Source organism: Streptomyces sp. NPDC018019 (assembly GCF_044327805.1).
Lineage (GTDB): Bacteria > Actinomycetota > Actinomycetes > Streptomycetales > Streptomycetaceae > Streptomyces.
Genome location: NZ_JBIRGD010000044.1, coordinates 1 through 51800, shown reverse-complemented (window position 1 = coordinate 51800; position 51800 = coordinate 1). Strand labels below are relative to the sequence as shown.

Sequence of the window (51800 nt, the reverse complement as noted above, 5' to 3'; positions counted from 1 at the left end):
CGACCAGCCACGGTCGAGCACTTCTCTTACTCACACCTCAGCAACCGGCACACTCCTCCAGAGGACACGGCTACTTCCGTTGCGTTAGGAGCTCTTACCGAGCAGCCGGTGGTCTTTCTCGGCTCCGAAGGTGAGACCGGCGTCGTCGCACGCAACCTCGGCGCCTTCCTGTGGCTGCTGGCCGACGGATTCGGCCCCATGGAGGCCACCACCTCGTACAAGCCTGACCTGGTCCCCCAGCCCGATCGCGACCTGGAAGCCATAGCGGAACAGTTCGCACCGGACCACCGCGCATCAGCAGCTGCCGTGATCGAGCAGGCCACGCAGGAGTTTCCCGGGTTCGACGACGCCATCATGGCGCTCTGCCGCTGAGCCCGACCCAGGCAACGGCAGCCGAAGGCGATCCGCTCCCGGAACCCGCCTGGGAAGCGAGCGAGCCGGCGAATCCTCGGCGAAGCGATCGCCGTCAGGCGGCCCCGCCGAGCGGGACAGCTCCGTCGTCGATCTGCGTGATCAGGGCGTGGCCGGCTCGTAGACGGCCTCCAGCCGCCCTGGGGATCGACTGTGCGGTCCAGCAGCGGGTGCGGGCTGGCCAACCGGCCATCCGCCCGGGGCCGCCACACGCGATCGGCACGAAGGATGCCCGCGGCACCGCCAGGTACGCCGTTCGCAGCCACGGCCGGCCGTTGAAGTACCCACCGTTGTACCCGTCGATCTGCTGGGCACACCGCTCGCGCAGCTCGGCTGCTTCCATCTCTCCCCCTGTGCCTTACATGCCGGGCGCGCCGCCGCCCACCTTGTCCTCGTCCGAGCCTTGTCCCTCCCCATTGCCGGCGCCCTGGACGGGGGTGGCTGTGCGGCAGCAGCCTTTGGTGGATCAGGTGCACCTGATGCACAGGAAACACCCGTCCCAGTACGGGAGCGCGCTGAGGATCCGGTGCTGTGCGCATGAGGCCACCGCGCGCTCCTTCGGGCCGGGGAAACCTCCCGCGCAACGAGGGCCATCGGCCGGTTGGAAGGCTTCGACCATGATCTTGAACCGGCGCAGGTATTCCTGCACGAAGGGAGGGTCGTAGCCCAGCTCGTCCCAGCGGTGGCGCGTCAGCGCGAGGGCTGTGGCCCGCAGGACGAACGTCTTCGCCCGGGCGCGTGCCTGCCGGTTCGTGCCCCATGCGATGTCCTGGAGGTGGAATCCGACGGCCCCGCGCCCCCTCACATTCTGGTCCTGCAGGCTCAGCAGTGCCGCGAAGCGGTAGTCCCACACCTCGGCAGCAAGATCGGATACGGCCAGCATCAGCACGTCGATGAATGCCTCCGTGCCGCCGTTGGACAGGTACAGACTCTGATCCGGGCCACCGAATACGTTCCCCACCGGGTCACCGTACGACGCTCAGCGCCCCAAGACGGGTAGTCAGGGCTGGCCACCGGAGTCGACACGAGCCCCTGAAGAGCTGGAGTCGCGCAGTGCACAACGGAACGCGCCCCCATCCGCAGAACGCGCAACTGCTGCGCGAACGGGAGACCCGGGCCGGGAGGAGGCCACATCCCCGTGCCAGAACGAACCGATCACCATCGAGGCACCCGGCAGCAGCCGGACCACGAGCGTCTGCGAGCGCTGCGACGGGAACGACACCTTGCCCGAACCGGCCGACGGCCCGCGCAACGGCGCAGCCGGCGGCTGCACACCCGACTTCGGCTGACCACCGGCCGTGCACGGGCTCCCGCCGATCGGCAGGAAGCGGTTCACGGGGTAACCATTCGCGTCCCCGTCGCGGACGCCCGAACGCCCACGTCGCCAGGTGACCCGGACTCCGGCAGGCCGGAAGCCTTCGAATGCGGCGATCCGCCACCAACGGCCGATGGAAGCGGGACGCATTCAGGCGGCCCAGCCGACGGAGGAGACATTGCTGTAGGCGTCATAGCCGGAACCGAGATCGGGAATCAGGTCGTCCCAGATGCGGTCCAGGGCGTCGGCGTCATCCGCGAGCCACGCGTCGACCGCCGCATCCCAGACGCGGGGGCGGACAGTCAGGCGGCGGGTGGCCAGGTCCCTCTGGTGGCGGCCTTCGACACGGGACTGGTCGACCGGGTTGATCTCGATACGGGGCCCCCCGCGCGACATCAGACGGCGCTTGAGGTCCGCGGCGACGTTACGGCGGCGCAGCTCCCAGTACGCGTCGTCCAGCTTCTTGCGGTAGGCGGTGTTTGGGGAACGTTCCTCGGCCAGCCAGGCGTTCAGCGTACGGGCCGTCACATTGATGCCCGCACGCTCCATAGCCGCGTAACCGGCCTCGGAGGCCGTCAGATAGCGCAAGCGGGCGGCGACGCCCCGCTCGGAGTGGGGCGAGGACTGCAGGCCCGTCACCATGCGCTCGATGCCGTAGCCGAGGGCGTCGCCACCGCCCATGCCCTGGGCGTTGTAGCGGCCGAAGTCCATCCACGGCAGAGAAGACGGCGACGACGAGCCGGCGTTACAGGTAGTAACATTGCGGGACTACTTTCGATTTGAAACCACACTGAAGTCACCGAAGAGGAGAAGCCGTGCCCGATCACGGGAGCCGCGTCACCTTTCAGCACGGGCAGGAGTTCCTGGCCGCGATCTCCGAGCGCTGGAACTATCAGATCCTGCGGGAGGTGTTCTTCGGTGTCGGTCGTTTCGGTGAACTCAAGCGAGCTCTGGGAATCTCGGCGAACATCCTCACCGCGCGGCTCAACAGCCTGACCGAGCTGGGCCTGCTCACCAAGCGCGCCTACCGCTCCGACAAGCCGTGGTACGAGTACACGCTCACCGACAGCGCCCGCGAACTCGTCGTCCCCGCCATCGCAGCCGTCACGCGCTGGGCCGAAACCCATGCGACCGGTACCGACATCACACGCCACCCGCTGATGCACACGACGTGCGGCAACCCGACCAATCCGTACCTCGCGTGCAGCAGCTGTCATCAGCCGGTCGAGGCCTCGACCCTGCGCCCGACGGCGACCGAGGAGGGTGGTGCCGGCCGGCGGGGAGGGGCGGCTCCCGCGGCGCCGGGCGACTGAGCGCCTCAACTCCTGATCAGGTAGTAGCGTTTCACAACTAGTAGCGTTACGGTACTAGTGGCTGAACGTCTCCCTGGTCACGGAGAGGACCGATCATGACCACGAACTGGCTTGAAGGGGTTACCGAGAAGCTGATCCCCACCTCACTGGGACTGATCAACGTGCGCGTCGGCGGCCGTTGTGACGGCCCCGCCATGGTGTGCTGGCCGAGCCTGATGATGGACGGCACCATGTGGCGGTACCAGTACGAGTACTTCGCCCCGACCCACCGCGTCGTGCTCATCGACAGCCCCGGACACGGCAAGTCCGACGCGCTGCGCAAAATCATCGACCTCAAGGACTGCTCCGACGCGCTCGTCGAGATCCTCGACGCGCTCGGCATCGACAAGTGCGTCCTGGTGGGCAACAGTTGGGGCGGCATGCTCGCCGGCGTCTTCCCGGCCCACTACCCGCAGCGGACCGCGGCGGCGGTCGGTATCAACTGCACCGCCTCCCTGCCCACGACATTCGAGAGCATCTGGGCCACCGCGCTGTCCACCTTCCTCTCGCTGCACGCGAAGATGCCGCCACTGGCCGCCAAGGCCGCCCGCGCCGCCTTCGCCGGCCCCACCGCCGAGGCCACCAACCCGGAGTTCGTGGAGTTCACCAGGTTCGTTCTGCGGGACGACCCGAAATCGGTGGCGTGGGCGCTGCGCAGCATCCTCATAGGGCGCAAGGACGAGTACCGCCGCCTGAACACCATCAGGAACGTTCCCGTCCTGATCATCGCCGGCGAGGAGGACAGCCAGTTCCCGGTGCACGTGGTGCGGAAAATGGCGGACGCCATCGAGGGCAGCATCTTCCGTGTGCTCCAGCACACCGCCCACCTCGCCGCCCGCGAGAACCCCGACGGCGTCAACGCCGAGATCGACGCCTTCCTCGCCTCCCTGCCCGCAGCAGCCTGATCAGGAGACTCACAACATGGCAGACACCGCACACGCGGCGGCCGTACCCGACTGGGTCCTGAAGTTCATGGACGCCATCGACAACCTGGAGTTCGGTGAGGGCTTCGCGCCGCTGACCGAGGACACCGACATGTTCTTCGGCACCGAGCACGTCCACGGCGTCGAGGCGATCAAAGCGTTCTTCGTCAAGATCGACGAGCCACTGCACATCACCCACGAGGTCCTGGAGTACTGGACCGCGGATGACGGTGTCCGCCTGCTGCGCGGCGAGGCCACCATGGCCAAGAAGAGCGCGCCGGACCAGGTGGTGCGCGCCCCGTTCATGCACATCTTCTCTCTCGACCAGGAAGAGCCGCCCCGCATCCGGACACTCCGCATCACTGCGGGCCCGCTTCAGACCGACGCCGTGATGTGACCAGGTTTCCAGGGCCCGGCGTGAGTGCCCGGGTCCCGCAGCAGTGAGGACAGGTAGGGCGAGCACTGTCCGTCATTGCTGACGCGGGGGGCCAGTCAACGTCCCCCGCAGGAACAACGACGCGAGGCGCCGTTAGGGACCCGCTGGTCGAGGGCGGCTTCGGTATGGCCACCCTGCGGACTTCAAGTTCTTGCCGGACACGGAACGCACCCCTCGATGCGCCCGGCCGACCTGCTGGTGGCTCCACAGTGGGCCTGCTGCCGGTGTGTCGCACCTGACCCGGTTGCGACCTCCTGGCCGGGGAGGCTGTCCGCGCCGAAGACCACCCGTTCCCTGGCGCGTGCCGCGCACGGAGTGCGAGTGGTTGCCGATCGCGGCGGCAACAGCGTCCCAGGCGTAGGCCACATGCCCAGCGTCGGCGAGCGGCTCCATGGTGGCCGGGGACAGTGCGTCGCTGATGCCGTCTGCGTCGTGGAACCCGTCTGTCTCCTCGCCGGGTGTAACTGGGGCGACGAAACGGATATGCCGGCTTCCGCGCAGTGCGTCCGCGATGCGGAAGGCGTCGTGATCGGCGTCGAGCAGTGGGCTCTTGTCGCGGATGGCCGGGTGTGACTGAGCAGAACGGTTGGCCAGTGTGAGCGCTTCAGTGGCCGACGAGGCGGTAGCGACTGTCGGGCTCGCCTACCGCCCTCGCACTCAGTCGGCGTGCCGGGCCGGCTCTGCTCCGATCCGGACCAGGAAGTCGGTGAGCACTTCGGCGAGTCGTTCCGGCTGGTCCTCAGGGATGAGGGTGGACGAGTCGGTGATCTCGACCAGCCGGCCCTGCGGGTACAGCTCGGCCAGTCGGGGGCCGTGCTCGCGCGGCATCAATCTGTCCTCGGTCGCCCAGACGACCAGTACCGGCCGGTCGAAGTCGCGCAGCCGCTCGCTCCAGGCCAGCAAGGTCTCGCGGTTGGGCGCTCCGGTGGCGAACTTGGCGAAATCCCTGCGAATGGCCCTGCTGTGGGTGGCGGGAGCGAACCAGTCGTCCATGATCTCGTCGGGGATACCACGCAGGCTCATCCCGCCGTATCCGCCCCGGCTGTGACGGATCGCGGGGATGCGCATGAGCCGTGTCAGGAGCCAGACGCCGCCGGGAACCCTGCACACATGGGCCGCCGCCTTGGCCGGCCCCGGGGGATAGTTGTCGAAGGCCTCGCAGGCCACCAGTACCAGACTCGCGATCCGCTGGGCCTTCCCTTCCGACACCAGGAACTGGCCTCCGCCCCAGTCGTTGAGGAGGAGGGTCACCTGGTCCAGGCCGAGTCGTTCGATGAACTCCCCCAGGAGCCGGGCGACACCGCGCTGGGAGAGGTCGGCATCCGGGTTCATCGGCCACCGGTGGCCGCCGAGGGGCAGCGTGGGCAGGACGCAGCGGTATCCGTCCAGCAGCGGGACCACCTTGCGCCACTGGGTCTCGTTCATCGGCAGACCGTGGCCGAACACCAGCACAGGCCCTGCACCGCCGGTGTCCTGATAGTCGATCGGTCCGGACGACAGCTCGATCCTCGGCACCGCAGCCCCCAATTGATAGATCGTTCTACTGTAACCTTGAAGGCAAGAAGGGCGGAGGTCAATGGGACAGTCGGACACGCGAGCCAGGATCCAGAGTGCCGCCACGGCACTGTTCCGCCGTCACGGCTACTCGGCCACAGGCCTGAAACGGATCGCGACGGAGGCGCATGCGCCGTTCGGCTCGATCTATCACTTCTTCCCCGGCGGCAAGCAGCAACTGGCCGAGGACATGATCCGCACGTCCGGAACCGAGTACGGCCGAACGGTGCTGGCCCTGCTGGACAGCGTGCCGGACCCGATGGAGTCCCTCGTGCACGCCTTCGAAGCGGCCGCGGACGACCTGGCTGCGACCGACTACGCCGACGCGTGCCCGATCGGGACGGTGGCGCTGGAAGTCGCCAGCAGCAATGAGGTGCTGCGCGGCGCGACGGCTGACGTGTTCGAGGAGTGGGTCGGCGCCGCGGCGCAGTGGTTCGGCCGCTGGGTGGCCGACCCGGAGACGGCGCGGTCACTCGCGTACTCGATGATCATGATGCTGGAGGGAGCATTCATGCTCAGCCGGGCTGCCCGTGATCCGGAGCCGCTGCGAGTAGCGGGCCGATCGATGGCCGAGTTGCTGCGCACAGCCGTCGCGCAGGCGGGTGAGGGCTGATTTCGGTGCGCGAGACGAGCAGGCCCGCTGGCGAGTGGCGCATGGGTTCGCGACCGGCTCCGCGCGCTTCGATGGCAACGGCTACGTGTCGCGCGTCAGGTTGGCGCCAGTCCGCGTGCCCATCGCACCTGGTCAGTCGAATATTGAGCGCTCCCGGTAGAGGGGAGTCACACATTGCGCCGGGACACGATAGACGGCATCGTCCAGATCCTCCGACCTCCCGTTTTCCACCCGGCGATTGCCAACGTTGCTTGGGCGGACTTCTGGCGCAAATTGGAGCCGTGAACATGGCCCGCCTCACCGTACTTGCGGAGCCTCCAGGGCGCTGACCTGGAGCAACGTCCCGTCTGCACGCCAATCGTCGCCGGTGGTGCCAACATCCGCGACCAGCTCCCACCAACTTGCCCTGACTCACAGGTTCTCATACATACTTAGCACAGGACCGACCAAGCGAAGCGTTTAGTCAAACAACACAGCGTTACGAGACCAAGATCCGTCAACTGAAATTCTCGGCCACACCGGGAAATCAGTGGTCACGCTCTTTCCTGCTTTCAGTAGTCCAGGTCCGGATAGTCGATGTCATTGTTTTCCACGTCCGACAATCCCATGGCGCGACCACCGCCGCCCTGGAAATAGGCTCCTCTAAACCCTTCGGCGATGATCCCACGCACCTGCTGGTCGCCGACACCTGCGTTGGGCGTCGAACACACGCTGCGCGTACGCCGGAGAAAGGTGCACGGTCAGTCGCCGGAACCGTCCGTCGTCGGTCGTGCCGACGGATGCGGTGTACCCGAAGCGGGCCCGCGTCTCCACCGTGCTCCCGCTGCCGGCCGCCGCCTGCTTCTGCCGGCGCTTGCGGACCTGGGGCTGCCAGCGGGACCGTACGGCGTCGTCGATCTTCGCGGCGATGTCTTTGGGCGGGTTCTTCCTCGCCCCGCGACGGTAGCGGTTGACCGGGTCGACGGTGACGCCGAGCTCCGCTGCGACGGCCTTCGCGGTCCCCAACTTCCTGATCAGGTAGTTGATACGACCCTGGAGGGTCTGGGGCGGCTCCCGCGTGAAGCTCTCCCGGTCAGCGTCCTCGATCTCCCCCACGGCCTCCTCCCCTTCGTCCAGGACGGCGTCGCCGCCCTTCGTGTGGCGGGCCGGATGCAGGCCCTGCTCCATCAGATCCACCGCCCGCAGCAACGGCTGGACGCCCTCCAGCTTGGCCAGGCCCGGGGTGGAGCCGAGGCGGAATCCGCCGAGTTGCGGCTTGCCGCTGGCGGCGTACGGCAGGAAGTCCAGCGGGCTGTCACCGGGGCTGGGGTAGACGACGCAGTCGGCGAGCACGGCGAGCGGCGTAGCCCGGCGCGGGTCCTCGTTCAGGCTGTGGCGCCACGGGCGCAGGGCAGCATGTTGCAGGTGGGCCTGTATAGGCGTCAGCGATGGCGGCCCTGACACTTCATCCACTGCTCCGGCAGGCCAGTGGCTTGCTCATGCGATCATACGATCGATTCTCGATCAACCGGTTCACAGGCAACCGATCAGATGGTCGAGCGATCGAGTCATCGGGTATCGAGCGCATACGGGAGTGCGGTGTGAGCGGGGCTGGGGGGCAGGACGGGTCGTCCCTGTCCGACGAGGAGTGGGAACGGTTCCTGCGCGAGTCGGTGGCGGGTGCGGCCGGGGCTCCTGTGGAGCCGTCGGCGCGCGCCCGTGAGGTAGAGCGGCGGCTGCGGGAGCGTCCCGGGCAGCCGGAGGGCTGGCGTACGTACGCACCGGCCCGGCCCCGGCGCAGAACAGGCTGGTACGTGACCGGGTTGGTGGCGGCCGTTGCGCTCCTGGCCGTGGGGCTCTTCCCGCAGCAGGTCGTCGGCTGGTTCGGCGGCGACGACGGGCAGGACGGAGCGCCGTTGGCCGCTGAGTCCCAACGTCCGCAGGAGGCACCCGGCGCCGAGCCTGGTCTGCGCCCCACCCTCGCCGAACCCTTCCGGGGTTCGCCCGCCGCCCGCTGGGACGACGGAGCGGCAGGGATCACGGTGCCACCGGCCCAGGCGACCGGCTGGATGGACGCTGCCCAGGTCGAGCGGGCACTGCGGCAAAGCCGGGACTTCCTGGTAGCCACGGGGCTCGACCCCCGCGTGCTGCGAGGCGAGCGCCCCACGAAGGCGATCGCGCTGCTGAACCCGCACCAGAAGGACGTCCAGGACTACCTCCGTACCGCCCTGACGTCGACGGCGCCCGCACCCGGGGCCGACCCGCTGCTGTTGTTCAGCCGCTTCAGGCCGGAGCAGGCCCGGCTGGTCGGCGATGTGGTCAAGACGCGCGGCCGGCTCACATACCGGGAAGGGAAACGGGGAGCGGTCGAGGTGACCGCGGATGTCACCTTCGTCTACCCGGTCACCCCAGCGGGCGACGGCGGGCCGGACGCCGAGGTCGTCCGTACGATCGCGCGGCGCAAGGTGGTGATGAGCTGGGACGACCCGGCAAAGGTGGTCACCGAACCGGGCACGATGTCCCTCGTCTCGTACGCGCTCGACATGACCAACGGCGGCTGCTCCGCCCCGACCGGCTACTTCGTGCCGCCCTTCGGCACGGCCAAGAAGCAGTCCGCCGACCAGGCCCACCAGGTCGATCCGTACGACCGCAGCAAGCCGATCGATACGAGCAACGGCACGATGACCACGGGCAGCGACTGCGCGACCGCCACCCGCTCCTAGAATCCGGCAAAGGGGCCAGCTGCCCGGCTGTCGCGCCGGGGCCGCCCGCGGCCTGCCCGGCTTGTTGGTAACGGTGGGGGATGTCCCGCCGGAGACAGGAGACAGGTACGGATCGTGCGTCAGCAGTACCGGTAGAGCTGATGCAATCTGAGCACCTCTTTTTGCCATTGGCCGGTGGCTCCCAAGGGCTTAATACTGCAACCGCATCTGGAGGTTGCAGTATTAGTCTCTGTTCGCCGGACACCCGTGCCGCCCACCGTGCTCGCCAGCCCGTGCTGCGCACGCCGGTGTTCCGCACGACGAGGTGTACCGCCATGTGCTGACGTGGCACCAGCCCCAATCGCGAGGTGCTGGCAATCGGCAGCGCACCGGACAGGACCAGCCGCTGCCGTCCTTCGATGGCGCCGAGTGCTCTCCGACGGCAGCGCAGTCCCCGGCCCGATCGACATGCTTACCGGACACGAGCAGGGCCGATGATCAGCCCAAACAGCACTGTCCGTACCTCGCCCCCTCACTCCCCCTCACACCCCGCCGGTCACCACCGGCCCGCCGCACGCCTCGGCGAAGTCGGAGGCCGGGCGGCTGTCGCCCAGCGACAGCACCGCCCGCTGCACGCGATCAGCCGACTCGCGGTCGGCGACGCGTCCGATCGTGCCGTGGAACTTCCGGACGATCTCCTCGTCGGTCAGCGGTCGCTGTTGGTGGCCGCGGTTGTACTGCTCACGGTGGCGTACCACTCGCCCGTCGGTGAGTTCGATCTCCACGAAGCCGGAATAGGCCGATGGGAAAGCGCTGTCGGGATCGTCGTCGACCCGTACCTTGCGGGCCAGTTCTTGGATCCGGGCGTCGGCGCGGGCGTCGGCTTCGAGTTCGTCGAGGGTCAACCGGCCGCGGACCAAGGAAGCGGCGACGGTGAATGGGAGGCTGAATTTGGCGTCGTATTCGTCGCGCGGCGCCCGTTTCGCCTCGGCAGGCTCGCACACCACCTTGCGCGGAACCGGGTGGATCGCGCAGCGGATTCCAACTATGTCCTCCACCCGCAGGGCGTGCTCATTGCGGAGGATGAGCGCGGCGTCGGCGAAAGCGTGGAGGAAATGGCAGACGGGGAAGGGTTTCACGGCGGTGCGCAGCAGTTCCCAGCTCACGCCCAGGTCCTCGGATACGGCGGTCGGGCGTGCGTGCCGGTTCGGCACGTGCGTGGTGTAGAGGCCGAAGCGGCCTTCGTAAACGCCGGGAGGACCGCTCCAGCCGGCCCTGGCGAAGCTCGCGGCGGTCAGTCCGCTCGCGGCGGCCCAGCCGGGATGGAAGCGCTTGGTCCACGCCCCGTCCTCCAGGAACTCCATCAGGCCCGCCGCCTGTGACCCGACGATGCCCTGCGCGGTGGCCAGGCCGCCGGCGGGCAACCCCATGATCTTTCCGGCGGCGACGGCGGCTCCGAACGCTCCGGCCACGGCCGTCGGATGAAAGCCCACGTCGTGCAGGCCACCGGCGGCTCCCATGCCGACCCGGGCCATGACCTCGACGCCGAGGACGTAGCCGAGCAGCAGGTCGCGCGTCGAGGCGTTCGAGGCGACCGCGGCGGACAACGCGGCGGGCAGGACCACGGAGGTGACATGAGCGACGGCGGGCAGATGGGTGTCGTCGAAATCCAGGCCGTGGATCAGAATGCCGTTGAGCACGGCGGCGTCGCGCGCGGTCAGCCGGTCCGCCATGCCGAACACGACGTGGTCCCCGGTCCCGAATGCCGTCAAGGCGTCGCGGGCCACGCCGGCGAAGGGGAACGCGGTGGAGGCGAAGGCGATACCGACGGCGTCGAGCACGAGGTGGCGGGCGCGCCGGAGCACCTCGTCGGGAACGTCATCGATATCGGTCCGTGCGACGAACTCACCCACCAGCTCGGCCAGATACCGCTGGTCCCGGCTTTCAACAGTCATCCCGAAGGCTCCTCTGCTCACTGTGCCGACATCTCATTCGAGGATCGTGCCCAAGGCCGCCGCGGTGAAATGACCGTAGCGAAGCCGGCTCATGCGCGCGGCGTATGGTCGCTGGATGGAGTTACGCGAGCTGAGCTGGTTCATCACCCTCGCCGAAAGCGAGCACGTCACCGCGGCGGCGCAGAAGCTGAACATCTCGCAGCCGACCCTGTCCCGCGCACTGGCGCGGCTGGAACGACGGCTCGGCGTGCGGCTCTTCGACCGGCAGCAGAACCGCTTGCGCCTCAATCGCTACGGTGAGGTGTTCCGCGCGCACGCCGTACGGGCGGTCGGCGAGGTCGCGTCGGCCGAACAGCGCATCCAAGCCCTCCTCGACCCGGACGCGGGCACCATCGCCCTGGGGTTTCTCCACTCGCTGGGCGGCTGGCTCGTCCCCGACCTGCTGCGGAAGTACCGGACGATCGCGCCGTCGGCCGCCTTCCAGCTACGGGGGAACGCCGCCGACATCGTCGTGGACGAGGTCCGTCACCGGCGCCTCGACGTCGGGTTCACCAGCCCCCGGCCGGCCGGGGAGGACATCCGCTGGGTTCCGCTGCTGGAGGAACGGCTCACCCTCCTCGTCCCCGAGAAACACCCGCTGGCCGCCCGGACAGCGGTCACGGCCGGCGAACTCGCGGCCGAGCGCTTCGTCACGTTCCCCCGGGCGTTCGGGGTGCGGCAGATCCTCGACCAGGTCTGCACCGAGGCGGCGTTCACGCCCCAACTCGCCGTGGAGGGCACGGAGCTCAGCACCCTGCGGGCCCTGGTCGCGGCCGAGGCCGGTATCGCGATCGTGCCGGAGTCCCGGTCAGAGACCGCGCTCCACCCTGGCACCGTGGAAGTCCCGTTGAACGAGACCGGCGCGAAGCGGGAGATCGGGATCGTCACCGCCGCCGACGGACCGGCCACCCCCGCCGCCCGCCGCTTCTGCGCGTTCGTGGCGAGAACCCTCGGCACCCTTCATACGCCTGACGCATAGACCGGACCAACGTCCGTCATTTCCTTTGCCGGCCACCGCGCCTGCAGGCTGGTGGTGCCCGTCGAACGCGCTCCCCGAGCCGTACGGCAGGACGTGTTTCCCACGCCGTACGACAGGACGTGCTTCCCGCACCGTACGGCAGCCGGCTGCGCCTCGTCGGGGTCTCAAGGGGACGTTCGTAACGAAAGGAGTGAGGAGTTGACCACCCATCCTGCACGCCTGCTGCGTGAGCTGATCAACGGCGACGAGTTGGTCATCGCTCCAGGGATCTATGACGGCTTGACCGCCACGCTGGTGGAGCGCGCCGGGTTTCCCGCCGCGTACGTGAGCGGAGCGGCAGCTTCCGTAAGCATGCTCGGCCGGCCCGACCTGGGGCTGATGTCCGCCGGCGAGGTCGCCGCACACGTCGTCCGCCTGCGAGGCGCCACCTCGCTGCCACTGATCGTCGATATCGACACCGGCTACGGCAACGAGCTCAACGTCCGCCACGCAGTGGAGACCCACGTCCGGCTCGGTGCCGCCGCCGTCCACATCGAGGATCAGGTCTTCCCCAAGCGCTGCGGGCACCTCAGCGGCAAGACCGTCGTCGACGCCGAGGAGGCCGTGCGGAAGGTCCGCGCCGCCGTCGCCGCCCGGGGAAGCCACGATCTCGTGATCATCGCCCGTACCGACGCGCTGACGCCGCTCGGCCTGGACGAGGCGATCGACCGCGGTCGCCGGTTCGCCGACGCCGGTGCGGACATGGTCTTCGTCGAGGCTCCCGAGAACCGCCACCAGCTCGACCGGATCGCCCGCAGCATCGACGTCCCGCTGGTGATCAACGTGATCGCCGGCTCCCGGACCCCGCTGCTCACGGCATCCGACTACGCCGACCTGGGCTATCGGCTGGGCATCTACCCCTTCGTGAACATCGCCGCCGCGAGCGCGGCCGCCGACTCGGCGCTGACCCGGCTGCGCGACACCGGTCTGCCGCCCCAGGACGCGGCCGGCCCGGCCGAGCTGTTCGGCACCGTCGGTCTGGACGACTGGCTCCAGTGGCCCGACCGGCTCCTCACCGCGGCGCCGCCCTCTCCTGCCCGGCCGACGACGGGAAAGGAGAACTCCTGATGGGCGGGCAGGCATCGATTCCCCTCGTCCTCATGCGGGGCGGCACCAGCAAAGGCATCTACCTCCACGAACGCGACCTCCCCCCAGCCGGTCAAGCACGTGACGCACTGCTGCGCCGGCTCATGGGCTCCCCCGACGTCCTCCAGATCGACGGGCTGGGCGGCTCCCGCCCGATCACGTCCAAAGTGGCCATCGTCGCGCCGTCCACCCGCGACGACGCCGATGTCGACTACACCTTCGCCCAGGTCGACATCGAAAGCGGCCGGGTCAGCTACAACGGCAACTGCGGCAACATCTCCTCCGGCGTGGGCCCGTTCGCGATCGACGAGCGCCTCGTCCCCGCACACGAGGGCGTGACCGAGGTCCGCATCCACAACACGAACACCGGCAAGATCCTCATCGCGCGGGTGCCGGTCTCCGGCGGCCTCGCCGAGGTGACGGGCGACCTGGCCATCCCGGGCGTACCGGGAACCGGAGCCGAGATCGTCATGGACTGGTCGGCCACGATCGGTGCCATGACAGGGCGCCTGCTCCCCACCGGCGCTCCCGTCGACAAGCTCACGCTGGAGGACGGCCGTGTCATCGACGCTTCGATCGTCGACGCGGGCAACCCGGTCGTCTGGCTGCGCGCCGAGGACTTCGGACTGACCGGAGACGAACGCACCGAAATCAACGACGACCACGATCTCCTCGCGCTCGTACGCGAGGCGCGCGGCAAGGCCTGCGTCCTGATGGGCCTGTGCGCCGATTGGCGCCGCGGCGACACGGACGTCCCCGCGGTGCCCTTCGTCGGCCTCGTCGCGCCGCCGCTCTCGTACAGCACCTTGAACGGACAGCGGGCCGAGGCCGGGCACATGGACCTGCGGCTCCACCTGATGTTCATGAACCGCCTGCACGAAAGCATCGCCGTCACCGCCTCGATCAGCCTCGCCGCCGCGTCCCGCATCCGCGGCACCACCGTCCACGACGTAACGAAGTCCCGCCGGCCCGGTGCGGTGCTGGTCGGCCACCCCTCCGGGATCACCGACGTCTCGGTCACCGTCGATGCCGACACCAGCGGCCCGGAGGTGACCTTCCGATCACTCGGCATCAGCCGGACCGCGCGCCGGTTGATGGCGGGGCGCGCCTTCTACTCGTGAGTAGGTATTCTTCGAGTTGAGTACGTGGTGGGTGGTGGCTGATGACGACGAGGCGGTCGAACCCGTGGGTTCAGGAAATGACTGTAAGGACAAACGTGCGCCCACTACGTGGGCCTGGCATATGGAGATGGTCAGGTCCAGGCCTAGGTCGTGTCCGCAAAGTCATGGCAGCCATAGTCGTAGGCAGGCGAGGGTGACCATGGCCTGGTAGTGGCGGGCGCGTTTGTCGTAGCGGGTGGCCAGGGCTTTGCTGCACCACCAGGGCAGGGCGGGTGCGAGGGCGGCCTGGTCCGCACCGCCCGATACGGATGCGGGCCATCACCGCCTCGAACTGGGTGCAGTCGTTGACGTTGCCGCCGGTCAGGGTGAAGGCCAGCGGGCGGCCCCGGCCGTCGCAGGCGAGATGGAGCCAGCAGCGGCTCTATCACCGCCCATGCCTGGTCGGTCAGCTCATGACGACGCACCACGAACAGCCCAACGACCAACCGACTTTGCGGACACGGCAACCGAACAACGCCGTGAGGGCCCGACCGGCCAGCGCCGGTCGGGCCCTCACGGTGTTCCGCGCCGCTCCCGGCGCGGCGGCGGGTCAGTGGTCGGAGTAGCTGAAGTCCCCCACAGTCCAGGCACTGATGTCGTCGATCGCAACGCGGTACATCCCGCCCGTCTCCGGGATCCCCACCGTGCCCTGCAGGATCCGGGCGACATGGAAGTGCAGGTGTGTGGGCGGCCCGTCCTTCTTGGCGGGGGCGTCGAAGACGGCGGAGAACTCGCCCAAGTGGGCGGAGTCCGTCAGCACCTCTGACGCCCGCTGCCTCCACACGGCTTCGGGGGCCAGGCGACCGGTGATGACGGCACCACCGGTGACCACGGTCAAGGACATCTGGTTGCTCTGCCCGGATTCCACAAGGGCAGCGATATCAACGATCAGCTCGTCAGGCTTCGACATGAGATCCAATTCTATGCGCCGCCCCGTCCAGAAAGCACCGGTGGTGGCGCTACCGGGCGAGACGGGCGCGTACGGGCCTTGCCGACCGGAAGCCCGGCGGGAAGGAATCGCAACGGCGCGGGCCAAGTGGCTGGGGTCGTAGTCCCGGGGCGTTGCGATGAGCTGCGCTCATCCGGACGGTCCGTCTCTCCCTGGCTGGCTGACTATCGGCTGGCCATTGGAGCGGACGGCGGGCCTGGGCGGTGCCCCGGGACCGCCCAGGAGGAGTGGAGGCTGTGGGCCGAAAGACCTGGCTCGGGAACAAGACCTGAGCGCTTTGCCCGCCTCGTCCCCTGGACAGGGCCGGGCGGTGCCCCTGGCCCCTGATTCATTGCGTGCCGCTGCTCAGGCGCTCCCCTCCGCGTCCGTTGCACAGTCCTGGTGGGCGCCACAAACGCGCCTGCCGTTGTCATTGTTTTTCTGCCAGACCAGGTCTGTGCGGCTGATATCGATGAGATCGATCTTGCGGACGCGGCCGACAGCTGGGTGGCACGGGACCGGGTGCCGCGGCTGGGCTGTGAGGGTTTCGCCACGAACGAACCGGGGGCCTGGCACTCCCCGACGCTCACCGTTGGGCGACAGTAACCGATGTCCGGGGCACCGGCCGTGCTCGTAGCAGCTCACACAGAGTGACGCGCTCTCCTGGGAGCGGTCCGGCAGACCCGTGCGGCCACCGGTCACGATGCGTGTCTCGGCCCCGAGGCGCGCGGCGGACTCGGCACCCGGGCGTGCCAGCGCGGTGTCGCCGGCGCCGAGGAGGTAGGCAGCGTCCAGATCGATCGCTGTGACGGGCGGTACGTTCAGAGCGTCGAGTGTGTAGCCGCCCGGCTGCAGCCGCGTCAAAGCGTTCACGAGTTCTCTCGATTCTGCCGAAACGCCGTGCTCAGGCCGTACCGCACCGCTTCGAGCGCAAGGGTACGGTTCTGTCCGAAGCGGCGACGGCCTCGCGTATGACCGCGCTGTGCGCCTCGTTCCCCTCGGCCATCGAGACGCCGCGCTCGGGCACGACTGCGTTGTAGTGCAAGACGAGGCGCACCCGGTCGGCCAGCGCGTGGGTGGCACCGGTGGCGGGATAGCCACCCCAGCTGTGGTCGGCTAGTCTGATCGCCGCCGTGCTGGCGGTGACCGCACACATCGTGCTCTTTCGCGGTGCACGGCGGCGCGGGTTCGGACCGAATGTGCAGGGGCGCGGCGGCCTTTCAGCCGTGTGTGTCGTCATCGCCGGCCTGATGGTCGTCTTGTCGGCGGCCGTGACGGTCATGACGCATGCGGATGCCGCCGAAACGGCAGCCAACCTCGGCAAACCCATGTGCGAAGGCTGACTGGCCAACGTACGGGGCTCCCTGCGTGGCGGCAGGCACCGCTGTTGGTGTGACCTGTCTGGCCATCGCTCCAGCGCCGCCGCCCGGCTCCGCAGCGGGACCGGTTGGCCGCGTGGCTGACCAGCCGGCCAGGCGCAGAGATCGCCTGTCATGACCGGGGCCTGGCGACAGATGACCTCCACGTCTGAGCCAACAGTAGGGCTGCCGTCTCCTGCCGTTGTTGTCCGGCGTTCGGGTGGGTGGTGGAGCTGTCACATACCGCTGGTGCAGCGCGTCCTGTCCTTCGATCATCGATGCCGTGGCGTACCAGGGGCGGCTGCGTGGCCGGAAGCCGGACCGGTCACCTGGACTCAGGCGGGGTTCTGGTCGTTGGCTGTCCGTCAGGTCTCCGGGGCCGTAGCAGCCGCCTGGGCGGGCAGGCCGTGCGCCGTGATGAGGCGGGCGCTGCCGTCGGCCAGCCGGTAGGACAGGCCCACGACGGCCGTCTGGCCGGCGGCGACCCGGCCGGCGAGGGCCTGGGAGCGGTCCAGGAGGAGGGTGACAGTGCGCCGGGTGTGTTCGGCGACGATCTCCTCGTCCCCGGTGAGCCCGGCGGCGCGGGCTGCCAGGACGCTGGGTGCGACGCGCTCGATCACATCACGTACGTACCCGGTGGCGGCGACACCGTCGGACACAGTGGCGCGGGCGGCGGCGACCGCGCCACACGCATCGTGGCCCAGCACGACCACCAGCGGGCAGCCCAGCACACTCACGCCGTACTCGATACTGCCCAGCACCTCTGGACCCGCCACGTGCCCCGCGGTGCGCACCACGAACAGGTCTCCCAGGCCCCGGTCGAAGATGATCTCGGCGGCCAGGCGGGAGTCGGAACAGCCGAACAGCACGGCGAACGGGCGCTGGCCGGAGACGGTGGCGGCGCGGCGCGCCGCGTCCTGGTTCGGGTGCTGCGGGGCCCCGGCGACGAAGCGCTGATTGCCGTCCATCAGCAGCGCGAAGGCCTGAGAAGGGGACAGCGGTACGGCATCAGTCATAGCCGCAGCATAGGTCCACGTCACGGCGCATCGCGCGCGACACCAGGGCCTGGACCGCAGGCACAGGACCGGTTCCGGATACACATCGGTCGGCCCTCCCCCGCTCCGGGGCGGCCTGAGCGACGTCAGCGCCTCCGGGGCGGTCCCAGGTGGCTGGGTAGTGTGCCGGAGGTGCGGGGCGGCCATCCAGCGCACCTCAAACGGTCTCGATGCGCCCAATGGTTGAGCGCAAAATAACGGAGTGACCGTGCTGCCTACACGTTCGCTGCTCGTGGCCGGGGCCGGTCCTGTATGTCCGTGCCGAGAGCGTACGTCGGCAGTGCGATGTTCCCGGCCTTGGCGAACTGCGCGGCGAGCAGCCTCCGCATCGGCCAGCGGGTCATCTGCCGCATGGACAGGTCCCGCATGCGGATGCCGAGCCGGCCCGACGGCGCGAATCCCGAGGCGCCGCCCGGCGGGAGCTGCTGGGCCTGGCGCACGTACGGGCGCATGACCTCGTCGTAACGGCGGAAAGCGATGCGGTGGTCGCCCTCGGCGTCGGCGATTTCACCGGCCAGGACGTAAGCGCCGACCAGAGCCAGGCTGGTGCCCAGGCCGGTCAGCGGGGTCGCGCAGTATCCGGCGTCGCCCAGCAGCGCCACGCGACCGTGCGACCAGCGGTCGAGGCGGACCTGGCCCATGGAGTCGAGGAAGAAGTCCGGGGCGGTACGCATGGCCCGCAGCAGACGTGGAGCCTGCCAGCCGACGGCTGCGAAGCGCTTGGCCACGAGATCCTTCTGGGCGGCTACGTCGCGGCGGTCGTAGGCGATCGGTGCCGAGCGGAAGCTGAGGCCGGCCTTGATCTCACCAGGTAGGCGGCCGGGCCGCGCGGAGACGACCAGTCCGCCGGGCGCGTTGTGCATCAACGACCAGCCGCCGAGGTCCAGATCATCGATGGCGGTGAACCAGGCCGTATACAGGCCGAGTGGGCGGACGAACTCCCGCTCCGGGCCGAAGGCCAGCGCGCGCACCACGGAGTGCGGCCCGTCCGCGCCGATGACCAGCCCGAACCGGCGCGGCGCTGCTTTCTCGAAGGTGACGGTGACCGCGTCCGCGTCCTGGTCGATCTCGGTGATGGTGTCGTCGAACAGGTACTCCGTATCCGGCGGCGTGGCCTCGTACAGCAGGCGGGCGAGGTCGCCGCGGAGGATCTCGATCTCGGAAACGATCCCCTCGCCGCCGAAGCTGTCGGCGGGCATCCGCGCGGTGGTCCGGCCGGAGGCGTCGACGAGCGCCAGGCCCAGCTGGTCCACGCTCTGCGCCCTGGCCCGGTCCATCAGGCCCATTCGCTCGATCACGGTGCGGCCGGCGCCCCGCAGGTCCACGGTCTGCCCGCCCGGCCGGGGCTCCGGCGCGCGTTCGACGAGGGTGACCGCGAAGCCCCCCGCGTTTAGCCAGTACGCCAGCGCGGGCCCTGCGATGCCGGCGCCGCAGACGAGGATCTCATTGTTCGGCATAGCGAGGAGCGTACGGCGCACACACGGCGCCCGGCAAGCGTGAAATCCCTTGTTGTTGGACGGTATCGACTCAAGCTGCACTAGTACGGTGGTACGCGGGAAGGTGATCGCATGCGGGTATCGTCCGGCTTCGGCGAGCAGGGTGGCACTCATCCAGGTGCACTAGTGCGGGTGGCACTTCCGTTCCTCCGTACGCCAGACCGCCCACGGCCCCAGACCTCGCACGCCGACGAATTTCGGGCGAGCCGACCACACGTACCGTCCACGCGCCCGATACCGGCCACCCCGCTCGTGGCGTGGTCGCGGATAGCCGCTCCCTCAGCGGCAGCGGCCACGTCCGGGCCGACCACGGAAGATCACTGGCCGCAGGTGCACCCAGTCACCGTCTCCACGGTCTCGGCCTCGATGCCGCCGGCCAGGGCGGGGCTTTTGCCCAGTTGGTCGGCGTCCGCCTTGACGACGTAGACCTCCCAGGGCTCCTTGCCGGGGCCGTGGACCCAGACCTTGTCCTGGAGGGCGTAGCAGCAGGACGTGTCGTTCTCCTCGAAGGTGGCCAGGCCCGCCTCCTTGAGGCGGTCGGTGGCCGCGGTGACCTGCTCGGTGGAGGCGACCTCGACGCCCAGGTGGTCCAGCCGGGTCTCCTGGCCCGCCTCGCCCTCGATGAGGACGAGCTTCAGCGGCGGCTCGGCGATGGCGAAGTTGGCGTACCCAGGGCGGCGCTTGGCCGGTTCGGTTCCGAAGAGTTTGGAGTAGAACTCCACCGACGCCTCCAGGTCGGCGACGTTGAGGGCGAGCTGAATACGGGACATGACGTCCTCCCCGATCTCGTTGTATCGATGGGCTTCAATGCAAGCTTGCGCGCTGTATCGAAAAACGTCAACATAGAAGTATGTCGAAACAAGAGCTTGAGGTGCCCGGCCGGACCGAAGCCTGCTGCCCGGGGCTGCTAACCGCCCCGCTGGACGAGGACCAGGCCACCGAACTGGCGAAGGTCTTCAAGGCCCTCGGGGACCCGGTGCGGCTGCGGCTGCTGTCGATGATCGCCTCCCGCGCCGGTGGCGAAGTGTGCGTCTGCGACCTGACCCCGGCCTTCGACCTGGCCCAGCCGACCATCTCCCACCACCTCAAACTGCTGCGGCAGGCCGGACTCATCGGCTGCGAACGCCGCGGGACATGGGTGTACTACTGGCTGCTGCCCGAGATGACCGACCGGCTCGCCGGCATCCTGACCCGTCCGGCCGGGCAGCCACTGCCCGAGCGGGCCGGGGCGGCCTCCGGGGCCGCCTCATGACCGCCGAGACCGCTCCTGCCGCGGGGCCGGTGGCGGCCCGCCTGTCCTTCCTGGACCGGTTCCTGGCCGTATGGATTCTGCTGGCCATGGCCGCCGGCCTGGGCCTGGGCCGCCTCGTCCCCGGACTGGGCGACGCCCTGGCCAAGGTGACCGTCACCGGCGTCTCGCTGCCGATCGCCCTCGGCCTGCTGGTGATGATGTATCCGGTACTGGCCAAGGTCCGCTACGACCGCCTCGATGCCGTCACCCGCGACCGCCGTCTGCTGATCCCCTCCCTGGTGATCAACTGGATCGTCGGACCGGCGGTGATGTTCGTCCTCGCCTGGATCTTCCTGCCCGACCTGCCGGAATACCGGGCCGGCCTGATCATCGTCGGGCTGGCCCGCTGCATCGCCATGGTCATCATCTGGAACGACCTGGCCTGCGGCGACCGCGAGGCCGCCGCTGTCCTCGTCGCCCTCAACTCCGTCTTCCAGGTGATCGCGTTCTCCGCGCTGGGCTGGTTCTACCTGTCCGTCCTGCCCGGCTGGCTCGGGCTGGAGGCCACGGGCCTGGACGTGTCGGTGTGGGAGATCGCCCGCAGCGTGCTGATCTTCCTCGGCATCCCGCTGGCGGCCGGGTTCCTCACCCGCCGCCTGGGCGAGAAGACCAAGGGCCGCACCTGGTACGAGGCAAAACTGATCCCCCGCATCGGGCCGTTCGCCCTGTGGGGACTGCTGTTCACCATCGTCGTGCTCTTCGCCCTCCAGGGAAAGGCGATCACCTCCCAGCCATGGGACGTGGCACGGATCGCGCTGCCGCTGCTGGTCTACTTCGCCGTCATGTGGGCCGGGTCGATGGCCCTGGGCAAGGCCGCAGGTCTCAACTACCCGCGGGCGACGACGCTGGCGTTCACCGCCGCGGGCAACAACTTCGAGCTGGCCATCGCGGTGGCCATCGCGACCTTCGGCGCCTCCTCCGGGCAGGCCCTGGCCGGCGTCGTCGGCCCGCTCATCGAAGTGCCCGTCCTCATCGGGCTGGTCCACGTCGCCCTGGCGGCCCGCCGCTACTTCCCCCACACTGCCGCCGCGGCCGTCGAGCCGGCCGGAATCCAGGAGTCCTCCCGTGCCTGACCCGCGCAAGCTCTCGGTGCTGTTCGTGTGCGTCCACAACGCCGGACGCTCTCAGATGGCCGCCGCCTTCCTCGCCCACCTCGGTGGCGACCGGGTCGAAGTCCGCTCCGCCGGATCCGCTCCCGCCGGCGCAGTGAACCCGGCCGTGGTCGAGGCGATGGCGGAGAAAGGAATCGACCTCTCGGCCCAGACGCCCAAGGTACTGACCGCTGAAGCAGTGCAGTCCTCGGACATTGTGATCACCATGGGCTGCGGGGATGCCTGCCCCGTCTTTCCTGGCAAGCAGTATCTGGACTGGGAGTTGCACGACCCCGCAGGACAGGGCGTCGACGCTGTCCGGCCGATCCGCGACGAGATCGAAGCCCGCGTCCGCGAACTCCTCAGTCAGAACGGGGTGGATCGAGGAACCGGTGGGATGCGCGGTAGGTGACTTCGACGGCACTTTCGGCAGCCTTCACCAGCCGGGGGCTGGTCGATCACCGGCGTACCCTGCCGTGGAAATACCAATGGTTGGCAGTGAAGACGCGGGTCCGGCTCGCCCAGCCGGTCTACCGGGCACTCCCGCTGCCCGGTAGACCGGCTGGGCACCTGTCCGGGGATGCAGAGGAGTCCATTCCCGGACGCGGTGGCCTCCCATCGGCGAAGGTGGCCGCCGTAACTCCACTGTCCTCTCCGCTGCGCCGGTCGTGTACGCCCGGGCACAGGTTGGCCCGTATCGGCCGGTGGCGCCGATGTCACTACGTTCCCGGGTCGGTCACATGCGCTCGGCGGTTCGCCACAGGCCTGGGCAACGGAGACCAGGCGTACGGGGGCGTAGACGCCGATTCTCGAAGAGCGTGAGGAACGTCCGGAACGCCGAGGCGGGTACGCGACGGTCGGGCACGGTCGGGGCCGGCGGCTGGTTCTCGGAACCGCTGTCCGGTCAGGCTTGTTCTGTTCGGAGCAGGGCAGGACAAGCTTCGGTCAGGGAGCCGGTCGACGACAGTCGAAGGCGGTCGGCGCCGGTCGCGGGCACAGCCAAGCCAGAGCGGGTGCCGTGCTGGTTGAACCGGAGGCCTGGACCGGCGGGCTGGTCGGCCCGCTGCCCCGAGGTCGGCCAACGCGGCCTTCGGATCAGGCCTCGGCCTCCGGCTGGACTTTGTCACCGCCGCGGCGCATCTGTTCGTTGAGGCGGCGGGCTTCTTCGAGCTGGTCTTCGAGGATGATGATGCGGCAGGCGGCCTCGACGGGGGTGCCCTGGTCGACGAGTTCGCGGGCGCGGGCGGCGATGCGCAGCTGGTAGCGGGAGTAGCGGCGGTGGCCGCCCTCGGAGCGCAGCGGGGTGATCAGGCGGGCTTCGCCGATCGCGCGGAGGAAGCCGGGGGTGGTGCCGAGCATCGCGGCGGCCCGGCCCATGGTGTAGGCGGGGTAATCGTCGTCGTCGAGACGGTCGGCGGGACTACGGGGATTCTCTGCTGTCACGTGCACCTCTTTCGTCACATACGTCGGGGGGCCCTGGCGCCGTGTCGGCACCAGGGCCCCGGAGGGATTTCAACACCATCTACCGGCCGACTGCTCGACCGGCTCTTCATATCCGCAGGCCACTGCCCGGGAGGGGGCACGGGGCGTGCGGGGATCGCGGATGTGTGACCGGGGACCACCTGTCCTTTCGGGGTCTGCGGTACCCGGGCGGACTCTTCCTCGCCCGGGCGATCCCGATGGCGTCTGCCTCCTTCTTCCTTGCCGTGTTGCTGATTCTGCGGTACTGCCCGTCATGCGGTGGGGTTCACGGCCCCGGGGGCCGCTTGCCCGGCAGCCAGTGGCGGGCCCATCTGCGGATCCATCGGGCCCGCCACTCCACTGCCGTGCCACACCTTCGGGCACTGCTCGTGCGGCAGTTCGTCCTGCCGCGCCGTGATCGACTCTTGGCTACGAGCACAACCATAGCCCCGGGCAGCGCGGATGTCTATCACGGCGAACGCAGTTTTTTACGTGCTGGCAGACCATGGTTCTGGTGTTCGCCAGTACCGGGAACGTGTGATGGCGGGCGCTTTCGGGACTGACGGAGACGTTTGCGGGCATATGCAGTTCCCAGCACTTCCCGGCAGTTCCGGGCAGTTCCCTGCGGCACGACCGACCACGAATGGGGCGCACCCGCATGAACGACACCGAGACCCTCAGCACACCGGCCCCGGTCACAGCCCCAGCGACGGCCCCTGTGACGGCCGGGATGACGGCCGTGGTGGAAGGCGCCGACGCGTCCGGCGTCCGCGACGCGCGCCGGGCCGCGCAGGCCTTCGCCGAGCAGCTCCACCCCGTACGCGATCCCGCCCTGGCCGACACCCTCGTCCTGGTGGTCTGCGAACTGGTCACCAACGCCCTGCGCCACGGCGGCGGCCGCTACCGCCTCGAACTGTCCGCCGCGCCCGGCAGCGTGACCGTCTCGGTCAGCGACCCGAGCCCGGTCCGCCCACGCGAACGCACCCCTGACCTGAACGGCGAAAGCGGCGGCTTCGGCTGGCCAATGATCCGCCTGCTCACCCGCCACATCACCATCACCTCCGGTCCCGGGGGCGGCAAAACGATCCGCGCCCGGCTCTCCCGCTGAGCTCGCGTGCCGATCGGACCGGTCCGCCACGGACCGTGGCCTGCCGGAATCCCCGATCACCCGAACGGGCCAACATGGCGCCCTCACCAGTGGGCAGCCGCCGAAGATGGGCATCCTGAACAGCCTCGAAGAGCGCATGGACCGCTGGGCCTTCGGCTGGCACCGGCGCCGGCGCGCGGCACGGCGCGACCCGCTGGAGGTGGTGACCATACTGCGGCGGTCCTGCGACGAGCACACCCTGATCATGGGCCGCGGCCGGGTGGTGGCGCCCAACACCTTCGTCCTCCAGGTGCCCGAGACCAGCCACCGCCGCCTGCGGAGCGCCGTGGCGCCGCTGGAGCGGGAGCTGGCGGCCGTCGTCCGCGGCCACGCGGCGGCCCGCGCCTATACCTTCGCCGGCCCCGTCACCGTACGCCTCGCCCCCGCCCCCGTACCGGCGCACGAGCGGTACCGCATCCACAGCCGCATCACCCCCGCCGCGCGCCCCGTACGGCTCTGAGCGACGGCCCGCGCGCCCCGGCTCCCCGCTGTCCGGTCACCACCGGCCTGCCGACAACGGGCGCCGGGACCGGTTGGTGTCCACCTGGCGGGGCATACCGGTAGTGCAGAACCGGCCGCCGCGCCCCGGTGGCCCGGCGCCCCAACCGGCAAGCGCCGTACGGGTTCTGGAGGGGGAGTGAGCACCATGCCACCGCGTCAGCCTGCCCGTAACCGCACCGCCCGCGACGAGTACCTTCTGCCGCACGCGAAGACCGCCGCCTCCTGGGCGCGACGGCTGACCACCGCCTTCCTCGCCCGGGACGGCACCGCGGCGCTCACCCCGGCAGGCGCCGACGACGCCGCACTGGTCGTGTCCGAGCTGGTCACCAATGCCACGCTCCATGCCCGTAGCGGCTGCCGGCTGCGGCTGTCCGTCGCACCGGGCGGGCACCTGACCATCGAAGTCCACGATGACGCGCCCACCCGGCCGCGCCGGCGCTCGGCTGCCGCATCCGAAGAGCACGGGCGCGGCCTGGTGATCGTCGACGCCCTGGCCCGCCACCTGGACGTCCTCAACGATCCGCGAGGCGGCAAGACCGTCCGGGCCCGGCTGAGCCCCGCCTGACCGCACCGGCCGCACCGGGGCGGACGGAAGCCGGGATTCGGCCCGCCGACATCCAGCACCTGCACCGCCGGACCATGGGCACCTGGGAAAAGGCAACAGCGCCCCCGCTGCGACCGCGAGGCCGAGCGGGGGCTTTCTGTTCCTGGCGGCACTACGCAATGGCCCGAGCCACTTCACACGTTGCCGTAGTGCCCTCCGAAACCGTCCTCGTACTGCCCCGCGAGCTCGGACGACGCAGCAGCGCACCGCCTTCTTCGACGCACGGCGCGGAGTCGCTCGCGGGGGCGGGAATGGGTGACATGTACCGGCTAGGGTCGCGGCAAGTGATCGCTCAGCCGCTCCGGCGCGGTATGGCCGGCGGCGCCAGGAGAGAGGCAGGCAACCCGATGCCGGTCATCGATGCGTGGATGCAGCACCCCACGCTCCGTCACTCCAACGACGCGATGTTCGAGTCGTTGCGCCGGTGGACGGGGCGGAGCCTGCTGGAGGAGCCGATGCCGGTCAGGGACACGGTGGCGGCGATGGCCGCGGCCGATGTCGAGATCGGGCTGGCCGCGGCCTGGTACGGGCCCCAGGGGGCACTGATCAGCAACGATGAGGTGGCGGAGTTCGTCGCCCAGTCCGACGGCCGGCTGCGCGGAGTGGCCGGCGCCGACCTCACCCGGCCCGTGCAGGCCGTACGGGAACTGCGCCGTGCCGTGGAGGAACTCGGCTTCGTGGCCCTGCGGGTCGTGCCCTGGCTGTGGCAGCTCCCGCCCACCGACCGGCTGTACTACCCGCTCTACGCCGCCTGCGTCGAACTCGGCATCCCGTTCTGCACCCAGGTCGGGCACACCGGCCCACTGCGCCCGTCCGAGACCGGCCGCCCCATCCCTTACATCGACCAGGTCGCGCTCGACTTTCCCGAGCTGACCATCGTGTGCGGGCACATCGGCTACCCGTGGACCACGGAAATGATCGCGGTGGCCGACAAGCACGAAGGCGTGTACATCGACACCAGCGCCTACACCGCTCGCCGCTACCCGCGCGAGCTGGTCGACTACCTGCGCGGCCGAGGCCGCAGAAAGGTGTTGTTCGGCACCAACTACCCCATGATCAGCCCTGGTCAGGCACTGGAACACCTCGACGAGCTGGGCTTGGACGAGGAGACCGCCGAGCTGTTCCTGTCCGGCAACGCCCGGCGGGTCTTCGATCTCTGACCGTATAGCCACACGGAGGGGAGTGTGAAACGGGGAAGGGGAAGCGTGGGGCGGGGAACGGAGCCCGAACAGCCGCTTGATGAGAGAGGGTTACGGTTCTCTTTCGGCGTCCGCGCTGATCGCCAGTCGGTCGGCAATGCGCCGGCACGCCTGTGCGAGTTCGGGCGGGTGGAGGTCGGTGAGTCCGGTGTCGAACGTGGCGAGGATTCCGGCGACGCCGGCCCAGGACCAGGCGCCGAGGGTGAGCCGGCAGTGCTCGGTGTCGAGGTGTTCGACGACCGAGCCGCCTGGTGCCCAGCGGGCGACGACGTCGGCCGGCAGGCCGAGGAGCGCGGTGCCGGTGCACGGCCAGGCGGCGAGGGTGTCGCCGCGGTCGTGACTGCTCATGACGAAGCGGGCGAGGTCGCCGTGCGGGAGTTCGCGTGCGCCGAAGGGATGTGTCGTGGGGCGGGGGCGGAGCCGGTCGACACGGTGTACTCGCCACTGGTCGTCTTCGAGGTCGTAGGCGACCACGTACCACCGGCCGGCCCAGACGACCAGATGGTGGGGCTCGATGCGGCGGGCGGGCAGGAAGTCGCCGTCGCCGGGTTCGGGACGTGAGCCATCGGCGCGGAGCATTTCGGTGACAAGGACGTGGCGGTGGCGTACCGCGGCTCCCACGGCGGTGAGCACGGTCGGGTCGATGGGCGGCGCCAGGAACTCCCAGTAGTTCTGCAGCCTGGTCAGACGCAGGGACTTCATGGAGGCCCGCAACGCCGCCGGCAGAGCCTGTTCCAGGGTGCTCAGCGTCCGCACCGCGTCGTCTCCCAGGCCGAACACCGTGCTGGGCGCGGTCTGGAGGGCCACCGCGACCGCGAGGGCCTGATCGTGGTCGAACACAAGTGGCGGGAGGGGGTGTCCTGCGCCGAGCCGGTACCCGCCATCGGGGCCGTGAACGGTGGTGATCGGGTAGCCGAGCCGGCGCAGCGTCTCGATGTCCCGGCGTACGGTGCGCTCGCTGACGTCGAGCCTGGTGGCGAGCTCGCGCAGCGGCCACAGTGGGCGCGATCCGAACAGGGACAGAAGCCGCAGTGCCCGTCGTGAAGTGCTCGCCATCGGCCCATCATGACCGGTCGTGGCCACTCGGTGTCCACTACTGGTGTCACTGTGAGCCCCGTACAGGAAGGCAATGGCAGAAGTACGGGCAAGCAGTGGCGGAAGAGGACGGTTCGATATGCGTGTTGTCGTGGTCGGTGGCGGAATCGGTGGGCTTGCGCTGGGGGCGGGATTGCGCCAACGGGGATACGAAGTGGCGGTGTTCGACCGCGACACCGACGTGGCGGCGACGGGTGGTTACCACATCACCCTGGACGAGCGGGCCCAGTCGGCGCTGCGGGAGTTGGTGGCGCCACAGATCATGCGGCGGCTGCTGGCGTCGGCCTCGGCGCTGCGGCTGCGCGACCGCGACGCGTTCTGGGACCGCCGCGGCCGGCTGCTCGGCCGCGGGCCTGATCTCAGCGGCGCTGCCGGCGTCGACATCGACCGGATCACCCTGCGCACGCTGCTGGCCGAGGCGGTCGGCAGCAACCTGCACCTGGGCCGGACCGTGTCCGGCGTCGGCCAGGGCGCCGACGGGCAGCCCCGAGTGCTGTTCACCGACGCCGCAGCCGTCTCGGCGGATCTGGTGGTGGGCGCGGACGGTACCCACTCCCTGGTTGCCCAACACCTGGCGGGACGCCCTACGAACAGGCCCGCCGGCATCATCGGATTCTCCGGCCGCACCCTCCGCTCCGACCTGAGCCCCAGCGAACGGCAACGGCTCGGAGCACGGTCCGGGCTGGCGATCGGCCCACGAGGGGCGGCCCTGTACATCGGCTTCCTCGACCCGGTCGGCAACGCCGCGCTCGACGCCCCCGAATTGCGGATGTCCGTCACCACCGGCCCCACCTACATCTGGGGCGCCATGTTCCCCGAAACCGCCGCGACCGACTCCCTGCGCGACCTGCGCGGCGGGGCGTTGCAGGCCGCGCTGGTGAGACGGTTCCGCGAGCGGGGCTGGGCCGAGCACACACTGGAGGTCATCGCCCGCGCCGCCCCGCACAGCCTGGCCGCGTACCGGTTCAATGCCGCCTCGACCCGGGCCACCGATCTCGCGCCGTGGCCCGCGGGCCGGATCACCGCGCTCGGCGATGCCGTCCACGCCACTCCCCCGACGGCCGGAATGGGGGCCGGCGCGGCAATCCGCGATGCGGCCGCCCTGCTTCGGCACCTGGGCGACGTCACCGCCGGCGGCATCACGTCAACACAAGCCGTGAGCCGGTTCGAGGCGGGCATGCGCCGGCGCGGCAGCGAGGTCCTCACCCTGGCCATGCGCACGGTCCGATTGGTCCTGGCCACCGACACCACACCCGGCGCCGCCGCTGCCGCCGTGCTCATCCCGCTGCTGGCCGCGACCGCCCGGCTGCGTCATTGACGATCAGCGCCGGTACGAGCCGCGCGGCTCGGCGCACCGCGGCCGGCGGGTCACGAGCGGGTCAGCTCGCTTCCCCGCGTACCCGGTAACTCAGGCCCGGATAGGAGAAGTCGCCGGTGTTCAGCGTGCCCACCACGAAGACCAGGTCGCCGTCCGTGCCGGGGGCGCCCGGGCGGCAGCCGGCGTTGTAGTAGACCTCCACACTCCGCTCGGAAATCGAGCGGAAGGACCGGACGGGGGCGGTCAGTTCCTGGCACTCCCCGACCTTGGTGAGGTCGGCCTTGATCGCGGTCCCGGTGGCGTTCGTCCCGGTGTAGAAGGTCACGCCGGGGAGTTCGGCCGCGCCGGCGGGCGATCCTGCGGCTCCGAGAACGAGCAGCCCGCTCGCCAGGGCTCCGCCCACAACCGCCGCGTATCTGCCGAATGTCTTCGTCATGTCTCCGCCTTGAGTGGGTGAGTCGAACGGTGGGGTGGTTATCGGTGGGGTGGTTTGTAGAGGTGGACGGTACGGATCTGCCGTCCCTTGTGGTACCGCCCTCATGCGGTCAAGAAAGCGGGTAAGAGGGCATCACGTCACGGGCAAGGCGCCTTACGAACCGTTCTCGTCAGGAGTCGAGGATGGTCTCGGCCGCCTGGCGCAGGGTGCGGGCGACATCGTGCTGATCGTCGAGGTAGGCGGCCGCCATCGCCCCGTCGCGCAGCACCATGAGCGCCCGCGCCGCCTGTTCGGGGTCGGGGTGCCCGGCGTCGCGCGCGGCATCGCGCAGGACGCCGCGGAACCAGCTGCGGTGCTCGGCCACGCAGACGCGTACGGGATGCTGCGGGTCGGAGAACTCGGCAGCGGCGTTGAGGAATCCGCAGCCGCGGAACTCCGGTCGCAGGACACTGTCGGCGATCATGGCGACGATCTCCAGCAGGGCGTCGCGCCCCCGGTGTGCCTGGAGGATGGCCTCCACCGCCCGCTTCACCCGGGCGTCCCGCTCCTGCAGGTACGCGATGACCAGGCCCTCCTTGCCGGCGAAGTGCCGGTAGAAGGTGGCCCGGGTCACGCCCGCTTCCCGTACAAGCTGTTCGACGCCCACGGTGTGGATCCCGTTCGCGTAGAACAGCTTTCCCGCGATGTTCAGCAGCCGCTCACGCGGATGGATCGTCCCACTGGCGCTCGAAGTCATGACCACCAGCGTACGGATGGCCGGCCGGCGCCTGTCGGCCCGTCACCTCGGATACGCGCTCCGGGCACGTACCTCAGTACGTCGTCACCAGCGGCTTGGTCTCGTCGATGACGTAGGTGGACAGCATCATCGTCGTCACCGTGCCGACGTTGCGGGCGTTGTGGATGACTCCCGACGGGATGAAGAACGGGTCGCCCGTGTGCAGCCGCTGGGCGGGGCCGTCGTCGAACTCCATCAGTACGTCGCCGCGCACGATGTATCCGACCTCGACTCCGGGGTGGCTGTGGCGGCCGGACTCCTTGTTCCGGGGGATCTCCACGACGGTCTGTACGGTCAGCCAGCCCTTGGCCGGTGAGGGGTGCCGCTGGAGTTCGGTCCGGGTGACGCCGTCCGTCGGGCCGTTGGGGGCGGTGACGGTCGCCGTCGGCGCGGTGGCGGGCGGGCTCGGGGCGGGTGCGGCGGGGCCGCTGGAAGGGGGCGGGGCATGGTGATCGAGCACGGGCGTGCCTTTCGGAGAGAAAGAACGTTCGTTCTACTTGCCCGGTACGTTACGCACCTCGCCACCACCTCGTACAGGGCCGTCTTCGGCCAGGTCGGTGAGCCGCGTTCCGGCGTCCGCACGTCGCCCGCCCGCTGTCCGGCCGCCTTGCGCCCGCACTTGCGGCCGCAGGGCCCGCGGAGCATACGTCAACGTCAGAAGCGGTTGACGCGTTGGGCTTTCGGCCGGCGACACAGCCACGGCACCGGAGTACGGGTGCCGTGCACATACATGGCCTGAAAGCGCTGTCAGGCACGTCGCCGCGACGGCCACTGCACCACACACGCCGACCACCCCGCCTTCCCCCAGACCTGGACAGGGCCCGAACACGCCTTTACACGCGAGGGATTGACAGGAGGGCACAAACACCGCCCAGCGGACCCGCTCACGTGGCACCCCACCTACACCTCGCCATACGTCACCGTCTTGACCGGTGACGCGCCGCCTGCAAGAGTCAGCGCACGCTCCGCCCGCGACGCCACGGCAATCGGAGGCCCACATGATCAACAGGCGCACCTTCGGCACGGCCATGGCGCTGGGCGCCGGCGCGGCCGCCGTATCGCTGACCGGCCCGCAGATCTCCCCCGCGCTCGCCGCTCCTCGCCGAGGCGAAAGGGCCCCCACCCTCCCCGAGGTCACCCCCGGCACGCACCCGTCCTTCGACCGGATCCGGCACGTCACGGCGGGACTGCTCGACGTCGGTTACGCGGAGGCGGGCCCCGCGCACGGGCCCGTGGTCATCTGCCTGCACGGCTGGCCCTACGACATCCACAGCTTCGCCGACGTGGCCCCGCTGCTGGCGTCGCGGGGCTACCGCGTGATCGTCCCGTATCTACGGGGCCACGGCACGACCCGCTTCCGCTCCTCCGCCACGTTCCGGAACGCCCAGCAGTCCGCGGTCGCCCTGGACATCGTCGCCCTGATGGACGCCCTCCGCATCCACCGGGCCGTACTGGCCGGCTTCGACTGGGGCACCCGGACGGCGGACATCATCGCCGCCCTGTGGCCGGAGCGCGTCAAGGCGCTGGTCTCCGTGAGCGGCTACCTGATCACCGACGTCGAGGCGCAGCAGGAGCCGCTGTCCCCGCAGGCCGAGCACACCTGGTGGTACCCGTACTACTTCGCCACCGAGCGCGGCCGGCGCGCCATGGAGGACGAGACCAAGCGGCGTGAACTGTGCCGGCTGGTCTGGCGGACCGTCTCGCCGACGTGGGACTTCGACGACGCCACGTTCGCCCGTACCGCCGAAGCCTTCGAGAATCCCGACTACGCCGACATCGTGATCCACAACTACCGCTGGCGGCTGGGCCTCGCCGATGGCGAGCGCCGTTACGACCGCTACGAGGAGCAGCTCGCCGCCCGGCCGGTCATCACGGTGCCGACCATCACCCTGGACGCCGAGCGGGACCCGTTCACCGCACCGGGCAACGGCTCCACGTACCGCGACCGTTTCACCGGCGCGTACGAACACCGCATCCTGGCCGGCATCGGCCACAACCTGCCGCGGGAAGCTCCTGCCGCCTTCGCCCGGGCGGTCGTGGACGTGGATCACTTCTGACCGTGCGGAGACGGGGCGGCACGGAGGCGACGCCGCCCTGCCCCTGCGCCCCTGCCCCCTGCCCCCTGCCCCCTGCCCAGGACGAGGGCCGCGTCTCCGTCGGCGCGCGCCTCACTCCCGCCGGCCGAAGCGGTGGGCGGCCCAGAGCAGTACGCCCATGCCCAGCAGGGCCAGGACCACGATTTCGAGTGCGGCCGGGACACGCCAGTCGCCCCAGTGCACCCCGGCGGCCGTCGGGCCGGGGACGTGCTGCGCGATGCCGCGGCGCAGGAGGTCGACGGCGTACGCCAGAGGGTTGGCGGTTGCCAGTTGGGTGAGCCAGCCGGGCAGGGCGGTCAGCGGGAAGAACGCGCCGGAAAGGAAGAGCAGCGGCATCAGGGCCAGGCTGAGGAGGATGTGGAAGGACTCCACGCTGCGGATACCGAGGGCCAGTGCCGCCGCCAGGGCGGTGAGGACGAACGAGGTGAGTGCCATGGTGGCGAGCAGCGAGAGCAGGAGTACTGGGTGGTAGGGCAGCCCGACGGTGCCCGCGGTGGCGAGGAGGACCGTGCCTTGGACGGTGGCCTCCGTGGTGCCGCCCAGGCAGCTTCCGTACAGGAGAGTGGAACGGCGTACGGGAGCCATCAGGGTTTCCCGGAGGTAGCCGCTCTCCCGGTCGGTGATCAGTCGCATCCCGACCGTCACCGCGGGCGTCTGGACGGTCATCACCAGTACCCCGGGGAAGAGATAGGCGCGGTAGTCGCCGCCGACGGCCGTCGCAGGCACCAGGGCGGCCAGGCCCCCGCCGAGGAGCAGCAGGAACAGCAGGGGCTGGACCAGCATCAGAGCGGTCTGCGTGGGCTGGGCGAGCATGTGCAGCAGGTCGCGCAGGACGAGGGCGTGGACGGCGCGCAGTTCCCGTAGGAGGGGGCTCGGAGTGTCGGTGGCGGGCGTTGCCGTGGCCGGCCGCCCCGGTGACGCGGGGGGTTCCGCGGGGGCCGTCACCACCGCCTCCCCGCACCGTGACCGGGTGGCGCGTCATCGTGGCCGGGGGTCGGGTTGCCGGGCCCGGGGGTGATGCGGCGGCCGGTGTGGCGGAAGAAGACGTCGTCCAAGGTGGGTTCCGTGACAGTGATGGCGTGTACCGGGATGCCACGGTCGGCCAGGGCGGCGCACACCCGGGGGACCTGTTGCGCGCCCGCCTCCACGGCGAGCGTCAGGCCGCCCGCCCCGGTGACCGGGTGCAGAGCGAGGTCCTGCCGCAGGACGGCCGCCGCCGCGGGGTCGTCGGCCGTGTGTACGCGTACCTGATCGTCGCCGATGGCGGCCTTGAGGGCCGCCGGGGTGCCGTGGGCGACGATCCGGCCCCGGTCGAGGATGGCGATGCGGTCGCAGTGTTCGGCCTCGTCCAGGTAGTGGGTGGTGACGAACACGGTGGTGTGCCGGTCGGCGCGGAGCCGCGCCAGGTGGTCCCAGATCTGGGCGCGGGCGTGCGGGTCGAGGCCGACGGTGGGTTCGTCGAGGAAGAGCACGCCGGGCTCGTGCAGCAGGGCGCGGGCGATCTCCAGACGGCGGCGGAGCCCGCCGGAGAGGGTGCGTACACGGTCCCGGCGGCGTGCGGTCAGCCCGGTCAGTTCCAGGAGGGCGGCGCCGCGGGCCCGGGCGTGGGGACGGGAGAGGCCGTAGAGGCGGGCGTGGAGGTAGAGGTTGCGCTCGGCGCTGAGGTCGGGGTCGACGGCGCTGTGCTGGAACAGGAGGCCGACGCCGCGGCGCACCTGCTGCGGCTGGGTCCGGATGTCGGCTCCGGCCACGCGCGCGTGGCCCGCGGTGGGGCGGGCCAGGGCGCAGAGCATGGCGATGGTGGTGGTCTTGCCGGCGCCGTTGGGGCCGAGGAAGGCGAACGTCTCCCCGGGGCGTACGTGGAGATCGACCCCGCGGACCGCCTCGGCGCCGGGGTACCGCTTGGTCAGTCCGTGGGCGCAGATCGCGTACCCGGCAGCGTCACCGGTGTGACAGGCGGCGCCGGTCACCGCCGGGCCCCCGGCGCGCGGTGGCCGGCCACCGCATCGGCCGGGCTCTCCCGGTCGTTCCCTTCCGTCGGCCGGGCTCACCCGGTCGCTTCCTTTTGACGTGGCACGCTCCACCCCGCAAGCTAGAAACAGAGGGAAAAATATCCTATATGCCGCTTTGCCCCTCGGCGGTATCGACCCGATGAGCAGAAGGAAGGTGACAGTGATGCGCCTGCCCTACACGCCTCCGAAGGTCGTCCGGATCGGACGGGTCGAGAAGCTGACCGGACAGTTGCGACGGGGCACACCCGACCTGTTCGGCCACGGCAACCTCCTCTGAACCCACTCGGCACGGGGCGGAGTCAGGCCGGCTCCGCCCCGTGTCATGGGACGACACCCCCGGGGAGAACGATGGCCGGCCAGCACCCGACGGAGTTTCCCGGCTGTTCCGGACAGATCGTCGCCGGTACGACCGCCGTGGACCATGCGTACGTACCCTTCGACGCCCGCCGCGGCCCCCGCCCGCCCGGCAGCCATGTGCGTCAGTGGGTACCGGCCGGTACGGCCGCTCCCGCTCCGGGTATCCCCCAGCCGGTGCCGGGTGCCGTCCTCGCGCTCGTGGGCCCGGCGCCGCGCGAGCTGACACCGGACCTCGCGGCCCAGGTGATCCAAGGCGTGGAGCGGGGCCGCTGCACCGCGCTCCGCCGGCTGCCCCCGGAACTCGCCGGCGCCGTCGTCACGCCCCGACGCGTCGTCCTCTTCCGCGGTGTGTGCAGCCCCGACCAGCTCTTCTTCCGTACCTCGGACGGCTGCACCCGGTGGTCGGGCGACCCACGGGACCTCCTCGACGGCCCACCGGAATTCGACCGCGAGGCGCTGTGGCGCGCCTGCCGCGGTGAGGACGTCTTCGTCTTCTCCGACCTGGACCGGCTGCTTCCCGGCCGGCTTGCCGTCGCGGACGGCCGGTCCGCGCGCACCGAGACCTACGACGAGATCGACGCGCTGCCGCTGCCGCGCCGTACCTCGCTGCGCCGCTACGCCGACGTCGCCTACGAACTGCTGAGGGAGGAGACCCGCCGCTACGCGTCCGGCGGCCGCGTCGGCGTCCTGCTCTCCGGAGGCGTCGACTCCGCCGCCGTGCTCGCCGCGCTCGCCGACCACGGGGCCGACGTCACCGCCTACCACATGCACAGCCCCGACCCGCTCGCCGACGAGTCGCCACGGGCGCGCGAGGTGTGCCGCGCGCTGTCGGTCCCGCTGGTGACGGTGGACCCGCCCGGCGAAGCGGAGCCCTACTTCCCCGCCGAGCGCGACTTCCCGCTGCCCTTCAACCACGTCTGGTTCCGCCGCCTCGACCTGACGGCCCGCCGGATCGCCGGAGACGGGGTGCGTACGGTGCTCACCGGCCTGGACGGGGACATCGTCTTCGGCCCGCTGCGCTACGGCCTGTACGACATCGCCGTCGCGGACGTGCCGTACCGCGAGCGGTGGGCCATGGCGGGCGGCCTGCTCGGCTCGCGCTGGGAGCTGAGCCGGATCGTCCGCAGCCTGCGCCCCGGGTACTCGCTGTACGAAGATCCCGAAGCGGACGCCGAGACGGAGCGCGCGAGCGACTTCCTCGTCCCCCTGCCCGACGCCCGTCCCGAGCGGTACGAACTGGACTCGGCCGCGCAGGAACACACCCTCGCCCTCACGGTCTGGCGGCCGTACGGCATCCACTGCGCCAAGCCCTGGGGCGGCCGGGAGCTGCGCCGGCTGGCGGCCCGGCTGCCGAACGCCTACCGGGTCATCCCGTACGCCGGGCGCACCATCGACAAGCCCGTGCTGCGCCTCGCCGCCGCCCGCCGGGGGATTCCATCCCTCGTGTGGCGTCACTACGGGCGGGACTGGCTCGGCTCGCCGGACGAGACGTGGTGCCTGCATCACCCGGGCAGCATCGCGGACACGCTGGGCGGACCCGATACCCGGCTGACCGCCCTGGGCATCGTCGATCCGGACCGCCTGGCCGCCGTCCTGGCCGACCCGCGCGCACTGCGCCGCAACGCCGAAAACCTGCTGTGCACGGCCATGGTCGAGCTGTTCCTGCGCGGCCTGGACCACCGGCCCGCCCCCACGCCCCGACCGTGAAGCCCGGACACACGCCGCCGGTTCCCGGCCCCGTCGACAGGAGACCCAGATGCCGCTGATCCGCCTGGCAGAACAGACCGTCTTCGACCCCGCCGACGGCACGGGAGTCCTCCTGGACACCACCGAAGGCGTCTACTTCGAGCTGAACCCCACCGCGACCGCCATGCTGGAGACGGCCCTGCGCTGCGACACGTACGACGAGGCCGTACGCCAGCTGGCCGAGCGCATCGACGCCGCCGACGGCGAACTGCGCGAGGGCATCAGGTCGCTCGCCGCCCAGCTCGCCGAGAGCCGGCTCGCCGAACCGGACGGCGCGGCGCCGTGACGGACGCAGCGATGCCGGACCCGGCGGCCACGGACCGGGGAACGGCCCACCGGACGGCCGCGCCCCGGCCCACCGCGGACTGGGCCTTCCTGCTGTGGGGCGATGGCGCCGCCGGACCCGCGCCCCGCACATCCCCTGCGGCCCGGCTGACCGCCGCCGCGCACACGGCACGGGCGCTGCGGGACCTGAGCAGGCACGGCTGGGGAGCGGCGCAGACCCGGCTGCGCGATCTGCCGGTGGCGCCGGGCGCCCACCGCTCCCTGCCGGAGGCGACGGCCCTCCGCGTCGCGCGCCGCGAACTGCCCCGCTGCCAACTGGTGATCCGGCTGGCCGCCCCCAACGCGCTGTGCCTGGCCAGATCGTTCGGGCTGGCCGTCTACCTCTCGGCGATCGGGCTGCCGGCCGAGACCGTCATCGCCCGGCAGCGGTCGTCGATCGGCGCCCGGTTCGCCTTCCACTCCTGGACCGAGCTGTACGGCGAGGTCCTCAACGACGTCCCGGTCGTCCAGAGCGGACACACGGTGCTCCAGCGCGTCGGCTGCGCCGCCCTCCACTGAGGCGTGCCACCGTGCCGTCTGCACCGAGGGACCTTTCCGGTTGCCTGGACGACAGCAGCCCGGCTTCACCCGAATGAGGAAATCTATCTTGCCGGGAGTAGACATAAGGGTGCACCGGGGCTAATCTCGTGCTCGTAGCCAAGAGTCGAGAAGGCGCGGCAGAGGCGCTGCCGCGCGCAGGTCCACAACCGTGGCCCGGCAGTGGAGCGGCGGGGCCGGACTTCCAAGGGTCCTTCCGCTGACTGCCGGGCCGGCGGCCCGGCAGGGGCCGCAAGCAGTACCCGCAGGTGCAATCGGAACAACCAGCAGGAGAGAAGAAAGAAGGAGGCAGACACCATCAGGATCGCCCGGGCTGGAAACCGGTCGGCCCGGGTACCGCAGACCCCCGGAACGGAAGGTGGTCACACGGTCCCGCATCCGCGATCCTCGCGCAGGCCCCTCTCCCCCTCAGGGCGGCGCGGACAGAAGAGCCCGGCACCGCAGTAAGCCGGCAGATGGTGTTCATATCCTCGGGGCCCTGGTGCCGTACGGCGCCAGGGCCCCTCGACGCGTTCCCAGACAGAGGTGTACATGACCGCAGAAAACTCCCTCGGCCGTCTCGATGACGACGACTACCCCGCCTACACGATGGGCCGGGCCGCCGAAATACTCGGCACCACCCCGGGCTTCCTCCGCGCGATCGGCGAGGCCCGCCTCATCACCCCCTTGCGCTCACCGGGCGGGCACCGCCGCTACTCCCGCTACCAGCTGAAGATCGCCGCCCGTGCCCGCGAGCTCGTCGACCAGGGCACCCCCGTCGAGGCCGCCTGCCGCATCGTCATCCTGGAAGACCAGTTGCAAGAGGCCCAGCGCATCAACGAAGAGCTGCGGCGCTCGGCTGCCGAGCCCCGCCGTTCGGGCGACGGGTGACGCCTGGCCCCGCCGCCCCGGGAACCGGCCCCGGCCGGACCCGAAACCATACCTGTGGCCGCGAAATGAGAATTGCGGGCAGGGCGCGATGAAAACACCTCCCGCGGCGCACCGAATGGATTTTTTTGCTATTCAGTTCCGGTTCCGGCGTGGTACTGTCGATCTCAGTTGCAGTTGTGGTTCCCAAAAATCCAGGTGCCCCGTCGGCCGGTCGGCCGGTGAGTGCACCTCGTTTTCTCGGTCTTTTTTCCGAATGGGGTAATCATCGCAGCGACGCGGTATCGGCACAGTGCGGATACCGGACACTGCCCCGAAGGAGAATTGACATGGCATCTGGCACCGTGAAGTGGTTCAACGCGGAAAAGGGCTTCGGCTTCATCGAGCAGGACGGTGGCGGCGCCGACGTGTTCGCCCACTACTCGAACATCGCCGCCCAGGGCTTCCGTGAGCTGCTCGAAGGCCAGAAGGTGAGCTTCGACATCGCACAGGGCCAGAAGGGCCCGATGGCCGAGAACATCGTTCTCGCCTGACATCGGCGCTCCGTACGAGCAGGGGCCCGCACCTCGGGGTGCGGGCCCCTGCTCGTCACCGGAAACCCCTCGCCCCGCAAGGGGGGACCCGGTCCCGGCACGACGCAGCACCGCGACGCATCGTTTTCAGCGGTCGCCCTGCGCCGATCCCCATCAGCGGGCCCCGTCGCCCGGTCGGCCTCATCGCGGACCGGCATCACATCTCAGCTCCGGGCCCCGCACCGTACGGGTCGCTGACGCGGAGCCGATGCGGACCTGTTCCGCCGCTCCACCCGGGCCGCTCCGCACCTTCCAGCGGCCGGCCTCTCGTTTCTCCGTCGGCCCCGCCCGTATTCCTGTTTTGCATTCTGTTTTTCATTTCGGCTCGTTCTCGCGATTCCCTGCGCCGCTCGTCTGCTGCGGGATTTCCTTGGTACGCGCCGCATCAAGGAGGTTCCGTATGAACCGCACACGCACGAACGACCGTTTTTCCCGCTCCCGCGCCGCCGACGGCTCCGGCCGGGGCAGCGGCACCCGCCCGTCGGCCGCCGGCCGCTCCCGCGGGTCGAACCGCTCGGCCGGCCCCAAGCGCCGGCCCGCCACGGTGCAGGGCGAGTTCGCTCCCCCGAAGACGGTCACTCCGGCGCTGCCCGCCGCCGAGACGTTCGCCGAGCTCGACATGCCCCGGCAACTGCTCGCCGAGCTGACCGCACAGGGCATGCGCGTACCGTTCCCCATCCAGGGCGCGACCCTGCCGAACACCCTCGCCGGCCGTGACGTACTCGGCCGCGGGCGGACCGGTTCCGGCAAGACGCTGGCCTTCGGCCTCGCGCTGCTGGCCCGTACCGCCGGACAGCGCGCGGAGCCCCGCCAGCCGCTCGCGCTCGTCCTGGTCCCCACCCGGGAACTCGCACAGCAGGTCACCGACGCCCTCACCCCGTACGCCCGGTCCGTCGGGCTGCGACTGGCGACCGTCGTCGGCGGCATGTCGATCGGCCGCCAGGCCGGCGCGCTGCGCGGCGGCGCCGAAGTCGTCATCGCCACGCCCGGGAGGCTCAAGGACCTCATCGAGCGCGGTGACTGCCGGTTGAACCAGGTCGGCATCACCGTCCTGGACGAGGCCGACCAGATGGCCGACATGGGCTTCATGCCCCAGGTCACCGCCCTGCTCGACCAGGTACGGCCGGAGGGCCAGCGGATGCTGTTCTCCGCCACCCTGGACCGCAACGTCGACCTCCTGGTCCGGCGCTACCTCACCGACCCGGTGGTCCACTCCGTCGACCCCACCGCAGGCGCGGTCACCACGATGGAACACCACCTGCTGCACGTCCAGGGCACCGACAAGCACGCCACCACCACCGAGATCGCCGCCCGCGAAGGCCGGTCGATCATGTTCCTGGACACCAAGCACGCCGTCGACAAGCTCACCAAGCACCTGCTCAGCAGCGGCGTCCGGGCCGCCGCCCTGCACGGCGGCAAGTCCCAGCCGCAGCGCACCCGCACCCTGGCCCAGTTCAAGAGCGGGCACGTCACGGTCCTGGTGGCCACCAACGTCGCCGCCCGCGGCATCCACGTCGACCAGCTCGACCTCGTCGTCAACGTCGATCCGCCCGGTGACCACAAGGACTACCTGCACCGCGGCGGACGCACCGCCCGGGCCGGCGCCTCCGGCAGCGTCGTCACCCTGGTGCTGCCCAACCAGCGCCGCGGGATGGACCGCATGATGGCCGACGCCGGCATCACCGCGCAGTCCACCCGGGTCCGCTCCGGGGAAGCCGAACTGCACCGCATCACCGGTGCCCAGGCCCCCTCCGGCGTTCCCGTCACCATCACCGCCCCGGCCGCCGAACGCCCGCAGCGCAGCAGGCCCTCCCGGCGCGGCCGGCGCAGCCGCCCCGCGCAGGCGACCCGCCGAGCCGCCCAGCAGCAGCCGACCCTCGACAAGGCGGCCTGAAGGACGTTCGTCGACAGGACACCGGTCCATCCCTGCAGGAGGCACTTTGTGACAGTGATTCAGATACGGCCCTGTTCCGCGGCCCCCGCCGAAACCGCCCCCGCGGAAGCCGCGGCCAACAACACCGTGGCTTTTGACAGCGTGGCCTTCGACGCCGTGGACACCGCCGGGCCGCAGGCCTGGGACGACATGACCGTCGAAGTGGCCCTGTCCGTCATGGCCGGTGCCCGCACGAAACGCCTGCTCATCTGCGACGACGACGGTCAGGGCACCCGTGTGGTCACCCAGGCCGAGCTCACCGCCGTCCGCGACGACTCCGCGTACACCGACCAGGCCCGCCTCCGCGACATCCCCGGCGACGGTCTCTTCGCTCCGCCCCCGGCCGACGGACACGGCCGCGTGCCGGTCTCCGTGCTCCGCTGAACCGGCTCATCCCCGCCGCTCTCCTCCCTTCTCCTTCTCCCTGCGAGGCCTCATGCGCTGTGTCATCGCCCGCTTCCCCTTCGACCTGACCAAGGCCGGGGTCATGCAATCGATGCAGGCCGTCCAGCCCGAACTGGTCACCGGCGAGTCCGTGACCATCGGCCGCCGTCAGTACCCCCTCAAGCAGGTGGGCCAGGTGATCACCCGCCAGGACCGCCGCGACTTCACCGCCGGCGAGGTCCTGCGGGCCATGACCCGCCTGGGCTTCACCTGCCACACCGCCCCCGCCGCCACACCCACGCCCGCACCCGGCCTCAGCCCGTTCCAGAGGGCGTCCGCGATGCTCGGCACGCCCGGGTCGGCCTGACCGTACGCGCAGCCGGGCGCTCCATGCCGACTCTTCGGCCGGGGGCGTCCGGCTCTTGCGGTACTCGGGGACTGGTCGGCAGTGGTGCTCACGGTGCCGGGCGTGCCGGGCGTCCGATACGCAGCACGTGCTGGTCGTGGTGGAACACGTACGCGCCGTCCCCATCGCCGAAGTGCCGCCGCACATATGCCTCAACAGCCTCGCGGGGCTGCGGAGGGGCGTCGGGAATGCTGAGATGGAAGTCGGCGACCGCGACGGTCTCCTCCAGGTCCCGCCCGCGATAACAAGCGGGGACGACGTCCAGCTCGGTGCGGCCGATCAGGCCGGGCGGGAGGGCGGCCAGTTCGCCGACGAGTTCGCGCACGTCGAATCGCCGGCCGGTGAAGTGATGCACCATGCGCATGCAGTCGCTGTCGGGGTCCTGCAGCACCACGAGCAGGACACCCTCCGGCGCCACCCACTCCATGATGCGCGCCACCATCGCCGCCCACTGGATACGCGGAATGTAGTACAGGACGTGGGAGAGCAGGGCCAGATCGGCCTGCGCGTCCACCTGGGCGTCGAAGACCGGTTCGGCCACCACCTCTGCCTGCGGGCATGACCGTGCCAGCGCGCGCCGCATCGGCTCGCTCGGCTCGATGCACACAGTGCGCCCGAAGTACGGGGCGAGATACCGCGTCGTCCTGCCGTCACCGGCGCCGACGTCCAGGAGAACCCGCCGGGCGGGCAGTCGGTCCACCACACCGCGCAGGTACGGGTGGGTGGTGGCCTTCTCATCCGTCCCGGAGAGGAACCGGTCGAAGACTTCCCGGTAGACGTCGTCGTCCGTACCGGGGGTACCCGGCTGCCCAGCCTTTCCCGACTCCACTTCCCGCACTCCTTTCGCCGGACGTGGCACGCCCAACCGGCACACCACCGGTGCACGTCGGCGACGCCACAGTGACACGGCGACATCCCCGTCCGGCGTGTGGCACGCCTTCGACAGGCGATGGGACGGGGCGCACGGGAGCGGGCCCGACGGCACGGCGTACGCTCCGCCATCGGTGGGGCCGCCACCGAGTGGTGGCCAAGGTGGCCAGGGCCCGACGGAGTTGCGGGCGGGCCCTGGGAAAATGGGCGGCAGCTCTCAAGTCCCCTTGGTACGGTGCATCGATGTCAGCGATCAAGAAGTTCCAAGTCACCTTCGACTGCGCAGAACCCGAGCGTCTCGCTCGTTTCTGGTGCGAGGTGTTGGGGTACGTCGTACCGCCGCCGCCAGAGGGGTTTGCCACCTGGGATGACTTCAAGCGTTCGCAGCCACCTGAGCAGCGGGATTCATGGTTCGCCTGCATAGATCCCTCAGGGGTGGGCCCGCGACTGTACTTCCAGCGTGTCCCCGAAGGGAAGGCCGCCAAGAACCGGGTGCATCTCGATGTGCGGGTCGGCACCGGACTCGTGGGTGAAGAACGCCTCGCCGCACTTGAAGCCGAATGCGCACGACTGGTCCCGCTCGGCGCCGTACACGTGCAAACGCTGTACGCCGATGGCGTCAACGAGTCGTGCATCCCGATGCTGGACATCGAGGGCAACGAGTTCTGTATCGACTGAGCATCCGGGGGCAGTCGCCAAGGAACTGTGCTCCTCTTTCCAAGCTGCCCGTGACCGGCCGGCCGACGGGCCTGATTCGGCGTTCGGAAAGGCGGTGGGCGCCCGGGAAGCCGTGCCCGGACGCCCGTATGGGCCCGTGTTCCTATGCGTTGACCGGGCTCACATCGTGTTGATCGGGCTCACGTAGTGCAGCGTCCACGTCTCCTGGAATTCCGGCTTCGGCGGCACCAGCACGATCTGGGCGCCGCGGTGGCTGGAACGCCAGGCCAGGCCCTTGTCCGACAGGATCTTGATGCCGCCGATGACCTTCTCGAAGGTGAACTTCGCCCACTCGGAGCGCGGCACCTCGTTGACGTAGAGCTTGTCCTCGTGAATCACGAGGCCCGCGGACTCGTGATGGGCGAGGCGGATCACGTACGGCGACCCGGGAATGGACTCGAAGGGCTCGACGATCCACTCCTGCTCGGGGTCGAACGCCTGCTGGCGGTCGGTGATGACGGGAGCACCGTGCTTGGTGGCGTACTCAGTGGCCTCCAGCACGGCGGAGGGGCCGATGATGTGGGCGTCGATCCTGTAGATGCCAGGATTCACCGGGACGGGAGCCATGGGCGGTCTTCCTTTCTCGGTTGGCCGGCGCTACTGACGAGGCGCTCTGAGGCGCCGTCCCACCATCGGTGCGCGCCCGGTCGCCGTACACCACCAAATGCCGCCATGCCGACTACGGCGCGGATCGAACGGTCGCTGCGTTTCGTCTCCTGATTTCTGGGGTGCAGGAGACGGAGCAGCCCTGAAGGTGCGTCCCGAGGTCCCCCATTCGGACCTTCTGGCCGGTGGCCGGTTGCCGTATCGCGGGGGACGTACCACGTACCCCGGTGCCAGACGGACCCCGCGCAGGTGGCCCCGAATACGCACCGGCGCGGACAGCCCCGGACCTGAGCAGCTGGGGCACTTGGGGCACAAAAAAGCCCGGTGGGAATGGTTGTGCTGGGGTTCGCCTTCTTCCTGGGGTTTCGAACCGACGGGGCAGCGGTCCCCGTACGCAGTTCCTTCTTGCCAGGACGTGGCTGGGGAACCGGCGAGCAGCTCGGGGACGAGAAGCTCCGGACGCCCGAGCGGATCGAGTCGGCTTCCGCACCAGACCATCAGCCGCTACGGTGACACCAATGCGCCCGCGGGCGCAGGGTGTGCCGGGAAGTCTGGTCGGCGTCGAAGGGGCTCATCGGCCCATCCGGCGGCTGCTCTGGAGGGCCCGTGCACCACCCACAGCCCTCCCTGACGCGCCTTCTGCGGCTTGCGCTGGTGGAGCCTCCCGATCCCCGGCTGACTGTCCGACCCCGCCCCGGCGCCGGCGGTGTCACGGAACTGCAGCTCGTCGGCGAACTCGACGTACGCACGGTGCGCCTGCTGTGCGAGGCCACCGTCACCCACCTGAAGACCGGACAACGCCGGCTACGGCTGGACCTGTCCGGAGTCACCTGGTGTGACGACGCCAGCCTGTACACGCTCCTGGGCATACGGAGCGCCGTACACGCCGCGCAGGGGCACCTGGAGCTGACGGCCGCCAGCGAAACGGTCGACCGCGCTCTGACCCGCACCGGTGTCGGCCTGCAACTGCGCCCCTGCCCGGGAGCCTCACCAGGCCTCCGCACACCGGCGCGGCCCGCCGCGGACGACCACGGCCGAGGAGACCCGCGCCCGCGCCGGGTGCTCTGGCAGGGCTCGTGCGGCGCCATGCCGTACCGGGAGCCGGCAGAGCCTCGGCCACGGGATCCCCCGACCGCCTGACCTGGCCCTGGAAACCTTCGAACGGAGAAGGCAGCTGACCGACATGGCGCATCCAGACCGGCACTCGACCTTTCTGACCAGCCACGCCCGCGTACTGCTGGCACTCGTCCGCGACCCCACCGCCCGGCTGCGGACCCTCGCCGACACCTGTCACATCACCGAACGCGCCGTGCAGACGGTCGTCGCCGACCTGGAACAGGCCGGCTACCTGCGCCGCGAACGCACCGGCCGACGTACCCGTTACCGCCTGACCCTGGACGGAACCTTCCGGCACCCGGCCGAGGCCCACCTGCCCGTCCGCGCCCTCCTGGCCCTGGCCACCGGTCGCAGGACCAGCACTGCGCGGTGATCGGAACTCGACGGACAGCGCGTACGTCCGGCGGAGGTGCGCCCGCCGGCCCTACCTCGTTCCACCAGGTCAGCTCGCTCCACGCACGGCGCTCGGACGTGCCTCCCCGGCCAGCCCCTCCCCCGTGTCAGTCGTCGGCTGCGATCTTGCGGTGATTCCCGGACCGGCCGATGTCGAGGTCCAAGAAGGCGGACAGCGGCGTTCCGCCGTGCCAGAACCCGAGCAGGTTGACGTCGATGAGCACCACGTGACGCCTGGCGGCGAAGGCGCGCGCCTGTTGGGTGAACACGCAGGAGGCGACGAAGACGGGGACGTCGGCGCCGTGTTCGTCGCGGGCGGTGCCGTTGAAGGTTTGCAGGTCGCGGCTGCCGACCGAGCGGTGTTTGACGTACCGCTTGCACTGGATGACCAGCTTTCTGCCGTCGGGCAGGAAACCGATGACGTCCGCTCCGAGGTCGCCGGCGCCGCCGACCCGCTGCACCTGGGTACAGCCGTCCCGGCGGCACAGTCCGGCCACGTACTCCTCGAACTGAGCCCCGTTCATCTTCCACACCGCCGCCGGCGACCGGCGGGCCTGGTGGCGCTCCTCCTCCTGCCGACGAATCTGCTCGGCACGCGCCTCACGCCGCCCGGCACGTACCAGCCCCGCGACGACCACGGCCACCGCCACACCTGCCAGCGCCAACAGCACCAGCGTCACCATCCCGGCCCCCTTCGACGAAGCTCGCGCTGTCGCCCTCCTCCCCACCCAGGATTCAGATACTTCCGCGACAGGCAACCGAAGGCTGCCCCTATTCGCGCTCGCGAAGGTAGGCGTCCAGTTCGGCAGCCCCGGCCAGCATCGCGCGACCGCGGGCGGACAGACGGCCGTGCCAGTCGCGCAGGGCGGCCTCCAACGGCTCCAGCCCGCCCGCCGCCCGTACCTGGGCGATCAGCGGGGCGATCTGCTCCAGCAGGTAGCCGCCCCGCCTGAGCTGGTGGACCAGACGGGCGTCCCGTACGTCGGCCTCGTCGTACACGCGGTATCCGGTCAGCTGATCGCGGCGCGGACGCACCAGTCCGGCGTGTTCCCATTTGCGCAGCGTCGCGGGGCGAATTCCCAGCTTTCCCGCCAGCGGTCCGATGAACATGCCGCCGGCCGTCGCCGCCGCATCGGGTCCGGGCGCCACCTCAGACTCAGAAGTCAGCTCAGCCTCGGGCGCCGGGGTCAGCGCCAGGTCGCGGATGGCGCTCTCCACGACCTGAAGGGTGCGGCGGTCTTCGAGGAGTTGGGCGTGACTCTCGTCGATGAGCCGGAACGCCTCGTCGGCCTCGTCCTGGTTCACCGCCCGCATGATCGACGTAGCCGTCTGATGGCCGTGGCCGGGCACCAGGGCGAGGAACGCGCGAAGGGCCCGCGCGTGCAGCGGAGTGTAGGTGCGGTAGCCGTGAGGTGTGCGGGCGGCAGCCGGAAGGATGCCGGCCTCCTCGTAGTTCCTGACGGCCTGCGTGGACAGTCCGTGCCCGCGCGCCAGGTCGATCGGCCTGAGCCGCACCCCGTTTTGAAGGTCTTGTCCCATCGCCCTGCCGATATCGCGTAAAAGTCTCAACCGAGGGTTCAACGATACCGTTGAAGGCATGCCATTCGACATCAAGGACATCGCCCATGCCGTCGAAGCCGCCGCCGTCATGGGGCTGCTCCCGACCCGGCCACAGCTGCTCGCCCTCGGCGAGCCCACCCACGGCGAGGACATGCTGCTCGACCTGCGCAACGGACTCTTCCGGCAGCTCGTCGAGCAGGAGGGCTACCGGACGATCGCGATCGAGAGCGACTGCATGATGGGCCTGGTCGTGGACGACTACGTGACCACGGGTACCGGCACCCTCGACGAGGTCATGGAGTGCGGATTCAGTCACGGCTGGGGCACCTCCGCGGCCAATCGCGAACTCGTCCGCTGGATGAGGGACTTCAACGCCGACCGGCCGGCGTCCGAGCAACTGCACTTCGCCGGTTTCGACGGCCCGCTGGAGATGACCGCCGCCGCGAGCCCCCGGCAGTCCCTCACCGCACTCCACAGCTACCTGGCTGCCCAAGTGGACGCGGACCTGCTCCCCTGCACCCGGGAGACGCTCGACCGGCTGCTGGGCGCCGACGACCGGTGGACCCAACCCGGCGCGATGCTGGCCCCGGCCCGGTCCGTGGGGCAGTCGGCCGAGGCCGGTCGGCTGCGGCTGCTCGCCGACGATCTGGTGGCGCTGCTCGACGAGCAGACGCCGCACCTGATCACGGCGACCTCGCGGGACGCCTGGGACCGGGCCCGCCTGTACGGACGTACCGCCACCGGGCTGTTGCGCTACCACTCCTGGATAGCCGACACCTCACCGGCCCGCATGACCCGGCTGATCAGCATCCGGGACCAGATGATGGCCCACAACCTCCTCGCCATCGCCGAACGCGGCCCGGCACTCGTCCACGCCCACAACGCCCACCTCCAGCGGGAACAGAGCTCGATGCGGATGGGCGGGGAACTGCTGGCGTGGTGGAGCGCCGGTGCGCTGGTGAACGCCCGGCTCGGCGAGGAGTACGCCTTCGTGGCCACGGCCCTCGGCACGATCCGGCACCACGGGGTGGACACTCCGCCGGCGGACACCGTGGAAGGACTCCTGTACGCACTGCCGGAGAACCATTACGTCATCGACGCCCCCCGGCTGGCCACCGCGCTCGGCGACAAGCGGCCCGCACCCCGCGTATCTCCCTGGTTCGGATACGCCCCGCTCGACCCGGCCCATCTGGCGGACAGCGACGGCATGGTGTTCGTCAAGGATGTCCTGCGGAGTTAGGGCGTACCTCGCGGGCAGCGTGGCACCCCAAATATGGGCCGCGACCGCGGCTTCCTCCGGCAGCATGACGGCATGGAAGGGGCTGGGCGGCTGGAGGTGCGGAAGTTCGACCACCGCGCCGTTGATGGGAACGAAGGCGATGTCCACCGGGCCGAACCGGCGCGCGATCGACCACCAATGGCCGTGGAACATGGTGTCCCCGCCGTGAAAGACGCGCAGACCGTCACACTCGACGACCCAGCAGAGCTGCGGGTCCCCCGACTCGTCGGCGGAAGGCCCCGCACCGATACGGAACGGGCCGACGCTGCGCTCCTCCCATGGCCGTATCACCTCGGCCGCGATGCCGTGCTCACAGAAGCAAAGCTCTGTCTCGCAGGCTTATTTGCGGTCGTCATCCGGTCCGACCGGCCCGGGCCGGTACACCGGCGCGCCGGCGGCGAGCGCTTTGCGGATTGCCACCTGGTCGGCATGGTCGGGATGCAAGTGCATCACCGATGCCGCCACCGTTTTCCCGGGGCGGGAGGCCGCGGGGAACTCCTAGTCCGAGTACAGCCGCGAGGCGTCCTCGATGAGATCGATGACCAGCGTCCGACCGGCGTGTTCGAGCTCAGCACCGGCCCACTCCAAACGTCACAGTCGCACAGCGCCCCCCTACCTCGACTGCTTCGCGGTTCGACCGGTCAGCCCACCCGGCATACCAGGCAGACCCCGAGAACGAGCATTCTTAGAACGCCCATTCTCGCCGTAGCAGAATGGCCGTTCTACTCTTCAACCGCGGCCAGTTCGCCGCCGTGCGGGGTCACTGGTGACTACGCCGGTGCCGTGCAGCCGCGCGGCGGCGATCCGAGTGCCGCGCTACTCGACGCTGCCGGGTCGGCGCAGAGGCCGGATGGATCTACGGAATTACGCTTGTCGACGTCGGAAGACGTCATCCAGTGCACCTTCTACTGGACCGGAATCAGGGAATCGGCCCGGCATCACCCGCCGATGGTGAAATCCCTGACGCCCGGTTCCGACGGCTTGGCCCCATCGCACCACACCTGAGCTTTGTACGCTCCCGGCTTCAGCCCGGTGAAGGTGGCGGTCAACCGCTTGCCGCGGCGTTCCATGGTGCTGCTTTTCCCTTGCTGCTGATGCGCCTTGAGTTTGTACCCGGCGGTCCCGCCGGAACAGCCCCGCGCGCGATAGGGCGTGGTGATGGTCACGGATGAGCCACTGACTTGCACACTGACCTTCGGTACAGCCACCGCCGGCGTGGCGAACGTCCCTCCGGCGGCCATGACGGTTGCTGCGATGAACCCGAAGAACAAGGGCCGGGAGTGCCGCTTCGGCATGCCGTTTCCTTCCATCGACGAACGATTCACGGCTGCCTTCCCCCGCCCCACCCGGCCACGCCCTCTGAACGGCGAAACCAGGCCAACGAGCGAATGGAACGGCAGGCGATCACCGAGCGACGGCTTTTCGACGTCACTCGTCGTCCCGGCAGTCGTCATGGGAGCAAACGCCTGGCGCAGCAGGGCCGCGCCGACGTGGGCGCGGCCCTGGCGAGGTCGAAGTCCTAGAACTGGGCGCTGGGTTGAGCGAGTGCTGCCTCGATCAACAGCATGCTGGTGCCGCAGCATGGGTCGAGGACGACGTGGCCTGGCCGTCGTGCTGCGTCGGCCAGACAGAAGGGCGTCGCCGTCGGCGAGGTCGTACAGGGCGCGGCCCCGGGTCCCTGGCGGCCCTCGGCGTGGATCCGACCGAACTGGACATGGTCGCCTTCACCCACTTCACGGCGACCACACCGGCTGGGCCCGGCCCGACGCGGTCGAGGACGACTCGCGGAGCCTGTTCACGAAGGCGCGGTGGATGGTCGGCCAGGCCGAGCTGGAAAGCATCCCGCCCGAGGCCGGCACGGTCCTGGCCGACCTGGACGCACGGACGGTGATCGTCACCGACGGAAGCGAGATCGCCGACAGCATCCGTGCATGATCCCTGCCCGGGCGCCCCCCGGCCACACCGCCCGAGCCCCCGACACCGGCGACGGCCGGCAGGTCGTGACCTTCGGCGACGCCATGCCCTCGCCGGTCCAGGTCCAGCGCCCCGACTGGGAGGTGGTCCTCGACACCGATCGGGACGAGGCCGAACGGTCACGGCGCCGGCTCGTCGACCACCTCGAGCAGGACGGCGTCTACGGCAACAGCGTTCAGTTCGCGGACCAGCAGCTGGGAACCGTCGACGACAAGGGCCGCGCGCTCGGAGCCGCCGTTGCCTGTGGGATCGATGACGCCTACGGGCCCGAGGATGCCTGGCATCGGCACCGGCCCGCCCCACCACGAAGCCGACCCTGGCCGCCGCCCCTGGTGGCAGCACGCACGCGCACGAAGGCACAGACGCGCCCAACCGTGGGCGCCCAAAGAACTTCGATGTGAACGGAGAATCATTGTGAACCCGACCCAGTCGCTCGGCCTGGCAGCGGGCAGCCATCAGGTTGGAAACGACCTCCCGATCACCCGCCTCGGCTTCGGCTCGATGCAACTGACCGGCCCAAGCGTCTGGGGAGGCCCGAAGAACCCTGGCGAGGCCGTACGGGTAATGCGCCGGGCGGTGGAACTCGGCATCAACTCCATCGACACGGCCGGCTCCTACGGCCCGGCGGTCGCGGAACCCCTCATCCGCAAGGCCCTCCGCCCCTACCCCGACGGCCTGGTCATCGCGACCAAGGCTTCTCGGCCTGGACCGCATCGATCTCAAGGTGCCCGTCGAGGAGCAGATCGGGGTGCTGAAGGAATTGCAGGAAGTGGGCAAGGTCCGCCACATCGGACTGTCCGAGGTATCCGTCGAGGACACCGAGACGGCAACGCGGGTGGCTGCGATCGTCTCCGTACAGAACATGTTCAACCTGGCCGACCGAACGGCCAAGCCGACCGGGATACCCTTCTCGCCAACGGTCGCCCCGGGACGACAAAACACATGCCGCGCCGCCCCCGAAGCGCCACGCTCAACTACTTGTACTTGTCGACTGCCCCGCCGCTTACCGATGACGAGGTTTGGTCGCTCCGTTCGCCTGCCCCGATCTGAGCACACCCTCCACCGCACCGCGACTTGTCGCCCTGCCCCGCGGCCGTCTGACCGCTCACCTTCATCTTCATCGGCGGCTTGTTGGGAACGTGGTTGCCCGCGACAGCGGGAGTGGCGCCGATGGCGGTCATGACGCTGATACTTACGGCGACGAGCGCACTGCCACCGTACCGACGAGACTTCTTCATCGTGTCTCCTGTCCGGCTCCTCAGCCGTTCCGTTCTGCTGAAGCGGGCACTGGAGTGCCCGTAACGCGGAAAATACAGCGTTAACAGGCAACCGGGCAAGGTTGCAGCAGCAAGAGAAACGAGAACCGGTCGGCAGCGCACTAGTGCTTAAGCAGCCTGGAATGCTCCGCTGAGTACCAGAAAATCGCACACACAACAGGCGCCGCTCTTCCCACCGCCCAGGCCCGAACCAACCACCAGTGCACTAGTGCGTTTGGCGCGGGGTCTTCCGCCGGCCACAGTCGCGTCGTTCCGCACTCGGAGCCGAGCAAGGGTCCGCCCCCAGCCCCACCAAATCGGAAACAGCCATGCCCAGCGCTGCAACATAGAGGCCACTGCAGTTGCTACACACAACCCGTAAAATGCAGGAAGCCCCGCACCATACGGTGCGGGGCTTCCCACATTCACAATTAGTTCGGCGGCGTCCTACTCTCCCACAGGGTCCCCCCTGCAGT

55 protein-coding genes and 6 pseudogenes are annotated in these 51800 nt (G+C 69.9%); 35 read left to right on the top strand and 26 right to left on the bottom strand.

Annotated elements, in window-relative coordinates; all coding sequences use genetic code 11:
- A pseudogene (locus ACH4FX_RS40255) lies at nt 1–372 on the top strand (hypothetical protein); the annotation flags it as partial.
- A 94-nt stretch (nt 373–466) separates the two neighbouring features.
- On the opposite strand, the gene ACH4FX_RS40250 reads toward ACH4FX_RS40255, so the two are convergent.
- The 3 genes from ACH4FX_RS40250 to ACH4FX_RS40240 all read right to left on the bottom strand — a co-directional run bounded on the left by ACH4FX_RS40250 (nt 467) and on the right by ACH4FX_RS40240 (nt 2437).
- Nucleotides 467–754, bottom strand: coding sequence for a hypothetical protein (locus tag ACH4FX_RS40250; protein WP_398486515.1), 288 nt, complete (start codon nt 752–754; stop codon nt 467–469).
- A gap of 123 nt (nt 755–877) precedes the next feature.
- Nucleotides 878–1372 carry a hypothetical protein gene (locus ACH4FX_RS40245; protein WP_398486513.1) on the bottom strand — a complete coding sequence of 165 codons (495 nt, stop codon included), beginning with the start codon at nt 1370–1372 and terminating at the stop codon, nt 878–880.
- Between the two features lie 504 nt (nt 1373–1876).
- Nucleotides 1877–2437, bottom strand: a complete 561-nt coding sequence (locus tag ACH4FX_RS40240; RefSeq protein WP_398486511.1) for a transcriptional regulator — start codon at nt 2435–2437, stop codon at nt 1877–1879.
- A 104-nt stretch (nt 2438–2541) separates the two neighbouring features.
- Here ACH4FX_RS40240 and ACH4FX_RS40235 point away from each other — a divergent pair, with 104 nt between their 5' ends.
- The 3 genes from ACH4FX_RS40235 (at nt 2542) to ACH4FX_RS40225 (ending at nt 4398) form a co-directional block, all read left to right on the top strand.
- A complete protein-coding gene (locus tag ACH4FX_RS40235) occupies nt 2542–3039 on the top strand; it encodes a winged helix-turn-helix transcriptional regulator (protein WP_398486510.1) in 498 nt (165 codons plus the stop codon).
- 95 nt (nt 3040–3134) lie between these two features.
- Nucleotides 3135–3983: an alpha/beta fold hydrolase gene (locus ACH4FX_RS40230; RefSeq protein ID WP_398486508.1), complete on the top strand. Its 849-nt coding sequence runs from the start codon at nt 3135–3137 to the stop codon at nt 3981–3983.
- A gap of 16 nt (nt 3984–3999) precedes the next feature.
- Nucleotides 4000–4398 carry a nuclear transport factor 2 family protein gene (locus ACH4FX_RS40225; protein ID WP_398486506.1) on the top strand — a complete coding sequence of 133 codons (399 nt, stop codon included), beginning with the start codon at nt 4000–4002 and terminating at the stop codon, nt 4396–4398.
- Between the two features lie 696 nt (nt 4399–5094).
- Here ACH4FX_RS40225 and ACH4FX_RS40220 read toward each other — a convergent pair.
- Nucleotides 5095–5952 carry an alpha/beta fold hydrolase gene (locus ACH4FX_RS40220; protein WP_398486518.1) on the bottom strand — a complete coding sequence of 286 codons (858 nt, stop codon included), beginning with the start codon at nt 5950–5952 and terminating at the stop codon, nt 5095–5097.
- A gap of 61 nt (nt 5953–6013) precedes the next feature.
- Between ACH4FX_RS40220 and ACH4FX_RS40215 the strand changes: the two genes are divergently transcribed.
- Nucleotides 6014–6604 (top strand): TetR/AcrR family transcriptional regulator, encoded by a 591-nt coding sequence (locus tag ACH4FX_RS40215; RefSeq protein WP_398486504.1) that lies wholly within the window; start codon nt 6014–6016, stop codon nt 6602–6604.
- Between the two features lie 551 nt (nt 6605–7155).
- On the opposite strand, the pseudogene tpg reads toward ACH4FX_RS40215, so the two are convergent.
- Nucleotides 7156–7699, bottom strand: a pseudogene (tpg, locus tag ACH4FX_RS40210) (telomere-protecting terminal protein Tpg).
- 6 nt (nt 7700–7705) lie between these two features.
- Nucleotides 7706–7945 (bottom strand): annotated as a pseudogene (locus tag ACH4FX_RS40205) (transcriptional regulator); the annotation flags it as partial.
- 272 nt (nt 7946–8217) lie between these two features.
- On the opposite strand from ACH4FX_RS40205, the gene ACH4FX_RS40200 reads away from it, so the two are divergent.
- Nucleotides 8218–9306, top strand: a complete 1089-nt coding sequence (locus ACH4FX_RS40200; protein WP_398486517.1) for a hypothetical protein — start codon at nt 8218–8220, stop codon at nt 9304–9306.
- 521 nt (nt 9307–9827) lie between these two features.
- Here ACH4FX_RS40200 and ACH4FX_RS40195 read toward each other — a convergent pair.
- Nucleotides 9828–11240 carry an MmgE/PrpD family protein gene (locus tag ACH4FX_RS40195; protein ID WP_398486502.1) on the bottom strand — a complete coding sequence of 471 codons (1413 nt, stop codon included), beginning with the start codon at nt 11238–11240 and terminating at the stop codon, nt 9828–9830.
- 115 nt (nt 11241–11355) lie between these two features.
- On the opposite strand from ACH4FX_RS40195, the gene ACH4FX_RS40190 reads away from it, so the two are divergent.
- The 3 genes from ACH4FX_RS40190 to ACH4FX_RS40180 all read left to right on the top strand — a co-directional run bounded on the left by ACH4FX_RS40190 (nt 11356) and on the right by ACH4FX_RS40180 (nt 14504).
- Nucleotides 11356–12258: a LysR family transcriptional regulator gene (locus tag ACH4FX_RS40190; protein ID WP_398486500.1), complete on the top strand. Its 903-nt coding sequence runs from the start codon at nt 11356–11358 to the stop codon at nt 12256–12258.
- A 198-nt stretch (nt 12259–12456) separates the two neighbouring features.
- Nucleotides 12457–13365, top strand: coding sequence for an oxaloacetate decarboxylase (locus ACH4FX_RS40185; RefSeq protein ID WP_398486499.1), 909 nt, complete (start codon nt 12457–12459; stop codon nt 13363–13365).
- A complete protein-coding gene (locus ACH4FX_RS40180) occupies nt 13365–14504 on the top strand; it encodes a 2-methylaconitate cis-trans isomerase PrpF family protein (RefSeq protein WP_398486497.1) in 1140 nt (379 codons plus the stop codon). The genes ACH4FX_RS40185 and ACH4FX_RS40180 overlap by 1 nt, the downstream gene beginning before the upstream one ends.
- Before the next feature lie 162 nt (nt 14505–14666).
- Here the strand turns inward: ACH4FX_RS40180 and ACH4FX_RS40175 are convergent.
- Nucleotides 14667–14913, bottom strand: a pseudogene (locus tag ACH4FX_RS40175) (IS5/IS1182 family transposase); the annotation flags it as partial.
- A 180-nt stretch (nt 14914–15093) separates the two neighbouring features.
- Complete coding sequence (locus tag ACH4FX_RS40170; RefSeq protein WP_398486496.1) at nt 15094–15453, bottom strand: hypothetical protein; 360 nt, start codon at nt 15451–15453, stop codon at nt 15094–15096.
- A 1151-nt stretch (nt 15454–16604) separates the two neighbouring features.
- Between ACH4FX_RS40170 and ACH4FX_RS40165 the strand changes: the two genes are divergently transcribed.
- Complete coding sequence (locus tag ACH4FX_RS40165) at nt 16605–16814, top strand: hypothetical protein (RefSeq protein ID WP_398486494.1); 210 nt, start codon at nt 16605–16607, stop codon at nt 16812–16814.
- Between the two features lie 380 nt (nt 16815–17194).
- Here ACH4FX_RS40165 and ACH4FX_RS40160 read toward each other — a convergent pair whose 3' ends face one another.
- From ACH4FX_RS40160 to ACH4FX_RS40150, 3 genes are all read right to left on the bottom strand, one after another.
- Nucleotides 17195–17845: a carbonic anhydrase gene (locus ACH4FX_RS40160; protein WP_398486492.1), complete on the bottom strand. Its 651-nt coding sequence runs from the start codon at nt 17843–17845 to the stop codon at nt 17195–17197.
- 254 nt (nt 17846–18099) lie between these two features.
- Nucleotides 18100–19341, bottom strand: coding sequence for an FAD-dependent monooxygenase (locus ACH4FX_RS40155; protein WP_398486490.1), 1242 nt, complete (start codon nt 19339–19341; stop codon nt 18100–18102).
- A gap of 356 nt (nt 19342–19697) precedes the next feature.
- On the bottom strand, nt 19698–20150 hold the full coding sequence (locus tag ACH4FX_RS40150) for an ArsI/CadI family heavy metal resistance metalloenzyme (RefSeq protein ID WP_398486489.1): 453 nt from the start codon (nt 20148–20150) through the stop codon (nt 19698–19700).
- 80 nt (nt 20151–20230) lie between these two features.
- On the opposite strand from ACH4FX_RS40150, the gene ACH4FX_RS40145 reads away from it, so the two are divergent.
- From ACH4FX_RS40145 to ACH4FX_RS40135, 3 genes are read left to right on the top strand one after another with little or no spacing between them, the layout of a single operon-like run.
- Nucleotides 20231–20632 (top strand): ArsR/SmtB family transcription factor, encoded by a 402-nt coding sequence (locus ACH4FX_RS40145; protein WP_398486487.1) that lies wholly within the window; start codon nt 20231–20233, stop codon nt 20630–20632.
- The gene (arsB, locus tag ACH4FX_RS40140) at nt 20629–21744 is read left to right on the top strand and encodes an ACR3 family arsenite efflux transporter (RefSeq protein WP_398486485.1); all 1116 of its coding nucleotides are present in this window, start codon (nt 20629–20631) and stop codon (nt 21742–21744) included. The genes ACH4FX_RS40145 and arsB overlap by 4 nt, the downstream gene beginning before the upstream one ends.
- Nucleotides 21737–22174, top strand: coding sequence for an arsenate reductase ArsC (locus ACH4FX_RS40135; RefSeq protein WP_398486483.1), 438 nt, complete (start codon nt 21737–21739; stop codon nt 22172–22174). Before arsB ends, ACH4FX_RS40135 begins: the two co-directional genes overlap by 8 nt.
- 683 nt (nt 22175–22857) lie before the next feature.
- On the opposite strand, the gene ACH4FX_RS40130 is transcribed toward ACH4FX_RS40135, so the two are convergent.
- A complete protein-coding gene (locus ACH4FX_RS40130) occupies nt 22858–23205 on the bottom strand; it encodes a MerR family transcriptional regulator (protein WP_398486481.1) in 348 nt (115 codons plus the stop codon).
- Between the two features lie 676 nt (nt 23206–23881).
- Between ACH4FX_RS40130 and ACH4FX_RS40125 the strand changes: the two genes are divergently transcribed.
- From ACH4FX_RS40125 to ACH4FX_RS40110, 4 genes are all read left to right on the top strand, one after another.
- A complete protein-coding gene (locus tag ACH4FX_RS40125) occupies nt 23882–24331 on the top strand; it encodes an ATP-binding protein (protein WP_398486479.1) in 450 nt (149 codons plus the stop codon).
- A 106-nt stretch (nt 24332–24437) separates the two neighbouring features.
- Nucleotides 24438–24830 carry an FhaA domain-containing protein gene (locus tag ACH4FX_RS40120; RefSeq protein WP_398486477.1) on the top strand — a complete coding sequence of 131 codons (393 nt, stop codon included), beginning with the start codon at nt 24438–24440 and terminating at the stop codon, nt 24828–24830.
- A gap of 186 nt (nt 24831–25016) precedes the next feature.
- The gene (locus ACH4FX_RS40115; protein ID WP_398486476.1) at nt 25017–25436 is read left to right on the top strand and encodes an ATP-binding protein; all 420 of its coding nucleotides are present in this window, start codon (nt 25017–25019) and stop codon (nt 25434–25436) included.
- A 323-nt stretch (nt 25437–25759) separates the two neighbouring features.
- Nucleotides 25760–26635 (top strand): amidohydrolase family protein, encoded by an 876-nt coding sequence (locus ACH4FX_RS40110; protein ID WP_398486474.1) that lies wholly within the window; start codon nt 25760–25762, stop codon nt 26633–26635.
- A 90-nt stretch (nt 26636–26725) separates the two neighbouring features.
- Here the strand turns inward: ACH4FX_RS40110 and ACH4FX_RS40105 are convergent, their stop codons facing one another.
- Nucleotides 26726–27730 (bottom strand): helix-turn-helix transcriptional regulator, encoded by a 1005-nt coding sequence (locus ACH4FX_RS40105; protein WP_398486472.1) that lies wholly within the window; start codon nt 27728–27730, stop codon nt 26726–26728.
- Nucleotides 27731–27803: 73 nt separating this feature from the next.
- On the opposite strand from ACH4FX_RS40105, the gene ACH4FX_RS40100 reads away from it, so the two are divergent.
- The gene (locus tag ACH4FX_RS40100; protein WP_398486470.1) at nt 27804–29087 is read left to right on the top strand and encodes an FAD-dependent oxidoreductase; all 1284 of its coding nucleotides are present in this window, start codon (nt 27804–27806) and stop codon (nt 29085–29087) included.
- A gap of 61 nt (nt 29088–29148) precedes the next feature.
- On the opposite strand, the gene ACH4FX_RS40095 is transcribed toward ACH4FX_RS40100, so the two are convergent.
- The 3 genes from ACH4FX_RS40095 to ACH4FX_RS40085 all read right to left on the bottom strand — a co-directional run bounded on the left by ACH4FX_RS40095 (nt 29149) and on the right by ACH4FX_RS40085 (nt 30758).
- The gene (locus ACH4FX_RS40095) at nt 29149–29523 is read right to left on the bottom strand and encodes a hypothetical protein (protein WP_398486468.1); all 375 of its coding nucleotides are present in this window, start codon (nt 29521–29523) and stop codon (nt 29149–29151) included.
- Nucleotides 29524–29692: 169 nt separating this feature from the next.
- Nucleotides 29693–30259 (bottom strand): TetR/AcrR family transcriptional regulator, encoded by a 567-nt coding sequence (locus ACH4FX_RS40090; protein ID WP_398486466.1) that lies wholly within the window; start codon nt 30257–30259, stop codon nt 29693–29695.
- A 73-nt stretch (nt 30260–30332) separates the two neighbouring features.
- Nucleotides 30333–30758 (bottom strand): cupin domain-containing protein, encoded by a 426-nt coding sequence (locus ACH4FX_RS40085; RefSeq protein ID WP_398486464.1) that lies wholly within the window; start codon nt 30756–30758, stop codon nt 30333–30335.
- Between the two features lie 538 nt (nt 30759–31296).
- Between ACH4FX_RS40085 and ACH4FX_RS40080 the strand changes: the two genes are divergently transcribed.
- Complete coding sequence (locus ACH4FX_RS40080) at nt 31297–32355, top strand: alpha/beta fold hydrolase (protein WP_398486462.1); 1059 nt, start codon at nt 31297–31299, stop codon at nt 32353–32355.
- 111 nt (nt 32356–32466) lie between these two features.
- Here ACH4FX_RS40080 and ACH4FX_RS40075 read toward each other — a convergent pair whose 3' ends face one another.
- Together ACH4FX_RS40075 and ACH4FX_RS40070 are read right to left on the bottom strand one after the other, a co-directional pair.
- Nucleotides 32467–33339 (bottom strand): ABC transporter permease, encoded by an 873-nt coding sequence (locus ACH4FX_RS40075; RefSeq protein WP_398486460.1) that lies wholly within the window; start codon nt 33337–33339, stop codon nt 32467–32469.
- Nucleotides 33336–34364, bottom strand: coding sequence for an ATP-binding cassette domain-containing protein (locus tag ACH4FX_RS40070; RefSeq protein WP_398486458.1), 1029 nt, complete (start codon nt 34362–34364; stop codon nt 33336–33338). The genes ACH4FX_RS40075 and ACH4FX_RS40070 overlap by 4 nt, the downstream gene beginning before the upstream one ends.
- A 205-nt stretch (nt 34365–34569) precedes the next feature.
- Here ACH4FX_RS40070 and ACH4FX_RS40065 point away from each other — a divergent pair, with 205 nt between their 5' ends.
- The 9 genes from ACH4FX_RS40065 to ACH4FX_RS40025 all read left to right on the top strand — a co-directional run bounded on the left by ACH4FX_RS40065 (nt 34570) and on the right by ACH4FX_RS40025 (nt 41514).
- Complete coding sequence (locus ACH4FX_RS40065; protein ID WP_398486456.1) at nt 34570–34683, top strand: lasso RiPP family leader peptide-containing protein; 114 nt, start codon at nt 34570–34572, stop codon at nt 34681–34683.
- A 71-nt stretch (nt 34684–34754) separates the two neighbouring features.
- Nucleotides 34755–36470 carry an asparagine synthase-related protein gene (locus tag ACH4FX_RS40060; protein WP_398486454.1) on the top strand — a complete coding sequence of 572 codons (1716 nt, stop codon included), beginning with the start codon at nt 34755–34757 and terminating at the stop codon, nt 36468–36470.
- 49 nt (nt 36471–36519) lie between these two features.
- Nucleotides 36520–36795, top strand: a complete 276-nt coding sequence (locus ACH4FX_RS40055) for a PqqD family peptide modification chaperone (RefSeq protein ID WP_398486452.1) — start codon at nt 36520–36522, stop codon at nt 36793–36795.
- A complete protein-coding gene (locus ACH4FX_RS40050; RefSeq protein WP_398486450.1) occupies nt 36792–37352 on the top strand; it encodes a lasso peptide biosynthesis protein in 561 nt (186 codons plus the stop codon). Before ACH4FX_RS40055 ends, ACH4FX_RS40050 begins: the two co-directional genes overlap by 4 nt.
- Nucleotides 37353–37922: 570 nt before the next feature.
- Complete coding sequence (locus ACH4FX_RS40045) at nt 37923–38261, top strand: MerR family transcriptional regulator (protein WP_398486449.1); 339 nt, start codon at nt 37923–37925, stop codon at nt 38259–38261.
- A 326-nt stretch (nt 38262–38587) separates the two neighbouring features.
- A complete protein-coding gene (locus tag ACH4FX_RS40040; protein ID WP_398174744.1) occupies nt 38588–38791 on the top strand; it encodes a cold-shock protein in 204 nt (67 codons plus the stop codon).
- 439 nt (nt 38792–39230) lie between these two features.
- The gene (locus tag ACH4FX_RS40035; RefSeq protein WP_398486448.1) at nt 39231–40724 is read left to right on the top strand and encodes a DEAD/DEAH box helicase; all 1494 of its coding nucleotides are present in this window, start codon (nt 39231–39233) and stop codon (nt 40722–40724) included.
- Nucleotides 40725–40772: 48 nt separating this feature from the next.
- Nucleotides 40773–41147, top strand: a complete 375-nt coding sequence (locus ACH4FX_RS40030; RefSeq protein WP_398486447.1) for a CBS domain-containing protein — start codon at nt 40773–40775, stop codon at nt 41145–41147.
- A gap of 52 nt (nt 41148–41199) precedes the next feature.
- Nucleotides 41200–41514 (top strand): SCO5918 family protein, encoded by a 315-nt coding sequence (locus tag ACH4FX_RS40025; protein ID WP_398486446.1) that lies wholly within the window; start codon nt 41200–41202, stop codon nt 41512–41514.
- A gap of 88 nt (nt 41515–41602) precedes the next feature.
- Here the strand turns inward: ACH4FX_RS40025 and ACH4FX_RS40020 are convergent, their stop codons facing one another.
- Nucleotides 41603–42382 (bottom strand): class I SAM-dependent methyltransferase, encoded by a 780-nt coding sequence (locus ACH4FX_RS40020; RefSeq protein ID WP_398486445.1) that lies wholly within the window; start codon nt 42380–42382, stop codon nt 41603–41605.
- 284 nt (nt 42383–42666) lie between these two features.
- Between ACH4FX_RS40020 and ACH4FX_RS40015 the strand changes: the two genes are divergently transcribed.
- Entirely contained in the window at nt 42667–43101 is a 435-nt protein-coding gene (locus ACH4FX_RS40015; RefSeq protein WP_398486444.1) for a VOC family protein, read from the top strand.
- Between the two features lie 159 nt (nt 43102–43260).
- Here ACH4FX_RS40015 and ACH4FX_RS40010 read toward each other — a convergent pair whose 3' ends face one another.
- Nucleotides 43261–43707 (bottom strand): hypothetical protein, encoded by a 447-nt coding sequence (locus ACH4FX_RS40010; RefSeq protein WP_398486443.1) that lies wholly within the window; start codon nt 43705–43707, stop codon nt 43261–43263.
- Between the two features lie 645 nt (nt 43708–44352).
- Between ACH4FX_RS40010 and ACH4FX_RS40005 the strand changes: the two genes are divergently transcribed.
- Complete coding sequence (locus ACH4FX_RS40005; protein ID WP_398486442.1) at nt 44353–44886, top strand: STAS domain-containing protein; 534 nt, start codon at nt 44353–44355, stop codon at nt 44884–44886.
- 43 nt (nt 44887–44929) lie between these two features.
- The gene (locus ACH4FX_RS40000) at nt 44930–45235 is read left to right on the top strand and encodes a MarR family transcriptional regulator (protein ID WP_398486441.1); all 306 of its coding nucleotides are present in this window, start codon (nt 44930–44932) and stop codon (nt 45233–45235) included.
- 127 nt (nt 45236–45362) lie between these two features.
- Here the strand turns inward: ACH4FX_RS40000 and ACH4FX_RS39995 are convergent, their stop codons facing one another.
- Both ACH4FX_RS39995 and ACH4FX_RS39990 read right to left on the bottom strand, forming a co-directional pair.
- Entirely contained in the window at nt 45363–45938 is a 576-nt protein-coding gene (locus tag ACH4FX_RS39995; RefSeq protein ID WP_398486440.1) for a restriction endonuclease, read from the bottom strand.
- Nucleotides 45939–46026: 88 nt separating this feature from the next.
- A complete protein-coding gene (locus tag ACH4FX_RS39990) occupies nt 46027–46794 on the bottom strand; it encodes a TioE family transcriptional regulator (protein ID WP_398486439.1) in 768 nt (255 codons plus the stop codon).
- A 58-nt stretch (nt 46795–46852) separates the two neighbouring features.
- Here ACH4FX_RS39990 and ACH4FX_RS39985 point away from each other — a divergent pair, with 58 nt between their 5' ends.
- Nucleotides 46853–48055: an erythromycin esterase family protein gene (locus ACH4FX_RS39985; protein ID WP_398486438.1), complete on the top strand. Its 1203-nt coding sequence runs from the start codon at nt 46853–46855 to the stop codon at nt 48053–48055.
- 48 nt (nt 48056–48103) lie between these two features.
- On the opposite strand, the pseudogene ACH4FX_RS39980 reads toward ACH4FX_RS39985, so the two are convergent.
- A pseudogene (locus ACH4FX_RS39980) lies at nt 48104–48397 on the bottom strand (MBL fold metallo-hydrolase); the annotation flags it as partial.
- A gap of 635 nt (nt 48398–49032) precedes the next feature.
- Nucleotides 49033–49548, bottom strand: a complete 516-nt coding sequence (locus tag ACH4FX_RS39975) for a hypothetical protein (protein ID WP_398486437.1) — start codon at nt 49546–49548, stop codon at nt 49033–49035.
- A 358-nt stretch (nt 49549–49906) separates the two neighbouring features.
- On the opposite strand from ACH4FX_RS39975, the gene ACH4FX_RS39970 reads away from it, so the two are divergent.
- From ACH4FX_RS39970 to ACH4FX_RS39960, 3 genes and pseudogenes are all read left to right on the top strand, one after another.
- Nucleotides 49907–50029, top strand: a complete 123-nt coding sequence (locus ACH4FX_RS39970) for a hypothetical protein (protein WP_398486436.1) — start codon at nt 49907–49909, stop codon at nt 50027–50029.
- On the top strand, nt 50026–50469 hold the full coding sequence (locus tag ACH4FX_RS39965) for a hypothetical protein (protein ID WP_398486435.1): 444 nt from the start codon (nt 50026–50028) through the stop codon (nt 50467–50469). The genes ACH4FX_RS39970 and ACH4FX_RS39965 overlap by 4 nt, the downstream gene beginning before the upstream one ends.
- A gap of 13 nt (nt 50470–50482) precedes the next feature.
- A pseudogene (locus ACH4FX_RS39960) lies at nt 50483–50942 on the top strand (aldo/keto reductase); the annotation flags it as partial.
- Nucleotides 50943–51042: 100 nt separating this feature from the next.
- Here ACH4FX_RS39960 and ACH4FX_RS39955 read toward each other — a convergent pair.
- On the bottom strand, nt 51043–51306 hold the full coding sequence (locus ACH4FX_RS39955; RefSeq protein WP_398486520.1) for a hypothetical protein: 264 nt from the start codon (nt 51304–51306) through the stop codon (nt 51043–51045).
- Between the last annotated feature and the right edge of the window lie 494 nt (nt 51307–51800).

What these genes read in the sequence shown, in the direction of transcription:
- ACH4FX_RS39995 (WP_398486440.1), bottom strand. Translation starts at nt 45,938, where the DNA reads ATGGTGACGCTGGTGCTGTTGGCGCTGGCAGGTGTGGCGGTGGCCGTG.
- ACH4FX_RS40095 (WP_398486468.1), bottom strand. Translation starts at nt 29,523, where the DNA reads ATGACGAAGACATTCGGCAGATACGCGGCGGTTGTGGGCGGAGCCCTG.
- ACH4FX_RS39975 (WP_398486437.1), bottom strand. Translation starts at nt 49,548, where the DNA reads ATGACGACTGCCGGGACGACGAGTGACGTCGAAAAGCCGTCGCTCGGT.
- ACH4FX_RS39990 (WP_398486439.1), bottom strand. Translation starts at nt 46,794, where the DNA reads ATGGGACAAGACCTTCAAAACGGGGTGCGGCTCAGGCCGATCGACCTG.
- ACH4FX_RS40065 (WP_398486456.1), top strand. Translation starts at nt 34,570, where the DNA reads ATGCGCCTGCCCTACACGCCTCCGAAGGTCGTCCGGATCGGACGGGTC.
- ACH4FX_RS40195 (WP_398486502.1), bottom strand. Translation starts at nt 11,240, where the DNA reads ATGACTGTTGAAAGCCGGGACCAGCGGTATCTGGCCGAGCTGGTGGGT.
- arsB (WP_398486485.1), top strand. Translation starts at nt 20,629, where the DNA reads ATGACCGCCGAGACCGCTCCTGCCGCGGGGCCGGTGGCGGCCCGCCTG.
- ACH4FX_RS40120 (WP_398486477.1), top strand. Translation starts at nt 24,438, where the DNA reads ATGGGCATCCTGAACAGCCTCGAAGAGCGCATGGACCGCTGGGCCTTC.
- ACH4FX_RS40015 (WP_398486444.1), top strand. Translation starts at nt 42,667, where the DNA reads ATGTCAGCGATCAAGAAGTTCCAAGTCACCTTCGACTGCGCAGAACCC.
- ACH4FX_RS40190 (WP_398486500.1), top strand. Translation starts at nt 11,356, where the DNA reads ATGGAGTTACGCGAGCTGAGCTGGTTCATCACCCTCGCCGAAAGCGAG.
- ACH4FX_RS40035 (WP_398486448.1), top strand. Translation starts at nt 39,231, where the DNA reads ATGAACCGCACACGCACGAACGACCGTTTTTCCCGCTCCCGCGCCGCC.
- ACH4FX_RS40045 (WP_398486449.1), top strand. Translation starts at nt 37,923, where the DNA reads ATGACCGCAGAAAACTCCCTCGGCCGTCTCGATGACGACGACTACCCC.
- ACH4FX_RS40145 (WP_398486487.1), top strand. Translation starts at nt 20,231, where the DNA reads ATGTCGAAACAAGAGCTTGAGGTGCCCGGCCGGACCGAAGCCTGCTGC.
- ACH4FX_RS40215 (WP_398486504.1), top strand. Translation starts at nt 6,014, where the DNA reads ATGGGACAGTCGGACACGCGAGCCAGGATCCAGAGTGCCGCCACGGCA.
- ACH4FX_RS39970 (WP_398486436.1), top strand. Translation starts at nt 49,907, where the DNA reads ATGGTCGGCCAGGCCGAGCTGGAAAGCATCCCGCCCGAGGCCGGCACG.
- ACH4FX_RS40010 (WP_398486443.1), bottom strand. Translation starts at nt 43,707, where the DNA reads ATGGCTCCCGTCCCGGTGAATCCTGGCATCTACAGGATCGACGCCCAC.
- ACH4FX_RS39965 (WP_398486435.1), top strand. Translation starts at nt 50,026, where the DNA reads ATGATCCCTGCCCGGGCGCCCCCCGGCCACACCGCCCGAGCCCCCGAC.
- ACH4FX_RS40150 (WP_398486489.1), bottom strand. Translation starts at nt 20,150, where the DNA reads ATGTCCCGTATTCAGCTCGCCCTCAACGTCGCCGACCTGGAGGCGTCG.
- ACH4FX_RS40060 (WP_398486454.1), top strand. Translation starts at nt 34,755, where the DNA reads ATGGCCGGCCAGCACCCGACGGAGTTTCCCGGCTGTTCCGGACAGATC.
- ACH4FX_RS40055 (WP_398486452.1), top strand. Translation starts at nt 36,520, where the DNA reads ATGCCGCTGATCCGCCTGGCAGAACAGACCGTCTTCGACCCCGCCGAC.
- ACH4FX_RS40025 (WP_398486446.1), top strand. Translation starts at nt 41,200, where the DNA reads ATGCGCTGTGTCATCGCCCGCTTCCCCTTCGACCTGACCAAGGCCGGG.
- ACH4FX_RS40105 (WP_398486472.1), bottom strand. Translation starts at nt 27,730, where the DNA reads ATGGCGAGCACTTCACGACGGGCACTGCGGCTTCTGTCCCTGTTCGGA.
- ACH4FX_RS40040 (WP_398174744.1), top strand. Translation starts at nt 38,588, where the DNA reads ATGGCATCTGGCACCGTGAAGTGGTTCAACGCGGAAAAGGGCTTCGGC.
- ACH4FX_RS40090 (WP_398486466.1), bottom strand. Translation starts at nt 30,259, where the DNA reads ATGACTTCGAGCGCCAGTGGGACGATCCATCCGCGTGAGCGGCTGCTG.
- ACH4FX_RS39985 (WP_398486438.1), top strand. Translation starts at nt 46,853, where the DNA reads ATGCCATTCGACATCAAGGACATCGCCCATGCCGTCGAAGCCGCCGCC.
- ACH4FX_RS40080 (WP_398486462.1), top strand. Translation starts at nt 31,297, where the DNA reads ATGATCAACAGGCGCACCTTCGGCACGGCCATGGCGCTGGGCGCCGGC.
- ACH4FX_RS40180 (WP_398486497.1), top strand. Translation starts at nt 13,365, where the DNA reads ATGGGCGGGCAGGCATCGATTCCCCTCGTCCTCATGCGGGGCGGCACC.
- ACH4FX_RS40125 (WP_398486479.1), top strand. Translation starts at nt 23,882, where the DNA reads ATGAACGACACCGAGACCCTCAGCACACCGGCCCCGGTCACAGCCCCA.
- ACH4FX_RS40000 (WP_398486441.1), top strand. Translation starts at nt 44,930, where the DNA reads ATGGCGCATCCAGACCGGCACTCGACCTTTCTGACCAGCCACGCCCGC.
- ACH4FX_RS40115 (WP_398486476.1), top strand. Translation starts at nt 25,017, where the DNA reads ATGCCACCGCGTCAGCCTGCCCGTAACCGCACCGCCCGCGACGAGTAC.
- ACH4FX_RS40170 (WP_398486496.1), bottom strand. Translation starts at nt 15,453, where the DNA reads ATGTCGAAGCCTGACGAGCTGATCGTTGATATCGCTGCCCTTGTGGAA.
- ACH4FX_RS40250 (WP_398486515.1), bottom strand. Translation starts at nt 754, where the DNA reads ATGGAAGCAGCCGAGCTGCGCGAGCGGTGTGCCCAGCAGATCGACGGG.
- ACH4FX_RS40225 (WP_398486506.1), top strand. Translation starts at nt 4,000, where the DNA reads ATGGCAGACACCGCACACGCGGCGGCCGTACCCGACTGGGTCCTGAAG.
- ACH4FX_RS40160 (WP_398486492.1), bottom strand. Translation starts at nt 17,845, where the DNA reads ATGACTGATGCCGTACCGCTGTCCCCTTCTCAGGCCTTCGCGCTGCTG.
- ACH4FX_RS40100 (WP_398486470.1), top strand. Translation starts at nt 27,804, where the DNA reads ATGGCAGAAGTACGGGCAAGCAGTGGCGGAAGAGGACGGTTCGATATG.
- ACH4FX_RS40240 (WP_398486511.1), bottom strand. Translation starts at nt 2,437, where the DNA reads ATGGACTTCGGCCGCTACAACGCCCAGGGCATGGGCGGTGGCGACGCC.
- ACH4FX_RS40155 (WP_398486490.1), bottom strand. Translation starts at nt 19,341, where the DNA reads ATGCCGAACAATGAGATCCTCGTCTGCGGCGCCGGCATCGCAGGGCCC.
- ACH4FX_RS40230 (WP_398486508.1), top strand. Translation starts at nt 3,135, where the DNA reads ATGACCACGAACTGGCTTGAAGGGGTTACCGAGAAGCTGATCCCCACC.
- ACH4FX_RS39955 (WP_398486520.1), bottom strand. Translation starts at nt 51,306, where the DNA reads ATGAAGAAGTCTCGTCGGTACGGTGGCAGTGCGCTCGTCGCCGTAAGT.